The organism is Lysinibacillus sp. FSL M8-0134, assembly GCF_038069745.1.
In the GTDB taxonomy this organism is placed as follows: Bacteria; Bacillota; Bacilli; order Bacillales_A; family Planococcaceae; genus Lysinibacillus; species Lysinibacillus irui.
Window position 1 is genome coordinate 1,441,787 of sequence record NZ_JBBPAJ010000001.1, and the last position, 57,671, is coordinate 1,499,457.

The following is a 57,671-nucleotide window of genomic DNA, read 5'->3' on the forward strand; positions in this document are numbered from 1 at the left end:
TTGCCATTGTAACAATGTCAGGCTGAATGCCGTAATTTTGGAACCCGAAAGCTTTGCCTGTACGTCCAAAACCACAAATTACTTCATCGACAATGAGCAGTGCGCCATGCTTCTCACAAATAGCTTTGACTCCTTGTAGGTAGTTGTCGTGAGGCATAATCACACCACCACCTGTAATGATAGGCTCCATAATGACTGCAGCAATTGAATCTGACATTTCCCATGTCATAACATGATCGATCGCTTGCACAGATGGCAGTGCACAAGGATCTTTACTTTTAATATGGTCTTCATTTGCACGATACGAGTCAGGTGGTGTGACATGTAAAAAACCAGGTGCTAATGGCTCGTATTTATATTTACGTTGAGCTTGTCCTGTAGCGGCTAATGCACCCATCGAACTACCATGATATGCACGGTAACGAGAAATGATTTTTGTTCGATTGACGTGTCCTTTTTGTTGATGATATTGTCGAGCAATTTTAAAAGCAGCCTCATTTGCTTCAGAGCCGCTATTAGAGAAAAAGACGACATAGTCATCCCCTAATAGCTCACTTATCTTTTCACTTAGCTGGATGGCGGGAATATGGCCAACAGATAAAGGTGTATACGTATTTTCAAGTAACTGCTCATAGGCAACTTTCGCAATGTCTTCTCGGCCATAGCCAACATTTACGCACCATAAACCAGCCATAGCATCTAAATAACGTTTTCCTTCAATGTCGGTAATCCATGCTCCTTTAGAAGATTGGACAATCATCGTAGCATTCGGATTATATGGTTTCATTGAATGCCATACATATTGTTCATCCTTCACTTGCCAATTTGGACTTGTTACATTTGTCACAAAGCTTCACTCCTTCTTAACAGGTAGATGATTAGCATGCATACGTTTTAGTCAGATGTGGACAACAAAATGCACAGTAGTCCCCATTTATACTTTATATGTATGCAGCCAAAATTTTAGAAGGAGGATTTATAAATAGAAAATCCAGATAATTAAACAACCTGCTAATTCTATTGATGTGTTAAAACATCCTCTATTAAAAAGGCAATATATAAGTTTGTCTTTGTAAAGGAGTTGCTTAAGTCAATATCCAATAGCATTTCGATTTTTTTTATTTTATAAAGGACCGTATTGCGATGAATAAATTGTCGTTCACTAATCCGACTTGTACTGCCATTCTCTTCAACAAATACACGTAAAAAAGGGACATAATCAGTATTGTGCATTTCATCATAGCGATAGAGCTGGCCTAAAATATCCTGACTAAAGGACTTCATCAATCGTTGGTTTTGCACCGCCATCAGAATTTTATAGGCACCAATTTCTTTATAGCTATATAAGTAACGGTTGTTATGGAGCTGTGCTAAATGAAGGACCATTAAAGATTCATCATAGCTTTTGCGAACATTTTCGAGCTCTTTATGGTAGTTGCCTTTTCCAATAATAATATCCAAGTAACCATTTTTTAATGTGATTTTATCGTAGATTTCTTCAACGATTTTTGAGAAGGGTGTATTTGGTGTAATGATTTGTGCTTTATCAATTAAAAAAATGAGGTAATTTTTATGCTTTAATTTTAAGAAGCGTTGATAGCGATTTTGAAAAGCAAATTGTATCATCACTTCATAACGATCGATGGTGGCTTGCGTGCCAGTCGTTGTGCAAGTAATGATCGCTAATTCTCTTCCTTGAGGAAATCCTAGCTGTGCTAATTGATCTTTTATAGAGTTAGCGTTTGCTTTGTAATGAAAAAGTAGATTGAACAGAACCTTTTCTTCGATGGAAAGCTCTTGATGGTGGTTGGCAATAAACTGAAAGGTAGTTTTTAATAGATCAGCAATACGGTAACTCCATGGCATTTGAAAAATAGGGAAATCATGTTGGTTTGCAAAAGAGATGACGGCTTCAGGAATAGTAGGAATGAATGGCCCTATGTTGATAATAAAGCCCGCTACTTTTTTCGCGTACGCTTGTTTGACAAGCTGTTCTAGAGAATCTTCCTGTGCATCTAAATTAATGCCTGTTGTGACGACTAATTCATTGGGTCTACAAAACATAATTAGATCATTGCTTTCCACAACATTAATACCAGTAACTCTGCGATACGTACCACTATGTCCAGCGACTAATGTAAGCATTGGGAATTGAATTCCCTCAACAATTTTACGAATCGTCCCCATATTTTCCCCCCCTTAATTATGAACATAACTTACCATATATAATGTGCAGTTGCACATATTTTTTTAGTTTACTTTCCATATCTCACAAATTTTATCTATTTTAGAATGTTTAATAACTACTGTGAAAGAGAGGACTTGCATATGTATAAATGTAATAGTAGACGATTGCAAGAGTTAATTGAACAGTTCAGTCAATTTGGAGCCACTGACAATGGTGGCGTTACACGTTTATCTCTTTCGGATGAGGATGTTTTAGCTAGAAACTATTTTTGTGAATGTTGTAAAGCGTTAGGTATGGATATACAGGTGGATGATATGGGAAATATTTATGCCACTCTTCCTGGCAAAAAGGATATGCCACCTATCGTCATGGGTTCCCATCTAGATTCAGTTGAAAAAGGTGGGAGATTTGATGGCGTGTTAGGTGTACTTACAGCTATCGAGGCCATTCGAACAATTAAGGAAAATGAAATTGAGATGGATATCCCACTTATGATTGTGAATTTTACCAATGAAGAGGGCGCACGTTTTGACCCGGCCATGATGAGTTCAGGGGTAATTACCTCAAAATTCGACAAAGAAAAAATGCTGCAATCTACAGATAAAAATGGTATTCGCTTTCACGAAGCATTACAGGCAAGTGGCTATGAGGGAGAGCAAGAAAATCGACTAAAAGAAGCACTTGCTTATATTGAATTGCACATTGAACAAGGACCCGTTTTAGAGGCAAAACAACGTGAAATCGGTGTTGTCGAAGGTGTGCTCGGCATGGTCTGCTATGAAATTACGATTACTGGACAATCAAATCATGCGGGTACAACACCGATGTCGATGCGTAAAGACCCGATGATTGTAGCATCGACGATTATTACAGAGCTCCATGAGCAATTAGGGAAAATTGACGAACAACTTGTTTTTACCTTTGGTCGCATGAATGTTTCGCCAAATATTCATACAGTCATCCCGAATAAGGTGACATTTACCATCGATTCACGCCATCAAGATCCAGAGGTGATGCAACAGGTTGAGGATATTCTTAATGCGCTTCCAGAGACAGCAGGAGGTTGCAGCATTCATCCTACTAAACTATGGGGGAGAGAGACAGTGTATTTTGATGCAGCCATTTGCGATGAAGTAGAAAGAGCATGTCAGAGCTTCGGCTATTCTGCACATCGTATGTTTAGTGGGGCTGGACATGATGCCCAGTATATGGCGAGTATGGTTCCGTCCGCCATGATTTTTGTCCCAAGTATTGAAGGCAAGAGTCATTGTGAGGAGGAGGAAACAACATATGAGGATTGTGCAAAAGGTGCAGATATTTTGCTCGAAACAGTTTTAACGCTGCAAACAAAGTTTAGTATAGGTGAAACATATACATTGCATTAAACATCAAGCATTCTCTAATTTTGTAATGAAGGGTGAGGGGCACAATGAAAAAAATCATTAAAGGTGGACGAGTAGCAACAGCTGCTGATGTATTTGAGGCAGATATTCTAATTGACAACGGTAAAATTGTTCAAATTGGCCAGAACTTAACGGATGCTGGCGCTGAAATCATTGATGCGACAGGTAAGTACGTATTGCCTGGTGGCATTGATCCTCATACGCATTTAGATATGCCATTCAATAATACAGTGACAGATGACGATTGGAAATCAGGTACGATAGCCGCAGCTTTTGGTGGGACAACTACTATTTTAGATTTTTGTTTAACAGCGGGAGAAGAAAAATTATCAACAGCAGTGGAGAAATGGCATGAAAAGGCGAAAGGAAAGTCTGCTATTGACTATGGTTTCCATCTGATGATTGGTGATTTAACACCTGAAACAGAAGCTGAATTACCCCAACTATTAGAGCAGGAGGGCATTACTTCTGTAAAAGTCTTTATGGCTTATGCAAAAGAATTCCAAGCGACAGATCGTACACTATTTAAAGCCTTTAAAATCGCCAAAGATCTTGGCGCAGTGGTCATGGTGCATTGTGAGAATGGCTCTGTCATTGATGAGCTTGTCGAGGAAGCAAGACGTGCGGGACATAAAGAACCGATTTATCATGCACTGACTCGACCAGCCGAATTAGAGGGTGAGGCGACAAAGCGTGCCATCGAATTAGCTCATATAGCAGGAGCGAAGCTATATGTGGTTCATGTAACATGTAAAGAAGCAGTAGATGAAATTATTGCAGCTCGTGAAAAAGGGTATGACGTCTATGGTGAAACATGTCCACCATATTTAACACTCGATCAATCAGCTTTAGCGCAGCCAGGCTTTGAGGGAGCAAAATATGTCTGGTCACCACCACTTCGTCCGAAATATCATCAAGAACATTTATGGAATGCATTAAAGGCCAAGCAGCTACAGACAATTGGCTCTGACCAATGCTCTTTTAGCTTTAAGGGTAAAAAACAGCTTGGCCTAAATGATTTCTCAAAAATTCCAAACGGTGGGCCATTCATTGAGGATCGCTTTAGTATTTTATATTCGGAAGGTGTTGCAAAAGGTAGAATTACAATCCATGAATTTGTTGATATGATTTCTACAAGTGCAGCCAAAATATTTGGGCTATTCCCGCAAAAAGGAACGATTGCTATCGGTTCAGATGCGGATATCGTAATTTTTGATCCAGAGGCAAAACGCCAAATTTCTGCTAAAACACATCACATGAATGTGGACTATAACCCTTATGAAGGCTGGGACGTTACAGGTGAGCCGGTTAGCGTACTGGTTCGTGGGGAATACGTCATTAAAAATAAAGAATTTGTTGGGGTACTTGGTAGTGGACAATATATTAAACGTCCATTAAAAACAGTAGCTGCGGAAGCACTAAATATTTAGCTTCCTTCAGTATAGGACCGATTGTTTTGATGGAGAGCAAAGCAATCGGTCTAGTAATTGATGTACGGAAAAAATGCTCACATGAGGGGGATGTGGAAATGGTTCCGATTCAAGAAAATGAAATGACCATACAGCTTAGACGTAATTTTATGGAATTAAAAAGCAAAATGACAAAGAATGAGGCTATTGAGGAAGCCAACCGTTGTCTGTATTGCTATGATGCACCATGTATTAAAGCTTGTCCAACAAGCATTCAAATCCCAAATTTCATAAAAAAAATTGCATCTGGTAATATGAAGGGTTCTGCTACGACTATATTAGAAGCAAATCCTATTGGTGCAAGCTGTGCAAGGGTTTGTCCTACGGAAGAATTATGTGAAGGGGCGTGTGTCTTAAATTCTTCTACAAAGCCAATTAAAATTGGTGAGTTACAGCGTTATGCAACAGATTGGGCAATGGAGACCAATACACAGCTATTTAAGCCAGGACAAAATAACGGACAGAAAGTAGCAATCATCGGGGCGGGTCCTGCTGGCTTATCAGCAGCACGAGAGCTTGGCCGTTTAGGCTACCAGGTAACAATCTATGAGGCAGAAGAGAAGGCTGGCGGACTAGGAAGCTATGGAATTGTGGCATTCCGTTTACCTAATGAAGTAGTGGATTGGGAAGTGGAGCAAATTGAACAGCTTGGCGTGAACATTCAAACGAATACAGCGGTCGGTGTGGATATTTCTGCTGATGAAATTTTGGCGCAATATGACAGTGTAATTTTAGCTGTCGGTATGGGGGCTGTACCGAATCTGGGCATTGAAGGGGAAGATTTAGAAGGTGTGCATGATGCCATTGAGTTTGTTCGAAAAACAAAAATGGGACCGCTTACAAATGACATCGTTGGGAAAAAAGTAGCTGTTATTGGTGCTGGAAATACAGCAATTGATGGTGCGACAAGTGCGGTGCGATTAGGAGCAGAGAATGTACAAATTCTTTATCGCAGAACACAAAAAGAAATGACTGCTTACAAATTTGAATATGAATTTGCCAAGCAGGATGGGGTGGAATTTAAATGGCTGACTGCGCCGAAGAAAATTATTGGCGATGAAGCTGGCAAGGTGAAAGGTATTGAATGTGTAAAAATGAAGCTTGGTGAGGCAGGTCCTGATGGCCGACAAAGACCAGAAGAAGTAAAGGACTCTAATTTTATTATTGAAGTGGATGCTGTCATTAAAGCGATTGGGCAAACTCGTTTTGTTTCATTAATCGAAGCCTTTGGATTGGCTCATACAAACGGTGTTGTCGATATTGATGAGGCGACAATGCAAACGTCTAATGACAAAGTATTTGCCTGTGGAGATGTTGTCTTTGGCAATGGACAGGGTGAAGCGATGGTGGTGACCGCTGTGCAGCAAGGGAAAGATGCAGCATATAAGATTCATGAACGTTTAAGAAAACCAAGTGAGATTGCATAAAGTGAACCTTCAAACAGTGGGGGTTTTCTACATCCTTCACTGATTGTTAGTTTCACCAATCAGGATAAAGGGGGAACTTACATGGCAGACTTACGCATTAATTTAGCGGGCATCAAATCGCCGAATCCATTTTGGCTAGCATCCGCACCACCGACAAATTCGGGTTATCAAGTACAGCGTGCATTTGAAGCAGGCTGGGGTGGCGCTGTTTGGAAAACGTTAGGAGAACCGATTTTAAATGTGTCCTCCCGTTTTGCCGCTGTGAGTTTTAATGGTCAACGTGTGGCAGGCTTTAATAATATCGAATTAATTACGGATCGACCATTAGAAGTAAATTTACAAGAAATTTATGACACGAAAAAGAAATTTCCTAATCACGCAATTATTGCCTCCCTAATGGTGGAGCCGAAGCAGGAAAAGTGGCATGAAATTGTGAAGCGAGTAGAAGATGTGGGGGTTGATGGTCTTGAGCTTAACTTTGGTTGTCCACATGGGATGGCAGAACGAGGCATGGGTTCTGCCTCTGGTCAAGTCCCTGAATTGGTGGAAAAACAAACGTACTGGGTAAAGGAAGCGGCACGTACACCTGTGATTGTTAAGCTAACGCCAAACATTACGGATATTACAGTAACGGCGGAAGCAGCGACAAGAGGTGGAGCAGATGCAGTTAGTATGATTAATACAATTAATAGTTTAGCCGGTGTCGATTTAGATTCTTGGAACACTATACCGCATGTTGCAGGAAAAGGGGCGCACGGTGGCTATTGTGGTCCAGCTGTTAAACCGATTGCCCTCAATATGGTGGCTGAATGTGCGCGTAATCCATTAGTGAATGTACCGATTTCAGGTATTGGCGGCATCTCGAATTGGCAGGATGCAGCAGAATTTATTTTAATGGGTGCGACAGGCGTTCAGGTTTGTACAGCTGCAATGCACCATGGCTTTAGTATTGTAGAAGATATGATTGATGGTCTAAATAATTATTTGGACGATAAAGGCCTAGCTTCAGTTATGGATTTAGTTGGTCGCTCTGTACAAAGGTATTCAAACTGGGGTGATTTAGATTTAAATTATAAAATTGTCGCAGAAATAAATAACGATTTGTGTATTAATTGTAATAAGTGCCATATTGCCTGTGAGGATACATCTCATCAATGTATCGATCTGTATACAGAGGATGGCCGTCCAATGTTAAAAGTGCGAGAGGAAGATTGTGTCGGCTGTAATTTATGTTCCATTGTTTGTCCAGTCGAGGGTGCCATTTCAATGGTTGAACGTAAATCAACAATTCCACCAATGACTTGGAATGAACGCCAATCACTGCTTAGCAGTCTTTCCAAATAAAGAACCTTTTATCGTGAATGAAGATTAAAGATAAATAAAATCGAAATTCCACCTTCCTTCATCCATTTTTAGTGAGGGAAGGCTTAACTTCAAGTAGGTTGTCACGGAAATTTAAGAAAAAGGAGAGAAATAGGATGGAACGTGAAGGGAATTATTTAAAATCCCCAGATTTACTTCCAGTGACACATCAACAAAGAAATATTGGAACATTTGGTTTTGCGGTAATTTGGGTAGGAATGGCGATTGTATTAGCGGCTTTTGCTATCGGTGGTTCAGCAATAATGAACTTATCATTGCCAATGGTCATATTTGCAACATTGGTAGGTTCCTGTTTAATCGGTGTCTTTATGACGTTAATTGGTGATATTGGGATAGAGCATGGGCTTTCTTTCCCTGTCTATATGCGCGCACCATTCGGTACATTTGGTACCCATATACCATCCCTTGTACGTGGTGTTACTGCTGCATGTTGGTTCGGTCTTAATACCTATTTCGGTGCGTTAGCAATAAACGGTATTTTAAACTTATTATTTGGTTTTGATAATTGGTTTATCTGTTTCCTTGTTTTTGCAGCACTTCAACTCTTTAATACATCACTAGGCATTAAATCCATTGAACGCTTTGCTGATTTAGCAGCACCTGTCATTATTTTAATTTCTTGCTGGATGTATTACACATTGGCAGATAATGCTACATCTCAAGGGAAAAATGTTTGGACATGGGTGGAAACTCCAACAACAGGCTTTGCCGCCTTTACCGCGTTTATGGTAGTGGTAATGGCAAATATGGGCTTCTGGGCAACACTGGCAGCTGACATGCCGTCCTTGTCTCGGTTTTTTAAAGCACCTAAAAATGAGCGTAACTGGTTCAAACGTAATAAAACACAGCTCGTTGGGTCATTGATCGTTATGCCGATTACCAACACATTCATTGTAACAATTGGCGCTGTTTGTTATATGGCTGTAGCTTCTGCTGATCCAATCAATGCTTTACAGCAAAGTGCAAGCGGCTTTATTTTAGGGATTTTATTGTTGATGATTGTGTTAGCGCAATGGTCAACTAATACATCAGCCAATGTTGTACCAGCGGCTACTATTTTCTCTAATATTGGTGGACCAAAAGTACCGTTTTGGGTAGGGGTTGTTATTGCAGGTATAATTGGAATTCTGGCACAGCCATGGAGTCTATTTGATGTCATGGTCAATGTCCTATTAATAATTGGTGGTATTTTAACGGCCATCGTCGGTATTTTATTTGCTGATTATTACCTACTCCGTAAGCGTCGTGTACACGTTAAAGACCTTTATGAATTAAACGGACAATTTAAATATTATAAGGGCTTTAATATGGCTGGATTAATTGCCTGGGTAATTGGGGGCACTATTGCGAATATATTTGCAACCTATTCCTCGCTAGTAGGGTTTGTTGTAGGAGCGGCTGTATATTATGTATTGGCGAAGTATTGGTGGTTTAAAAAGTATCCTCAGGCAGAGCTAGATGATCCAAGCGATGACAAATATTTAGGCATTACGGTTGGGCATAATTTGGATGAAATATTTGGCCAACCAGCAGCTGCTCCAGAGGAAGATGAACTGGTGGAGCAAGCAGATCCTCTGTTAGAAATGAAGGGTGCCGAGTAAGAAAGACAACATCTTGACATTTTCAAAAGAAGGTGAGGTGATGGCATGTCTGAATTCCAACAAAGCACAGAGGAAATCCAAAAAGTGGATTATTATTTAGATAGTGGCTTCAAAATCAAATATGTCTACGAAAACTTAAGTGGGATGTTTGTCGAATTTGCTCGCCAAGATGAAGTAACATTACTGCAAATTTTAACAGCAGATGCACGGAAATACTTCTCTGCTAAATTACAAGAACAAACTTTATTACAATAACGAAGTAAACTCTATTCCTTTCATCGTGATCGGAATAGAGTTTTTTGAATTTTCGGATTATAGTAGGGCTATATATGACAGGAATCAGCGGATGGATTCCGGGTTCTTAGAAAATGGATAAATAATTAAACAAAGAGGTGTCTCTACTGATGAGTAAAGGCATCTTTTTATTTCTATGAGCATAGCTATTCTATAAAAATAGCCATATTTTTTGTTTTTCCTAAAAATACATTTGTCTTTTTTAGAAAAATTGATTATTATTTTAAAGTAAAAACATCGTAGAAAGAACAACAGAAAAGAGGCGTAACAGAGTGGCCAATAAAGAATTAAAACGAGGATTAGAAGCACGTCATATCCAAATGATTGCGCTTGGCGGGACAATTGGAGTTGGCCTATTTATGGGCTCAGCAAGTGCTATTCAATGGACGGGTCCTTCTGTACTCCTTGCCTATGGGATTGCAGGTATTTTTATATTTTTCATTATGAGGGCAATGGGTGAGATGCTTTATATGGAGCCGAGTACTGGCTCTTTTGCGACATTTGGTTACAAATATATTCATCCGTTGGCGGGTTATTTAACTGCGTGGAGTAACTGGTTTCAATGGGTAATTGTTGGGATGTCGGAAATTATAGCAGTGGGAACGTATATGCAATATTGGTACCCTGAGTTACCAGCTTGGATACCGGGTCTTATTGCTATGGTGATATTAGGGGTTGCGAACTTTATCTCTGTCAAATCATTTGGTGAGTTTGAGTTTTGGTTTGCTATGATTAAAATCGTCACAATTATTTTGATGATTATTGCAGGGGTTGGACTAATTTTCTTTGGCTTTGGCAATGATGGTATTGCGATTGGCTTATCCAACTTATGGAGTCATGGTGGCTTCTTTACTGGTGGCTGGACAGGTTTCTTCTTTGCATTATCCTTAGTAGTCGCTGCCTATCAAGGGGTAGAGCTAATTGGGATTACGGCGGGAGAAGCAAAAAATCCGCAGAAAACAATTACCAATGCGATTCAAAGTATTATTTGGCGTATTTTAATATTTTATATCGGAGCTATTTTTGTGATTGTCACAGTCTATCCATGGGATGAACTTGGCACAATCGGTAGCCCGTTTGTTGCAACATTTGCTAAGGTTGGTATTACAGCTGCTGCAGGTATTATTAATTTTGTTGTCATCACAGCGGCTATGTCAGGCTGTAACAGTGGGATTTATAGTGCTGGACGTATGTTATATACGCTTGCTATGAATGGACAAGCACCCAAATTTTTCGCCAAGCTTTCGAGTAATGGTGTACCTTTATTTGGTACAGCTGGTGTGTTAGTTGGACTTGTTATTGGCGTTATTCTTAGCTATATTGCACCTGAAAATTTATTTGTCTATGTGTATAGTGCGAGTGTTTTACCAGGGATGATTCCATGGTTTATTATTTTAATTAGTCAAATTCGATTTAGAAAGGTGAAGGGAGCCCAACTTGCAGAGCATCCTTTCAAAATGCCTTTCGCGCCATTAACAAACTATGTAACGATTATCTTTTTAATTATGGTACTAATTGGTATGTGGTTTAATGATGATACGCGTATATCATTAATTGTCGGCATCGTTTTTTTAGTACTTGTCACAGTCAGCTACTATGTATTTGGTATTGGCAAAAACCGATACGGTAAGATTCAATAGAATAGTTTAAGAGGATGCATCTCAAAAATGGGATGCATCCTTTTTTTGCTAGCACAATTTTTACATAATTCAACTGTAAAAAGCCAAACTACTAAAAAGTTTATACGATGGACATGTCTTGGGAAATCAAGGAGTTGATATGGATGCGTGGGATACCTGAACAAATCGTTGCACATTTAAAGCAGGAATTAAATGAAATAGATGATGTAAAACTGAAAATGATGGCAACGGAAGAAGGGGACGTCACGGTCATTTATTTCTCCTCTCTTATTGAAAAAATGACCTTACAAACCATGGTAATAATACCGTTGGCCAATAATTTAAAACAGATACATCAAATGTCTCAATATATAGATGCAAAGGACGTAAAGGATGTCATTAAACGATTGAATGCTGGTCAAACCTTGCTATTCTTTCATGAAACAAATGCACTTGTAAGTATGGATACATTTAGTGCACCAATCAGAGCTATAACCAATACTGAAACAGAATCAACCGTGATTGGGCCACAGGATGCATTCACAGAATCATTGGAAACCAATATTTCTTTAGTAAGAAGACGTATTCAAAGTTCTATGCTAAAAAATGAAAACCGGATTGTAGGTTCTGAGGCTAATATTAAAATATCGATCGTGTATATGGACAATATTGTGAATGACGAAAACTTGAAAAATTTAAGAAATCGTATTGATCAAGTGAATTATCCATTATTTACGGATATTTCAGTTTTAAAGCAATTAATAGAAGATAATCCGTTATCACCCTTTCCACAATATTATATGACCGTACGTCCAGATAGTGTTTGTCGGTACCTTCTAGATGGTAGAATTGTTGTTTTTATGGATAACAGTCAATTAGCGATTGTCTGCCCTACATCCTTTTTTGAGATGTTCGTTTCGATTGAGGATTATTACAACCGCTGGACAACGGCATCTTTATTAAGGATGCTGCGCTTTTTTGGTTTTTTCATAACGATCATGATTACACCAATGTATATTTCAGCTTTAACCTTCCATCCAGAAATTTTGCCTTATGAATTATTGTTAAGCCTTCAAGAGTCGAGGAGTAAGGTACCATTTCCACCTTTGATTGAAGTGTTATTTATCGAGCTAATTATTGAAGTCTTACGAGAAGCGGGCTCTCGAATGCCTGCAAAAGTCGGCCAAACAATTGGTATCGTAGGAGGTATTGTAATAGGTACGGCGGCTGTAGAAGCTGGATTACTCAGCAATATTCTAATCGTCCTGGTCGCAACATCTGCCTTATTATCGTTCCTACCACCAATATTTTTAATGAGTAATACGAGCCGCTTTATACGATATATTTTTATTTTATCCGCAGGGCTCTTTGGTTTATTTGGCCAGATGCTCGCCTTTGCATGGTTAATCCATCATTTACTAAGTCTAAAATCTTTAGGAACAAATTATATGACACCAGGGATACCAAGAAAGCCGACAGATTTATTAGATAATGTCATCAGATTTCCATTGAAATATTTAACGAAAAAGACGGGGATTTCAAGAACTCAGTCAAAACAGCAGGAAGAGAAATTAGGTGAAGACGTTGAGCACAGCTAAATTAAAGGTTTTGAACCGCTACCATGTCATCTTTTTGGCTCAAAGCATTATGATTGGTACAGGTATACTTTCGTTGCCGCAAAAAATGAGTTCGATGGGGTATACTCAGTGGCTTGTGCCGATTATATTTGGAATAACTGCTACGTTAACTCTTTGGCCAATGGTTTGGCTTTGCTCTAAATATCCTACTGAGCATTTATTTCGTATCAACGAAATATTATTAGGAAAAATCATAGGAAAGGCCATTAACCTATTTTTTGTCTTGCAATTTATTGTCTTTAGTGCAGGTATCATTAGTAATTATATGCATCTCATTCAAAGTACAGCGCTGCCTGAACAAACGATCACATTGCCTGTTATTTGTTTATTACTTTTACTTATTTACATTGTAAGTGGAGGCATAAAATCAATAGCTAGATTTTGCATGATGACTTTTTTTATAACAATCCCCATGGTCTACTTTACGCGGTGGGCAATTGAAAAAGGGGAGTTTAGCCATTTACTTCCGTTATTTAATTTTAATGCGAAACAATTTTTTGATGCGTTTAAAGATGGCTATTTATCAATCCTTGGTTATGAATTAATCATGATTTATTTTCCTTATATTATGGATCAGAAAAAGGCATTTCGCCATTCGCTAATCGGGATTTGGATTAGTATTTTTCTTTGTTTTTTCACAACAGTCGTAAGTGTCATCTATTATTCTGAATGGCAATTGAAAAATGTGGAGTTTTCTGTATTGAATTTATTTAAAGCTGGTGAATTTACGTTTGTTGAACGAATAGATATTATTGGGATCACGCTATGGGTATTTTTAATATTATCATCCGTAACTGCCTATGTATGGTGTGCCAAAATAGGAATTGACTCAGTATTTAAAAAGAAAAAAATTTATATACTCTATTTAATTGCAGCTATCATATTTGTGATTGTCAAGATGCCTTTTTCCCGCGAGGTTCAAGAAAAGCTATTTGCAGCAAGTAATTATATAGGCTATATGCTAATTATTTGGCCAGTCATATTAATGCTCGTATATGCAGTTAGAAAAAAGAAGGTGGAGCAATGAATAAAAAGCTTCTATGCATCATCCTTTCCTTGTTATTGTTACTAGTTGGTTGTGCAAGAAAGGAACAAAAGGTTCCACTAGAGGATATAGGTATGGTTGGTACAATGGCTTTTGATTATATAGATGATAAGCAAATGAAATTAACCGTAGCCATTCCGCAGTATTCGCCCGAAGCACAAAAAAACACACAAATTTTCTCTGTTGCTACTGACCTTGTTTCAAATGGAATAGTAGAAATTGAAAAGCTATCAGATAAAAAGATTGTCTTTAACCAATTACGTGTTGTCTTAGTCAATGAAGAGTTTGCACGAAAAGGGCAGGTGCGAAAGGTTATTCAGCATTTATACAGAAATGCAGAGGTAGGCAATAAGGTACTTATTGCTATTGCAAAGGACAATGCAGAAACTATTTTAAAGGGAGATTATCCTGATAAACCAAACATTAATTTTTATATTAATGATCTTTTAGAGCCAAGTATTAATACGGCGTTTAATCCCAATACAAATGTCCATGATTTCATTTACACCATTTCAAATCCAGTGATAGACACAATTCTTCCTTATATTGAAAAGCTTGATGATAAGTTAGAAATAAAGGGTGTTGCTATTTTTAAAGGGAGCCATATGCATGAACTGATAAAGCCAGAGGAAGCGCTCATTATTCAAGCTTTACAGGGACGAAAAAATCTGGCGCCGCTCCATTTAGATTTGCATGAGGGACATGGTGAAGAGAAGCTGATGATTGATTTAATTGAGAGTACGGTCAATATACAAAGCAATAAGGATATTGAGTCACCTAAGATAACCATTAACCTTAACATTAAAGGGACATTAAGCGAATATAAAGGCGCAAGAGAGTATGAGCTAAAAACCGCTGAGAGCATTAGTCATTTGGAGAAAGATGTTAATAAGCAGCTAAAAGAGGATATCACTAAATTTCTAGATAAATTAAAAACGATGGATGTGGATCCTAGTGGATTAAGTGAGAAATTTAGAATGTATTATCACGGAAAATGGACGACTAAAAAAACAAGGGAACTAATTAGAAAGCTAAATACAGAAGTACATGTTAAGACATCCATTATTAGTACAGGAACCTTAAAATAAAAGGACAATCAAATCTGCAATCCATTAGAGCGCAGATCTGTTCGTCCTTTTTTATGTTTATGATTTGCGCATAATAAAGCTTAAATGTCTGCCTGCTTTTTTGTCCTGACGGTAAGAGAAGCCATCAGGGCTAAGGAATGTGCAGGTTGCATCAATTTGTATTTGCTCTGTTGGAATACCTGCAAGCTCACATTGTTTTTTGACGGTTTGTTGATTATCAATATGATATTTATTGGTTTCAGCATTAAAATACATGAATTGTTCAGCATAGCCCAGGCTATGGAATTTTTCGTAGACATCTGCGTCAACCTCAAACTTTTGCTGACTTAGAGCCATGCCGATTTGAACATGAAAATCCTCAGGTCGGCATTGTTCTTCATGTACTAGATGTTGGAATAACTTTAGGGTTATTTCTTTGACTGTTCCTTGCCAGCCTGAATGGATAACACCAACTAGTCCATTCACTGCATTATAAAAAATAACGGGAACGCAATCTGCGGTAAAGCTACATACTAATAAATTGGGCTCTGTGGTATAAAGAGCATCCGTATTTTTAACTGCTGTATCCATTTGCTCAGCTCCACGTCCTTTATCGGCCAATGTAACCTTGTGGAAATTAGCACTATGGGTTTGCTCTGTACAAATAAATTGTTGTAAATCACAGTTCAACGTAGCAGCTAATTGTTGACGATTTTCAATCACATCTTGAACATTGTCGCAAATGTGCAACGCCATATTATTTTGCTCCAATTCCAATGGGTCTTTTAAGGTAGTACCCGCAATAAATTGTTCATTATCTACATAAATTTTTGTTTTCATTCTAATCACCTCGTTTTACTATATAGGATTACTTATGGAAAGTATAGGTTGCAGTTATTTGTTATTTAGCTCTCTTTTACCCGACTATCAATCTTTTAGACATAATGAACCAATTTCCCTACATATAGTGGAAGGAATGATATTGATAGCTAGAGGAGAGGGCAAATTTTGAGTGAACTAAACATATTATTGATTTGCCAATTAGGCATGGGCCTTTTTTGGATTATTACATATATACTCGTTATTTATAAAGGATGGCGAGATAAACAATATGGCATGCCCATGGCGGCAATTTGTGCCAATATTTCATGGGAGTTTATCTTTGCTTTTATCTACCCGCAAAATGATCTCCAACGATTCATTACGCTCATTTGGTTCCTATTAGACATCTTTATTTTAATGCAATTTTTACGCTATGCTCCAAATGAATACCGTAGAATGCTTTCAAAAAAATTATTGTATTTCTCCTTTTTGCTGACTTTAGTTTTCAGCATGTTGACGATTTTAGGCTTAGTCCATGAGTTTCATGATTACGAAGGGAAGTACGCGGCCTTTTTTCAAAATCTCATGATGTCCGGTTTATTTATCGCTCTATTGTTGCAAAGGGGGAATTTGGCGGGCCAGTCGATGGCAATTGCTATCTGTAAAATGTTAGGTACATTGTTTGCCTCAGTTGGCTTTTATCTCTACTTCCGCACGCCACTGATTACCATTATTTCTGTGGCAACGCTCTTTTATGATTGGCTTTATATTCTCTTAATCTATCGTTGGCAGAAGCAAAAACCAAAATTATAACAGATGTACCTATTGGTAATGTATGCTAATTACAAATAGATTGCAACTTGATGACAAGGGAAAGGATAAAGAAGGGCGTCAAAATGGGCTTTTTCTGTTAATGTTGGGGGCATGTCATACAATTGTAAAAATCCTTCCAAATATTTTGTGATGATTATCGCACTAAAACTATTTACGATAGTAGTAGAGCAAAGAGGAAGGATGATTAACATGTTGAACAAAATCAAAAAAGCAGCATTTTCTTCAGTAATAGCAGCTTCTTTATTAGTACCAGTAGGAGCAATGGCAGCTGAATCCTATACTGTAGCATCTGGAGATACTCTATGGAAAATAGCGTTGAAAACAGGAACTGGAGTACAAGAATTAATTGATGCCAATCCACAGCTTGCGAATCCAAATCAAATTTCCCCTGGACAAAAAATCACTGTTTCTGTAAAGGAACAAGCAAGTGTTGAACAAGAGGTAGTTAAACTTGTCAATGCAGAGCGCGCAAAAGCAGGTCTACCAGCATTACATGAAGATTTAGAGCTATCAAAAGTAGCAAAAAACAAATCTCAAGATATGCATGATAAACATTACTTTGACCACACTAGTCCAACATATGGCTCACCTTTTACTATGATGAAAAACTTCGGCATCACCTATAAATCGGCTGGCGAAAATATCGCGAAGGGCCAACGTTCAGCTCAAGAGGTTGTCACAGCTTGGATGAATAGTGAAGGACACCGAGCTAATATTCTCAACAAAAGCTACACACATATTGGGATAGGCTATGTACAGGATGGGAACTACTGGACACAAATGTTTATTCAAAAATAATTATACAGAACTGCCCGAATTCAGTTGTCACTGATGAGGGACAGTTCTTTTTATGTAGATAAATAAAATCAAATCAATCCATTTTGTATATTAAACATCCCTTAATACTTTTCAGAAACAATATGTTTGGGTAAAACGCACAAGAAATTACAATTTTTTCGGCATATTGTATCCATATATGATAGAAAGGGCGTTTATTGTGGGAAAAGAACAAAAATTTTTTAGGTTTAAGTTTAAATCCAATCCTGCTTGTCATTGTCATTGTTGTGGTTTTTGTTGCCCTTGCCGTTGTAAGCCACCATTTTTACCAGAACCACCAATACCAGTCTGTGATTATTTAGTATATGTGACGGATGCTGGGCAGTTAGAAACCCCTGATAATAGGGTATCAGTGATTGATACAGCGACAAATACTATTGTTGCTTCCATTCCAGTAGGAACGGCTCCTTTAGAGGTAGCGATCACACCAAACGGAGCATTTGGTTATGTTCCAGCACTCTTCTCCGATAATGTCACAGTTTTTAATACTGCAACAAATACGGTAGTCACTACGATTCCTGTAGGAGATGAGCCGCTTGGTATTGCGATTTCACCAAATGGTGCCCTTGCTTATGTCTCAAATCATGGACCAGCAGCTAACTCTGTATCCGTCATTGATACAGCGACAAATACCGTAACAGCTACCATTCCAGTTGGGCTCCAACCTCAAGGTATCGCTTTTACGCCGAATAGTGCGTTTGCCTACGTGGCAAATGAAAATTCAGGTACTGTATCGGTTATTAACACAGCTACTAATACGGTGGTTGCTACAATCCCTGTTGGAATTCGCCCAAGATCCATTGTTTTTACTCCAAGTGGACAATTTGCTTACGTTACAAATGAAAATAGCAACAATGTATCTGTCATTAATGTTGCAACAAATACAGTAATCAATACAATTCCTGTGGGAACAGGGCCTGTAGGAACAGCCATTACGCCTGATGGCACACTTTTGTATATTGTCAATAAAGGTAGTAATACTGTTTCTGTCATCAGTACAGCAACAAATATGGTGATAGCTACAATTCCTGTAGGATCATCTCCTGATCAAGTAACCATTTTGCCAAATGGAATGTTGGCATATGTCACAAATCAAACGGACAACACAGTATCTGTTATAGATATTGCAACCAATATGGTAGTAGATACAATTCCAGGATTTAATGGTCCGACTGGTATAGATACTGGAACAATCTGCCTATAGTAAATGAGCTAATTTTTTGAAGTACTCAAAGATTGCAAACAAAATTAAAGTAGTAGCCTCCTAAAAATCAACACCACTAAAATTCAAGACGTCATATTGGGGTGTTAAAGAAAGTAATGGCCAAAAGATGTTCTGATAGAAAGTTACGAATGAATTGTATAGCATGATTTTGGATAGCTCTCTCATTTTAAATTTTAGTATGGCTATCCTAGCACTACATAATTTTATTAAATGTTGATTTCAAAGGTCGTTATGATTTATGTTTCCCATTAACAGATAAATAAATTTCCATAAAAACCACACACTATTAGCAATATACGAATAAGATGTCTCTGTAGTATGAAGATAGAGGTAGGTGTACATTGTTGAGAAAGAAGTGGATGGCTGCATTTTGCGTATTAAGTATGATAGGACTAGTGGGATGTCAAAAAAATGCCGCAAATGAGCATAGGCTAGAGCAAGAAAATCAGCAATTAAAGCAACAAATCGAAGAATTACAAAAGCCTGTTAACTCCGAGCAAATAACGCAAAATGAGCCGGCTATTGTAGAGATAGTGGATCCTACGACAAACACGATTATTGAAACGATTTCACCAAAGGAAAGTGGCTATGAGACAAATCCGCAAGCCTATCAGCAGTTTATCGAGCAAGTGGCTAAGGAATTAGCGAGAGGAACGAATACAATCAATGGCTATGATCAGCGGATGGTGCTTGATCGATTGGATGAAACAGGGAATATAATTAAGGGAAGACCACAAACGATTTTAAAAGAAAGTGAATTAGTGGAGAGAGTTTTAGAAGCCTCAGCGACTGGTGGTCAAGTGGAAGTGCCACTTTATATCACTCAAAGTGGCTATTCGCTTGAGGATATTCCTTATTTAGAGGAGGTTGTTGTCTCATCCTTTACAACCTATTTTAATAGCGCTGATGTGGGGAGAAATAAAAACATTGAGCTTTCTGCCAAGGCCATTGATAATGTCATCGTTGGCAGTGGGGACCATTTTTCGTTTAATTCGGTTGTGGGACCACGAGATGAAGCTCATGGCTATCAGCCTGCACCAGAAATTATTAATAAAAAAGTTGTCATGGGCATCGGCGGGGGGATCTGTCAAACATCTTCAACCCTGTTTAATGCAGTGGATCAAATTCCAGTTAAATATGTGGAGCGCCATCACCATTCCTTAGACGTAGGGTATGTACCAAAGGGGAGGGACGCAACGGTGTCCTATGGTAGTTTAGATTTTAGATTTCAAAACACTAATGATGTACCATTTTTAATAAAGACTAGCTATGGCAAAGATTTTCTAACAATCGAAATACGAACAGCAGAGAAATATGTAGAATTATTGACAAAGCAATAATATAGTGAAAAGACACTAATAGACATTGGTGTCTTTTTTTAGGTGCCATGATATAGTTAATTTGAAAAGCTCTGGGAGGGGAAAACCATGCATCCAAAAATACAGGCAGTAATTGATTCTATTGATTTATACCAAGCGACTTATCCAGAAGATGCTTGTGTCATAGTGGCAGATACAGAAAGGGTTCTTGCCTACAAACCAGGTAAACATGTTGACCTGAAAGTAGGGATAGGTGAATCCGTCCATACATATAGAGGAACCGCAACGGAAATAGCATTAAGTTCAGGTCGATTTGTGAAGGAAGAACGAAGTGCAGAAGGATTTGGTATGGCCTATATCGCCTCTGCACAGCCTATTTTTGATGGTGGACAAGTTATAGGCGTATTAAGTGCCATTATTTCGAATGAAAAAATGGATAATATGCGTTTATTAGCTACAGAACTTTCAAGTACTGTGGAAGAAATGACTACTACAAATGAAGGGTTAGCCACTGCTAGTATGGATGTTTCAAAACGTTTGGAAGAGCTATCTAATTTCTCTGAATCGATGGCTGGCGACATTGAACAAATCAATGTCATTGTTAATTTAGTAAAAGATTTGGCAATGAAATCAAAAATTCTTGGCTTAAATGCTTCGATTGAAGCTGCACGTTCTGGTGAGCATGGGCGTGGCTTCGCGGTTGTCGCTTCAGAAATTCAAAAAATGTCCCAAAGCAGTACTGATAGTGCAGATAGTATTACAAGACAATTAGAAAGCATTAAGCAATCTATTGATCAAGTGAATGCTTCTGCTAATCAAATTGCTGCCTTTACCCAGCAATTTGCAGAAAGTATGCACGAATTAACGGATGCCTATAAAGGGGTTAATAATACAGCAGAAAAGCTCATGCATATTAGCGAGATTAAAGGATAGCATAGAAAAAAGGATAATAGCCAAGTAGATTGCTATTATCCTACTCTATAATTAAATAATTTCTAAAATTTCTTGAGGAGTTGCTACCTTGTATTCAGGCTCTTCATTTTTAACCACTTCCTTGGCATCATAGCCCCATTCCACCCAAGCAATGGGCACACCTGCTTTTTTACAAGCCACAATATCCCGTTGTTCATCCCCGATATATAGCACATCGGATGAGTGAACATTCGATTCCTTTAAAAACTTTTTCATCACTTTATCCTTGCCGAAAATTCGGTTTGAGCAAAGAACATCGGCTACACAATGAATACCGTTCATTTTTAGAAATTCTAAAATATTGTCCTTAGAATTTGAGGAAATAATGAGGATTTTATAGCCTCTTTTATCAATTTCCAGCAGTACTTCTTTCATTCCATCAAAAAGATGAACATCATTTAACGATTGGCGATACAATTTATAAAATTGCGGTAAAATCATCGGCAATTTATACATTGGAAAATCAAATAATTTACTCCGTTCAGAAATCGATAATTTTTTCAAGGCATCAATTTCCTTTAATTCGATGCCTTTAAATTTATATTTTTGAGCTAATGTATTCCATGCTGATGCAAACACGGCAGTTGAATCTGCCAATGTTCCATCAAAATCAAAGATAATATGCTTCATTGCAAACTTTCTCCTTTACCATCTAGTTGTATTGACGTTTTATGCTTAAAAATGTTACATGGAATGGGCTAACAACTGCCTCATGAAACAACAACCATTTTGAGCGTACGTAAACATCTTATGGTAAATATTATCAAAAAATACTGCGATTGCAACGGAAATGGTCGTACAAAAAAGCGCTCTCTCAAAAGAAATTGGGCTTTCAAACGATAGACGCCAACTCAAAAAAATAAGTGTTTGCCTATTGTTTATGCATTAAAATGAAAAAAGCCAGTATTTAAAAACAATTGTAATCTCTAAAAATTTGTGTTAGATTAATTGATACTATTATTCGAAAGGAGGTAAAAAGTGATGGAAGCTAAATTCGCAAAAGGTTTGATTGAGATAGAGGTGAAATCTTACAATTTCTGTGGGGACTTGCTGGCAAAGGGAGAGGTCTGCCCTTTTTTAAGCAAATTTCATATGGAAACAGGTTCCGGAAGCTTTTTACCTTCAAATTATCATAATTATTTTTAGTAGTATTACTGTAAAATAGAAAGCAGGGTAAGCGCCGGTTCTTGATCGGCGCTTTTTGTGTTTTATTGTGAAATATAGAATAAAGCCTCTTCATTACAGAGGTTTATTTTTTCAAAGGTGCCGTTTATTACGGTGCCTTTTTTTTATTGGGGGAGGAGAGAGAAGTGATGTGTAACCTTATACGTCCATTTATTTCTTAAGTGCTAACGCTTGGTGAAATGATGGCCAAAATAAATAAGGAGATTGAAAAAATGATACTTCAATTAAATGGAATTAGTAAAAGCTATTTAGGAGATCCTATTCTCTCAAACATTACCTTAAAACTGGAACGTGGGGATCGCATGGGCCTTATTGGGGTAAATGGAGCTGGAAAATCAACGTTACTGAAAATAATTGCAGGAGATCTTCCATACGATCAGGGGGAGATTTTCATGGGGAAAGGGGTTAAAGTAGGCTATTTAAAACAGGACAGTGGATTGCAGATGGAACAAACGATTTGGTCTGAAATGCTCGGGGTATTTACGGAGCTACTAAAGGTTGAACAGGAACTTCGAGAACTGGAGGCGCAAATGAGTGAGCCATCTTTAGTCCATAATCCGGATAAATTTGAGCAAATAATGACACGCTATGCTGGCAAGGCGGATTGGTTTACGCAACAAGGTGGCTATGATATTGAGCCAAAAATTAAAAGTATGTTAAATGGTATGGGTTTTGGCGACATCCCCAACGATACACTGATTAAGAAGCTCAGTGGTGGCCAAAAAACAAGGCTTGCTCTTGCCAAAATCCTGTTAGCACAACCAGATTTATTACTTTTGGATGAGCCGACAAATCACCTGGATTTCGAGACATTAAATTGGCTTGAAAATTATTTACGTGTCTATCAAGGGGCCATTTTAATTATTTCTCATGATCGTTATTTTTTAGATGCCCTTGTCCATGAAATTTATGAGATTGAGCGTACAAAAGGCACAAAATATAGCGGTAATTATTCTCAATATGTAGAAAGTAAAGCTAAGAATCGTCAGTTGCTAGAGAAAAAATATTCGATGCAACAACAACAAATAGCTAAAATGGAGGATTATATTCAAAGGAATATTGCCATGGCAACTTCTTCGAGAAGCGCTAAAAATAAACGGAAGCAACTTGAACGAGTTGAACGGATTGATCAACCACAAAAAGATTTAAAGCATGCACAAATGGCATTTGCTATGGATAAGAAATCGCATAAAGAAGTATTGAAGGTAAGAGACTTAGAGATATCGTTTAAGGTAGAAAATATCCAAAAAACGCTGTTGCGAAATATTTCCTTTGACTTATACAGAGGCGATAGGGTTGCTTTAATTGGGCCGAATGGTGTTGGAAAATCAACATTAATTAAAGCACTGCTTAAAGAGATTGAGCCAGATAGTGGGGTAGTGGCTTGGGGGCATGGTGTTACGATTGGCTATTACGATCAAGAACAGGCAACATTAGACCCCGATAATTCGGTACTACATGAGGTTTGGAGTGCATTTCCAACGATTGAAGAAGCAAGAGTACGAACGGTGCTAGGTAATTTTTTATTCACAGGAGAGGATGTTTTTAAAAAGGTTTCCTCTCTAAGCGGTGGGGAAAAGGCTCGTGTTGCCTTAGCGAAGCTGATTTTACAGAAAGCGAATGTCCTTATCTTGGATGAACCGACCAATCATCTCGACTTATTTAGTAAAGAAGTATTAGAGGAAGCACTTTTAAAATTTGAGGGGACATTATTGAGCATTTCACACGATCGCTATTTCTTAAATAAATTAGCAGGTAAAATGCTTGAACTTACTCCTTCGAATGTGACTGTTTTTCAAGGGAATTATGATGATTATGTTGTTCGAAATATAAGAAATTAACAGTACTACTCGCCACCTCTTAAGCAAGGGGTGGCCCTTTTTTTGAAAAATTTAAGATAGAAGGATGGATAATATAATAAAATAGTGTTATTGTTAGAACTAGCTAAATAAAAATATCCTTCAGGGTAGGGTGAAATTCCCGATCGGCGGTGATGAAGTCATTCAAAGTCCGTGAGCGCAAGCTGATTTGGTGCAAATCCAAAACCGACAGTTATAGTCTGGATGGGAGAAGGGTATAAATGCAAACTTTTTAAATTTAAAATAATTTAGAGGGTTTATTTGACTATGCATTTATTACAAACTTCCCATTCATTATGCGGGAAGTTTTTTTGTTTTCGTTTAATAACAAGTACGCAATACAACCACCTCAAGGATAGAGATGCATAGTAGATCTCACTGATTTAGCGAACAAACTAATTGAATAGAAGATGTTCTTCGGGGTAGGGTGAAATTCCCAATCGGCGGTGATGAAGTCATTCAAAGTCCGTGAGCGCAAGCTGATTTGGTGCAAATCCAAAACCGACAGTTATAGTCTGGATGGGAGAAGAACAAATGAGATAGTAGTCTATGGAAAAAAAAGTTAATCCAACTAGGCTTATTTGTTGATGTCTTATACTCCCAAAACCCCTTTGTCAAAGGGGTTTTTCTTTTTTTGTTAGCTAGGAAGGGAGACGGATACAACGTTTAAAATGACGGATAGAAAACTAAAATTAACGGAAACACTCCGAAAAGTGACGGATAAAAACTGTCAAAAAAAGAAAGAAGGTGGAGAAATGTTTACGGGGCTTGTAGAGGATATTGGCACAATTAAAGCCGTGCAAAGCGATAAGTACAGTATGAAAATTACTGTTCAATCACCCAAAATAGTGGAGGATGTAAAGCTTGGCGATAGTATAGCAGTCAATGGTGTTTGTTTAACGGTGACACATTTTACGCAGCAGGAACTTACCATGGATGTTATGCCTGAGACAGTCAAAGCAACTAATTTACAGCAGCTAGCGATAGGAGATCCCGTTAATTTGGAGCGCGCTATGCCTGCAAATGGGCGATTTGGTGGTCATTTTGTAGCTGGACATGTGGATGGAATCGGGAAAATTTTACGAAAGCGTCCGGTTGCTAATGCAGTCTATATCGATATCGAGTTATCAGAGGAACTCACAAGCTTTTGTATTCCAAAGGGTTCCATCACAATTGATGGCACGAGTTTAACCATTTTTCATGTTGAATCGAACAGTGTCACTATTTCATTGATTCCGCATACGTATAAGGAAACTGTTTTAGGTATGAAGAAGGTTGGAGCAATCGTAAATATCGAAACAGATTTGGTTGGTAAGTATATTTTGCAGCAACTGAAAAAAGGACAAGTTACGTCAACCATTACAAGAGATTACTTAGCCCAACATGGTTTTTAATATATAAAATGAGGAGATGACACTAGTGCTGCATGCAATTGAAGAAGCCCTAGAAGATTTAAAGCAAGGCAAAATAATTGTGGTAGTTGATGATGAAGATCGAGAAAATGAGGGGGACCTTCTAGCGCTTGCTGAATTCATCACACCGGAAACAATTAACTTTATGGCAACCTATGGTAGAGGTCTTATTTGTACGCCTATTTCACAGCAGCTAGCACAAAAGCTAGATCTACATCCAATGGTTCAGAACAATACAGATAACCATCAAACAGCATTTACGGTCAGTATCGACCATGAAGAAACAACGACAGGAATTAGTGCCTTTGAACGCGCGTTGACAATTCAAAAGATGATTGAAGATCAAGCAAGGCCAACTGATTTTCGTCGACCTGGCCATGTTTTTCCTCTAATTGCAAAGGATAACGGTGTCTTAGAGCGTAGAGGACATACTGAGGCAACTGTTGATTTAGCAAAGCTTTGCCAGAGTGTGCCTGCGGGTGTTATTTGCGAAATCATGGGTGATGATGGACAGATGCTACGTTTTGAAGAGCTGACAAAGTACGCAGCTCAACATGGCTTAAAAATGATATCGATAGAAGCATTGGTTGCCTATCGCAATCGGTTATTCACAACAGAAAATACACTATCTATTTAAAAAGGAGAAAGAACAATGGGTAAAAAATTTGAAGCACAATTAATTGGAACAGATTTAAAAATAGCGGTAGTCGTAGGACGTTTTAATGAGTTTATTACAAGCAAATTATTGGATGGAGCAATGGATGGTTTAACACGACATGGAGTAGATGAAGCATCTATTGACGTAGCGTGGGTTCCTGGAGCTTTTGAAGTTCCATTTATTGCTAAGCAATTAGCAGAAACAAAGAAATATGATGCCATTATTGGATTAGGAACTGTTATTCGTGGATCAACAACACATTATGACTATGTGTGCAATGAGTCAGCAAAAGGTATTGCCAATGTGTCCTTAACAACAAATGTCCCTGTTATTTTCGGTATTGTCACAACAGAAAATATTGAACAGGCAATTGAACGTGCTGGCACGAAGTCTGGTAATAAAGGCTATGATGCTGCAATGTCAGCAATTGAAATGGCAAATCTGAAAAAAATGATTGGATAAGAACATGTTCTAATAGCCATCACATCATTTGTTTTCTTGAATATTTTTAATATCCATGGGAAAAATATGCTTAAGTGTATTTATTGAAAGTTGTTTATCATAAATGTACTAATCTTGAGCTGGCTCAGTAGGAGATGAGAAGTATTTCATCAATGGAACAAATGATTAATTTGAAAATGCTGAAATCACTATTTCAACGCTCTGCTGATGTGATATTCCAACAGTATAAATTTCAGCAATATACGGTACATTTTATAACTTGTGATGCGATGGTAGACGAGCAAATACTTCAAACAGTGATTGTTCAACGGGTTCAAGACTTATTAAATAATAGCTCTGACGAAATGCTAGCAGAACAAATAGAACAGCATTTACAAATTCCTTATCTTCAAAAGGTACTAACGAAAGAGGATATACTGACAAGAGTTTATAAGGGCCACGTATTATTGTATTTTGAGGAAAATCAATTATTATATTCGAGCAATATTTCAAAACGACCTAACCGAGAGCCTGGAGAAACAACACTTGAATTAGTAGTTAAAGGACCTAGAGATGACTTTATTGAAGATATATTCATTAATATTGCTTTGTTAAGAAAACGATTACCAACCAATTCATTTAGTGTCGAGACATTAGAAATTGGTAAACGTTCTAAAACTACAGTAGCGATCCTTTTTATGGAAGATATTGTGAACCTCAATATGCTGGAGCAAATTCGATTACAATTACAAAAGATTGATACGGATATCGTTGTCAATGGTGATTTATTAATGGAAGCAATCGAGAAAACTGCCACGATTCTTCCAAGACATGACTATACCGGAAGACCAGATTTTGCAGTCCAGGCATTGATTAGGGGAAGAATACTTCTCATGATTGATGGTGTTTCGTATGCCATGATTACACCAACAAATATTATGTTGCTTTTTAAATCGGCAGAAGATAATGAATATCCTATTATTGTCAGTTCAATGGAACGAGTGCTACGAATTGTAGGCATAATGATTAGTATGTTATTACCCGGCTTTTGGCTTGCATTAACAACTTTCCATCAAGAACAGCTACCTTTTCTACTTCTTGCAACGGTTGTAGAGTCAAGAACGGGTTTACCATTTCCAACGATTTTAGAAATACTACTAATGCTATTTATGTTTGAACTGTTTCGTGAAGCGAACTTACGTCTACCCAGTGCTGTCAGTGGCTCCGTTAGTGTGGTAGGTGGCTTAATTATCGGCGATGCTGCGATAAAAGCTGGTGTTACAAGCCCTTCGATGATTGTGGTGATTGCCATTTCAAGTATTGCTGCTTTTACACTTGTTAATCAATCATTCGTGACAGCTATGAGTATTTTCCGATTAATCATCATTATTGCATCTGCATTTTTGGGTTTATTTGGGTTTTTTATTTCAGTCTTCTTCATTCTACTGTATACAGCAAATATGCAAGTACTAGGTGTACCATATATTAACTTTAGTGCAGATTTTGAAAAAGGCAATATTAGAAAATCTTTATTACGTGTTTCTCCAAAGGGCTATAGCAAGCGACCTTCCTTTTTAAAGCCACAAGATCGAACACGTACTTCAAGTAAAAATAAATAACTTTTCAAAGAAGATCAGGTATTGTTAGTACCTGGTCTTTTTCTTTGTTTTATTTTAGTGAAAAGAGACATAAAACGTTACTATTTACCTTTTTAGTTTACTTTCTTGTTAAGGATTATTAAACTATTTGTTAAGTGTATAATTTTAGTAATGGAAAAATAAAATTTGATTTTATGTTTTAATTTATGTAGGATATACAAGCAATGTTCGCAATACAAACGATACAATAGAGTTAATTATAATATAATAATATTCTAGAATATTTATAGATGAGGAAGTCCCGTTTTATATGAAAAATCGAAAAGTAAAACTAATATTAATTCTATCAACGTTTTTATTATGTTTGTTTACAAGTTTAAACATCTTTACATCCTATGTAAAAATTAAAAAGACCGTTGAGGAGTCGATTGCCAATCAAAGTTTAGAGGCTGCCCGTTCCATTGCTTCATCTATTGATACGGATGCTTATCAGCAATTTTTGAATAATCCACAGGAAAATGCGTATTATTGGAAAGTAAGAAGCTACTTAAACGATGCAAGAATAAAACTGGGTGCACTATTTGTTTACACCCTAAAGGTGGATAATCCAGAAGTATCGACAGCCATGATTACAGGGATGCCAAAAGAAATGAGAGAGGGCTTCGAAATTGGGGTAGTTTGTACCGTTCCCGCGAAGGAAGTTGAAAAAGCTTATAACGGTGAAACCTATGTTACAGAGGTCATACATGACTCTATACATGGTTCCTACTTATCAGTTGGCGCACCCATCAAAGATGACAATGGGAAAATTATTGGGTTTTTAGGTATTGATATTAGCGCAGATACTTTAAATGGTATTAAAGGTAAAGTCATTGAAGACAATCTATTTATTTTTATCTTTAATGGAGTCTTTATTTTAATTGTCATTGGTTCTTTTTTATTTTTACAGAGATGGTATCAAAAGGAAGTAGCGAAAGAAGTTGGTGCTACTGAAGACACATATCAAGCAGAAATCAAAGCATTGATTACGTCGGTGTCATCATTACGTCATGATTTTACGAATCATATTCAAGTATTACACGGTCTTCTTCAATTAGAAAAGACTGAGCAAGCCAAACAATATTTGTCTTCACTATCCAAAGAGGTTCAAGCAATTAAATCATTAAAGTTAAATATTGATCATCCAGGTTTATCCATATTATTGCAAACGAAAAAGTTAACGGCACAGAATCATAACATCGATATGGATTTTACTATCTCTCAAGATGACTTTAATAAGATTAAAACGACAGATTTAATCAAGATTCTATCGAACTTAATTGATAATGCCATAGATGCTGCAGTAGAGTTACCGGAGGGACAACGTAAAATAATGATTTGCTGTCGAGCAGATGAAGCACAATATGAATTTAAAATTACCAATACAGGTCCAAATATTGCTCATCCTGACCAAATATTTAAACAAGGTTTCTCAACGAAAAAACTTGAGAATGGTAGACTAAGAGGACAAGGATTATTTATAGTTAAAGAAATTGTTTCAAAATATAATGGTCATATTTCGATCGATTCATCAACACATTTAGAAACGACTGCCATTGTTAATATACCAATAAAATAACAGGAAAAAAGCTTTCTACAAAACAATTGTGGGGAGCTTTTTTTAATATGTAGGACATACATTACAAAGTATAAAGTGATATGATGGAGGAGATGAAGAAAATGGAAAAGAGCCTCCTGGCATTAATGAAAAAGGGCGGGCTTATTTTGTATGGAAGGCATGGGGCAGCAACGGTTGGTGTAGATCAACCCTATGGTACATTTCATAGTTGTCAAAATCAGAGAAACTTATCAGAACAAGGGCGTAGGGAAGCTGTTTATTTTGGTCAAATGCTACGTTATTGGCAAATCCCTATCCTTTCTCCTATTGCAACAAGTCCATTTTGTCGAACAATTGAAACCGCTCGGCTGGCATTTCCAAATTACGATGTACAAATTGTGCCCTTTTTGTATGACATCTATAAGTTAGGTGGCGATCTTCCTAGCAGTGAGCAAACTAGAATATTAACAGCCCTTTCATCTATGCTGGAAATAATTCCGCCACAGGGCATGAACAGTGTAATCATTGGCCATAGCTTTCCTAGAGATGTGGGACTTGGCATCCTCCCCGATATGGGAACGGTAGTAATACGGCCAAAAGGTCCAGGTCAAGGATATGATATTGTGAAGAAATTAACTTTAGAAGATTTAGCAAAAATAGATTCCATTTGAGAAGAGGGACAATATGAAGATCAAAACAGTTTCACAGTGCACGTTAGAAGAAGTATTGAAAGCATGGAATAAAGGCTTTGAAGGATATTTTGTTGAAATCAACATGACGGCAGAAATGTTTTTGCATCGATTAGTTGGGGAGGGGCTGTCTCCAACGCATTCTATTGTTATTTTTGACCAGGATGAACCAATTGCAATCGTTCTAAACGGTTTCCGTATCGTCAATGGCAAGAAAACTGCTTGGAATGGTGGCACAGGTATTTCACCAGACTATCGTGGTAAAGGAGTTTCCCGTTTATTAATGGAAGAAGCCCTAGCTATCTACGAGCGAGAACAGGTGGAGATCGCTACGTTGGAAGCGATCAAAGAAAATAAGGTTGCCATTGCGTTATATGAGAAATATGGCTATGCTATTTCCAACCAATTGCTATTTTTAAGTGGGGAATATGAAGGGGAATTTGAACATACAGCTCGCATTCATATAGAAACTATTCGCCCTGAGCAACTACCCCATTTCCCGTTCTATCAGGAAGATGTGCCGTGGCAATGTAGCTGGCAGAGTGTGAAACAGGGAGAAGCCAAGATTTTTTATAACGACGATAATAAAGCACTGGGCTATATGCTATACAAAACCGTTTGGAATGATAGTGGTGAAGTGGAGCGAATACTACTCTACCAATTAGAGATACTTGAAGATCGACATCAAAATTTACTACCCAACTTTCTCGAAAGCGTCATAACATGTCCAGTCCAAATGACGGCTGTTAACTTTTTAGCTAATAATCCCGCAACTAGCTTTTTAATAAAGAATGGCCTAAAGGTGACGACAGAGCAGGTACAGATGAAAAAGCAATTTTAAGCAAACTATTGTAATAAAGAACCCGGAATAAAAAATGAAGAACATGTCTTTTATTGAAATAGCGAGCCTCCGGAAGTAATGGATGGCTCGCTCTTCTATTATTCTACTGTTACTGCTAGTTCTTTAACAATGAAAGAGGGAGAACCATGGCCACTTGGTAAGAAGTACAGATCTGAGCTAATGGCTTGTATATCTTTTAATAATGTGAAGAAATTACCTGCAATGGTCATTTGTTTGACTGGTGAGGCAATTTGACCATCTTGAATATGGAATCCTCTAGCTGCCACTGAAAAATCACCAGAAATACTATTTGTTCCTGAATGAAGTCCTGATAGATCCGTAATAAGCACACCTTCAGTTAAAGAGTGGATTAATGAGTCCTGTGTCTCTTGGCCGGGTGCAATATAAAAGTTTTGTGGGGCGACAGACAAAGTGTCCTTATAAGATTCTCTTTGTGCATGACCTGTTGACTCACAGCCGTCTTTTTTGGCTGTTTTTCGATTGTGCAAGAGTGTTTGTAATGTGCCATCGGTAATTATGGCTTGTTGTTTAGTGGCAACACCTTCACCATCAAAATTGCCTCCTGATAACGCTTCAGGATGATACGGTGCAGTGATGAGTGACAATATGTCAGAAGCCACTTGCTGTCCTTCTTTGCCTTTTAGCAATGACTGATTTTTTTGTGCCTTCTCAGCGGAGAAAATCGGCATAAAGGTACTTAGTAATTCCGCTGCGGCATCATGACGGAGAATGATGGGATATTTGCTTGAAGGGATGGATTGCTCACCTAAATGGGCGAGAGCCTCCTCAGCAGCAGCCTTGGCAATAGCATCTACATCAAGGGAATGAAAATCTCTTGTCATTTTCAAATAACTACCAGCTTTTAATTCGTCACCTTGCTTGACAACTGTGGACAGGAAGAGGACTAAGCCGTTTTCCTTATGTGATAAAGATAAATTTTTACTATTCGCTAAAGCACGTTCAGTTGAATAGTATTGAAGTATACAATAATCGAGCGTTATAATGCGGGGATCATACGCTCTGATTTTTTGCTCTATAGCCTTTAAACATTCAATCTTTTCTGGAATACTCACTGCTTCTAGTTCTTCATTAAAAAAAGAATGTTGAGCGTATTTCTCGCTACCCTCAAAAATAGAGAGATCTTCAGGCTCATCGAGTACATCCGCATTGGCTTTCACCTGATCAATTAAAAAAGCGATAGAATCATCATCTATTTTTTCTGTATATGCATAGCCCATCTTTCCATTATAGAGTCCTCGAAGACTGAGACCGCCATCGTCTGATGTTTCATAGCTATCCAATTCACCTTCATAAAGTGTGCACTGAAATGAAGTTTTCTGTTCATAATAGACTTCTGCTTCTGTTAATCCAGCTTCTACTGCTTGTTGTAAAAGATTTTTTTGGTATTGTGTAATGCTCATAGTTTATTCCCCCTTTGTTCCACCAACAGTTATTTCACTCACGCGAATCATCGGCTGACCAACATTGACAGGAAGGCTACCACTTAGTGATCCACACATGCCGGCTCCGTGCGCAAGATTATTGCCAACTCGATCAACTAGCTGCAATGTTTTAGCTCCATTGCCAATAAGGGTTGCCCCTCGTACAGGTCGTTCAATTTTGCCATCTTTGACGATATAAGCTTCCATTACCGCAAAATTATAATCACCAGTGGAAGGGGAAACTTGTCCACCACCCATATATTTTGCATAAATTCCGTATTCTGTAGAAGCGATAATATCGGCTGGCGTAGATGTGCCAGGTGCGATAAAGGTATTCGTCATGCGTGATGTTGGATTAAATCGGTAGGATTGTCGGCGTGAAGAGCCTGTTGGCTGCGCATTCATGCGTCGAGCATTAAATTTATCAATTAGGTAGCCCTTTAAAATACCATTTTCAATTAAAACATTTCTCCTTGTTTTTTCTCCCTCATCATCAATATTAAGCGAACCCCATTCATTCGGAAGTGTGCCGTCATCAATATATGTAACAATTTCAGGAGCCACTCTTTCCCCAATACGATTCGCAAAGACAGAATTATTTTTAGCAACAGCTGTTGCTTCTAAGCCATGGCCACAAGCCTCATGGAAAATAACGCCACCGAATTCATTATCAATGATGACAGGGAATTTTCCGCTTGGACATTCATCTGCATGAAGCATCGTTACAGCAATACGTGCAGCTTCTCCTGCGTAATGATTAAGATCCAGTCTTTCAATAAATTCAAAGCCTGCATGGGCACCAGGACCATAGAAACCTGTTTGCACTTCAGTACCTTCTTCAGCAGTTGCTCGCATGCTCAGCCTACTATAAATACGTGTGTCCTCTACAAATTTACCTTCAGAATTAGCGATTAGTACGTTCTGCTGTTCGTCTAAATAACGGACAAATACTTGACTAATACGGGGGTCATAATTTCTAGCGATTGAATCTGCTTGTCGCATGATAGCGGTTTTCCTGCTGTGCTCCACAGTATTAGGCATACGCAGGATTTGATGAATAGGTGTCACCATCTCCTTATGAAGAGGGTGAATAGTACCTGACGCACCACCTTTGATAGCTAGTGCTGCTCGTTTGGCTGCTGCCAATAAGCCTTCCTCTGAAAAATCATTAGTGTAGGTATAGATACTTTGAAGGCCTGAAAAAATTCGAATGCCAATACCAAAATCACGTCCAGCAATACTTTGATCGATTTGTCCGCTTTGTAAAACGAATTCATTAGCATACTTATCTTCAATGAAGATTTCAGAAAAATCACCACCTGTAGCGAGAGCTGCTTCAAGCACATTTTCTATAATGGATTGTTTAATCATATAAATTCCTCCTTTTCTTGATTATACCAAATTTTTAAAAAGTTCTGTATTATTCTATATTTCTAGATTGGTGATATACAAATTTATGTATATTGCCAATAAAATTTTTTATGACATAATTTTTATGCAATTTCACCAAACTAATGGAAAGACAGAGGAAGGTGAAGAGATGCAGCAACCATATAATGCTGGTGATATAGTTTATATTTTTTATCGCAATCCACATATTCAGGATGTAGCGAATATACAGGAAGCGGCGGTAGTCAATCATCCAGAGCAACCAGAGGAGCTAGCTCTATTTTTATTCGAAACCTATTATCCGATCACGAATGATATGTTAATTTTTTCAAGTGAGATGGCAGCTGAACAAGCCTATCATCAGTATTTTCACTAGGAGGTGGACATGATAAAGCCTTTTACACCTCAGCTTGTCTATTTTGAACCCGATGCACTTCAGTATCCATTAGGGCAGGAGCTCAAAGAGAAGTTTGAGAAAATGGGGATTGAAATTCGCTATACGACGTCGCACAATCAAGTAAGAAATCTGCCAGGAGACAATGATTTTCAAAAGTATCGCGTAGCTAAATCCACCTTAGTGGTTGGGATTAGAAAGACGTTAAAGTTTGATACATCGAAGCCTTCAGCAGAATATGCCATTCCATTTGCAACAGGCTGTATGGGCCATTGTCATTATTGTTATTTACAAACGACAATGGGCAACAAACCTTATATTCGTACGTATGTAAATGTCGATGAAATTCTAGAGCAAGCTGATCATTACATGGCCGAAAGAGCTCCTGAAATCACACGCTTCGAGGCATCTTGTACCTCTGATATTGTAGGGATTGATCATTTAACACATACATTGAAACGTGCTATTGAGCATTTTGGGCAAAGCGAGCTTGGCCAATTGCGGTTTGTTACGAAATTCCATCATGTAGACCACCTATTGGATGCCAATCATAATGGCAAGACAAGGTTTCGTTTTAGCGTTAATGCAGATTATGTCATCAAACATTTTGAGCCAGGTACATCCCCACTTGCGAAGCGCATAGAGGCGGCAGGTAAAGTGGCAAGAGCTGGATATCCACTTGGATTTATTGTGGCCCCTATTTATCTCCATGAAGGGTGGCAGGAAGGATATTACCATATGTTTGAACGATTAGATGCAGAGCTACCTAAGGATGTACGCGATGATATCACATTTGAGTTTATTCAGCATCGCTTTACAAAGCCAGCTAAACGAGTAATTGAAAAAAATTACCCGATGACGAAGCTAGAACTCGACGAAACTGTGAGAAGGTATAAATGGGGCAAATATGGAATTGGCAAATATATTTATCAAAAAGAAGAAGAGGAAGATATTAAAGAACATTTATATGGCTATATGCAAAAGTTCTTTCCACAAGCGAAACTAGAATATTTTACGTAACTATGAGAGAGAACAATATGTTTTCTCTCTATAGTAATAATTGTGCTATATACGGTTCAATAAAACGACGATCTGTTAAATTTTGTGGTAAATGGCTCAGTGAGAAATAGTGCATCGTCTCTGATTCATTGTAATCAATCACTAAATCACCGTGAACATTTCTTGTATAATAGACAGCTGTAACAGAATATAATTCATCTCCATTTGACACTTTAAGATAGCAATCAGGTCCAGAAAAAACACCCAGTAACTGTAAGTCTGAGATGATCAGACCTGTTTCTTCTAACACTTCTCTTTTGGCGGTATCTTCTAAGCTCTCACCCAATTCCATTAAGCCACCTGGGAGCCCCCAGCCGCCATCATATCTTTTTTGTAGTAACACTTCGTTTGCACTATTTAACATGATGACAACAGATCCAGGTAAAATAATCGGTTGATGTCCTACGTATTGTCTTAAAAATTTATAGTATTCCATGATAACATCCTTTTCTTTAATTGATTTTCCCTCTGTATGAATTAACCATAAAATGAAAAAATCCTGCTTATGTTCATATTTGTATAATCCAAAAAGCAATGGTAACGCTAATGAAAAAGGGGAGAAAATAGAGTGGATTCATTCCAAGTAAATTGTTGGTCAGAGCATGAAGAGCTAAAGGTTGTCATGCTTTGTGCACCTTCAATTGCAGATGTCTCAGATTTAACGATAGCGGAGCAGGTAGGTTGGAGTGATACGGTTAATCATAGTAAGGCACTGGAAAGCTTCATGGCACTAAAGATGATATTAGAAAACGCGGGGGTTAAAGTTATAGATTACGCAAAAGAACTTCCTATTGATCAGCAGTTATTAAGTGAACAGTTTATTAACCGTTATTTTGTACGTGATCTTGCGTGTGTCATCGGCAATCGAATAGTACCTGGTAATGCAGGAAGCTCACTAAGGCAACCAGAATATCCTCTTGCTCATGCACTTTTAGAAAAATGGTTTCCCCAACAATTGATGCCAATGTTGCAACCACTACATTCATTCGAGTGTGGAGATGTGTTGATTTTAAATAAGGATGCTGTACTTATTAATCTCGGTATGCGAACGACAATAGAGGCTATCGAAGGTATAATGGAAACTATTTTACATGAGGGATTTTCTGAAATCGCAGTCATTGATTTACCAAAAAGCAATGATACGCTTCATTTAGATATGAATTGTAATGTTGTGAACAAGAATTTGGTCATCGCTAAAAGTTTTGTTCGTTATTTTCCAGTACAGGTGTTGAAAGCGCAAAGCAGACGTTTTGATATGGTGGAATCATTTTTAAAGCATCATGGTTTTGAAGTTTTCTGGCTAGACTCCTATAAGACAATCCCTGATATTAATTTTATTAACCTAAATCCTGAAACATTAGTGATTAGCAAACAGGCATCGAAACAGCAATTATTGGCACATCCACTACTAAAGAAAAAGAACTTGCTTGAGGTTGATGTCACAGAGCTTGAAAAAGGCGGTGGTGGAATTCGATGCATGACAATGCCATTGGTAAGAACGTAATGAAAGGCTGATAATAATGACATCAAAAACAAGTAAAGGTAGAATGTCTTGGTGGCAGCTTTCACTTCTCGGTATCGGCTGTACATTAGGAACAGGCTTTTTTCTTGGAACAAGTATGGCCATTCATAAAAGCGGACCAGCCGTGCTCATTCCTTTTTTATTAGCAGCCATTTGCACGTATATAGTTTATGATGCTCTTGTCAAAATGTCTGTGGAAAACCCTGATAAAGGCTCCTTTCGTACTTATGCCAAGCAAGCCTTTGGACGATGGGCAGGGTTCAGTAATGGCTGGGTATACTTGATGTCAGAGTTATTAATCATGGGAAGTCAGCTGATGGCGCTCGGGATTTTTACGAGGTTCTGGTTTCCAGCACTGCCACTCTGGATTTCTGCAGCGATTTATGCCGTACTAGGATTAGTCGTGATTCAAACAGGTATGAAGGGCTTTGAAAATTTCCAAAATATCTTCGGAGCTTTAAAAGCTGCTGCCATTATCATGTTTATTATCGTTGCCGTTATTATCATCTTGAAAGGCACGCAAGCAGCAACTCTGGATTCATTACAAGCTAATTATGAATCCTTTTTTTCACAAGGAATGAAAGGAATATGGCTTGGACTGCTCTATGCCTTTTATGCCTATGGAGGAATAGAGGTAATGGGGTTAATGGTTATCGATTTAAAAAATCCGCAAGAGGCGCCGAAAGCAGGAAGAATTATGCTTGTTGTCATAACAATCATCTTTATCCTAGCTATTGCACTTGCATTGGCACTTGTATCATGGAAAGACTTTGCGATAGATGAAAGCCCTTTTATCACAGCACTTCATGGTTATCATATACCTTTTGTAGCAGATATTTTTAATGGTGTATTAATCATAGCTGGTTTTTCAACAATGGTCGCTTCGCTTTACGCGGTTATCACCATTCTTATAACACTGGCAGAGGATCAAGATGCTCCAGATATTTTGGCGAAAAAAGGGAAAATGAAAGTGCCATTTCCCGCCTTTATTTTTTTAACGAGTGGTTTAGTCATCACGATTGTTATTGGCTTTCTGATGCCAGAAAAAATTTTTGAATATTTAATTACCGCAGCGGGTTTAATGCTAATCTACAACTGGCTCTTTATTTTAGTGACCTATAGGAAGCTCATGGCATTATCAAAGTGGGCCTATGTGAAAAATAATATAGGGATATTACTCATTATAGTGACGGTGTCTGGGACTTTAGGCGAAAAAACAAGCAGACTCGGTTTTTACGTGAGCCTGCTCTTTATTGTTCTAATTGGATTGGCGACCTGGTTCGTCGTGAAAAGGCAAAGGAATATTACGCAATGAACCATTTTCCTGTGACATCCGTAAAAAAGGGCATTTGGTTGGACTTTGATTATCGTCACTTAAAAAATACTGCTTCCATTCATAGCTATCCTCTTGTCCATACCATTTTAAATCAGGATGTCCTGGAATTTGGTCATAGTCTGCAATGCGCTGGCGGATGAGTTTTTTCATTTTTTGTCCAAATGCAGTAGAGTCGTTTATATCATTAAATATCCAGCGAGGTTGAATGGCCATTAACAAAGTAGAAAAATGACGGCTCTTCCGCAATTTATGTGCTGGTGTAGCACAAGAAATAAAATAGGGTTCCCCGTTAAAGCAAAACTCCCATTCATTATGGACTGGATCTGTTGGTATTTCTTCAGGCCAAGCTACCTCATCTATGTTGGTTAAATGGTTTAAGACTGACCAAAATAACTGTTGATAATCCTCCACCTTAAAGCTTTCTAGCATATCAAGAGGGGTATGAAAAAACACTGTAAGGGTTGTATATTTTCCACAAGATCGCGAGACTTTCGCGTATTCCTTTAAGCACTGTGCTAGCAAGTTAATCGATTGCTCCTCCCGTGAATCGCCAACAAAACTATAACGTAAATGATTAGATAAAAAGCCCATTCTGGCTGGTACACACGGAAACGTATTTGCTTCATCAGCAATCGTGGCAGCAAAGTCATTATAGGCAGACTGTTGCCATAATGGAAGTGCTTCAAAATGATCCTCAATCCACTTCCTATCAAACACTACACCTTCCACTTGAGACTCCTCCTTCTACTCACTTTTATACTATTAAAGAAAAAGCAAATGGGTTACGAATCTGTCGCGAGTATACGAGGTATTCTTTCGAGAGACTGCTAGGGTATGAGCGGCTTTGACCAATAAGGATCACCTCGATCAAGGGTATGAGCGGAATGGAGCCAAGAATGATCACCAGAGCAAGGGTATGAGCGGAATGGAGCCAATTATGATCACCTCGAACAAGGATATGAGCGGTATTGAGCCAAGAATGATCACCTCGAGCAAGAGTATGAGCGGAATGGAGCCAATAATGATCACCTTGAGCAAGGATATGAGCGGTTTTGAACCAATAAGGATCACCTCGAGCAAGAGTATGAGCGGAATGGAGCCAATTATGATCACCTTGAGCCAGGATATGAGCGGAATGGAGCCAAGAATGATCACCACGAGCCAGGGTATGAGCGGAATGGAGTCAAAGGTGATCACCTCGAGCTAGGGTATGAGCGGAATGGAGCCAATAAAGATCACCTTGAGCCAGGATATGAGCGGAATGAAGCCAATTATGATCACCACGAGCCAGGATATGAGCGGAATTGAGTCAAAGGTGATCACCACGAGCTAGGGTATGAGCGGCTTTGACCAATAAGGATCACCTCGATCAAGGATATGAGCGGTATTGAGCCAATAAGGATCACCTCGAGCAAGAGTATGAGCGGAATGGAGCCAATTATGATCACCACGAGCCAGGGTATGAGCGGAATGGAGCCAATTATGATCACCTTGAGCCAGGATATGAGCGGAATGGAGCCAATAAGGATCACTTCGATCAAGGATATGGGCGGAATGGAGCCAATAAGGATCACTTCGATCAAGGATATGAGCGGAATTGAGTCAAAGGTGATCACCACGAGCTAGGGTATGAGCGGCTTTGACCAATAAGGATCACCTCGAACAAGGATATGAGCGGAATGGAGCCAATTATGATCACCTCGAACAAGGATATGAGCGGTATTGAGCCAAGAATGATCACCTCGAGCAAGAGTATGAGCGGAATGGAGCCAATTATGATCACCTTGAGCAAGGATATGAGCGGTTTTGAACCAATTATGATCACCACGAGCCAGGGTATGAGCGGAATGGAGCCAATAATGATCTCCTCGAGCAAGAGTATGAGCGGAATGGAGCTAAGAATGATCACCTCGAGCAAGAGTATGAGCGGTATGGAATCAAGAATAATCACCACAAGCAAAGGTATGAGCAATAATGCAACATCAACTACCTAAAAAGAACCAGCCTGCTATTGTAGGAAGCAGCTAGCGGCGTGGTCTTAAACTTTCTGTTGAAAAACCTTTTGCTCTAGGATGGTTAGGGCATGTTGGATTTCCTTTAGATCCTGTGGAGAAGCATGTTGAATAAGCTGGGAAAAGCGTTCCTCTATACAGGCGAAGGCCTCTTCCATCATTTTTTCACCTTCATTGGACAAGCGAACATATTGCTTTCTTCGGTCTCCGGTGTCGTTAAATTTTTCAATTAGCTGTCGTTCTTGTAATTTTCGTAGTTCACGACTCGTATTTGGTAAGGACATGTGTTGGCAGTCACTAATTTCGGTTGGTGTGACAGGCTGGCTTACTTTAATATATTCAAGAATTTTATATTGTAGCGGTGTGATATTTGCATCCGTAACATTTTGTGTAAGATCGTGTGTTACTTGATGGATAGTGGCAGTAAACGATACAAATTGATGAAATAAAGAGCTTTTATTCATTGGGATCACCTCTACTGTCAAGATACCAAATAACTTATCTCAAAACAATTATCATTTGACAACTAAAAAGAGCTCGATTATTATTTTGTTATCAAATGATAAGTAATGAGGTGCACGAAATGAAAACACTAATTGTCTATACATACCCAAATCATAAAAGTTTAAATTATGCTTTTCTACAGGAAGTAATTAAGGGGTGTCGTGAGAATCCTGCCATCGAGGAGTTACAGATACTAGATTTATATGAAGAAGACTTCGATCCACGTTTAATGTTCCATGAGCACAAACGACGACGTGATATGTATCAGGATCCGAAGATGGAAAAATATCGCCAACAGCTTTCTTGGGCAGATCAACTAGTTTTTGTTTACCCGATTTGGTGGGGGAGGCCACCAGCTATGCTGTTAGGCTATATTGATCAATTATTTGCAGCGAACTTTGCTTATCGCGATACAAAGGGGTTATTTCCAGAAGGGCTCTTAAAAGGGAAGTCTGTTGTCTGTGTGTCTACAATGAAGGGGCCAACCAATTATCCATTTTTATGGTTGAATAACGCACATAAAATTTTGATGAAGCGTGCATTGTTTAAGTTTGTTGGGATGAAAAAAGTGAAGTTTTTTGAGTTTGGTAACATGGAAAGTAAGAAGGGGAAGCAACAGCAAAAATTGAATAAAGTATATCAATATTTTAGAAAAGTAGCTTACTAAAAAATAACTCGTGCAGAACGGTGTTAATCGTTTGCACGAGCTGAAATACTGACGATCGGTATTGTAATTAAAAATCTTGTCCATTCGGCTAGCTTGCTTTCCACAGTAATCGTTCCATTGTGCATATCAATAATTTTTTTAACAATCGCTAACCCTAATCCACTGCCACCATTTTTGGCTGTTCGGGATTGGTCAGCCTTATAAAATCTTTCAAAGATATGCATTTGTTGTTCCTCCGTTAGGCCAATGCCAGTGTCTTGAACAATTACGGTGATTCTATCTGAGTCCAACCTCATGGACAATGAGATGGTACCTTTATTGGGGGTAAATTTGATGCTATTAGTCAGCAAATTCATCCATACTTGGTTCATTAAATCCTCATCAGCTGTGATGCAAATGTTGTCAAGGTGGAGATCAAAGTCGAGCTCTTTTTCTAGCCAATTCGGTTCTAATGCGAGAACAACATTGCGCAATTGTTTATCTAATCGATATTGTTTAGGCTCAAAAGGATGATGCTGGGATTCTAATGATGTTAGTTTAAGTAAATTCTCACTAATTTTCGATAAACGATAACTTTCTAATTCGATAATGTCTAAATAATGTTGGCGTTTTTCCTCAGGCAGATTGATATTTTTTAGTGCCTTTGCAAAGCCATTAATAGACGTTAAAGGTGACTGTATCTCATGTGAAACGTTGGAAATGAACTCTTGACGCATTCTTTCGAGTTCGCCTAATTCAACGGCCATATGATTGATGCCATGAATTAATTGCCCAAATTGGTCTTCCTCATCTGCTTTCAAATCTAATTTGACATCAAAGTCACCTTTTGCCATGCGACTTAATGCATCTACAATCGTATCCCAATAGTTACGTTGTCGATTTAGCCCGATTAAAAAGATAATAGCGGCTGAACAGGCAAAGAGAACAAATACACCAATTACTGTTCCTAACTGTAGCCAAAATCCTTGGGGCTCTGCACCCAATCGACTATAAAGCCATGTGGTTGCATGATAGGCAAGCAAAGCAAATACAGTATTTGCAATGAGAAACAGGCAAAGGACCATGATCAACTTTAAAAAGAATCTTCGTTTTCTCATGTGGCTAGTTCCAAGCGGTAACCAAGGCCACGAATAGTGCGAATGACAAAGCCGCTAACTTCCTGTGGAAAACGCTCGCGTATTCTTTTAATATGGACATCGACTGTTCGTTCATCACCCTCATAATCAAAGCCCCAAATTTCTTCGATTAATTGTTCACGTGAAAAGGTTTTACCAACATAGCTTGCTAGTGTGAATAATAGCTCGAACTCCTTTAAACGAAGTAGAATAGTCTCCCCGTCCAATTCCACTTCATGCGTACTGCGATTCAATTTAACGTTACCAGCTTCTACAACCTGTGAGAGGGAAATGCGGTATCTTTTTAAAATGGACTTGACCCGCACGATGAGCTCGACTGGTTCAAATGGCTTCACTAGATAATCATCTGTTCCTAAATGAAAGCCCTTGACCTTTTGGGAGGTTTCTCCTTTAGCTGTTAGCATAAGGATAGGGAGATCCGTATCGAATGAACGTATTTCCTCACATAATGCCCAGCCATCCATGTTTGGCATCATAATATCCATCACAACCATATCCACTTTTTCAGCGGCTAATTTGGACAGTGCATCTACACCGTCCGTAGCCTCTATAACCTCAAGACCTTCATTTTGAAGAAATACTTTTACTAATTCTCGAATATGTGCATCATCATCCACCACTAATAGTTTTGTCATTTCAACAAACCCCTTTATTCATTCTCTTTAATACGTAATTGCTGCATGGCAAATTCACGATACATAGCATGTGTTTCAAAGAGCGTTTCGTGTGTACCACAGCCTGTAATATGTCCTTTTTCAATAAATAATATTTGATCGGCGTCTACCACGGTAGATAAACGGTGTGCAATTACTAATGTTGTGCGACCTTGCATTAAGTTGTCTAAAGCTTTTTGTACATAAATTTCTGACTTACTATCTAGACTTGATGTTGCTTCATCCAACATTAATATTTGGGGATTGCGTAGTAACGCCCTTGCAATCGAGATACGCTGACGTTGCCCTCCCGATAGCTTAATGCCTCGTTCTCCTACTTCTGTGTCAAACTTATCTGGCAGCTCATTAATAAATTGATCCGCATAGGCCATTTTAGCGACTCTTTCTAGCTCATCATCTGGGACGTCTCGCTCTATACCATAGCAAATATTTTCTCGAATCGTACCTGAGAGCAGAGCACTTTCCTGTGCCACATAGCCAATTTGACTGCGCCATGAATGGAGAGAGAAAGTTTCAATGGGGGTATCTCCTAGTGTGATGCTACCATTAGTTGGCTGATAATATCGCTCTAACAACGAGAAGGTTGTAGTTTTTCCGCCACCACTAGGCCCCACTATTGCTGTAACCTTGCCTGGTTCAATCGTGAAGTTAATATTGGATAAAATCGGTTCTTCAGCATAAGAGAAATCAACGTTTTTAACATAGATCGGTTGATTGATTTTTTCGACAGTTAAACCCTCATCAATATGTTCCTCTTCATGTTCCAGTAATGAACTAATTCGTTCTGTAGCCCCCATTGCTTTTTGTAGCTGAGTAAAGAACATTGTTAGTTGTGTCATTGGCATAATGATTTGGATTAAATATAAAATAAATGCCACCATATCACCAGCAGTCAGTTCCCCAGAGGAAACGCGAACACCACCATAGCCAATGATCGCTACTAGCACTGACATGAGAACGAATGAAATGAGCGGTGAAATCAGTGCATGAATTTTCGCTTCTTTTAAGCCGAATGTAAAAAGATTTGTAATGCCTTTTTTGCCACGCTCATATTCCACTTGCTCAGCATTCGAAGCCTTTACTAAACGAGTTTCAGGCAAAACTTGACTTAACACCGCTGTAAACTTCGCTGTTTCATCTTGCATACCTTTAGAAATCACAAACATCCGTTTACCTAGCAGCATTAAAATCAGCATTGCGAGTGGGACTGCAATTAGCATCACTAACGTCATTTTCCAATCTAAGATTAAGAGAATGATGATGGAACCAATAATCGAAATAACCCCAGATAAACAGTTTGCTAAATGTTCTGTAATGAGCTCTTTTACAACGGCTGTGTCATTCGTAACACGGCTTAATGTTTCACCTGTATCATGTTGATCATAGTAGGGTATGGGTAAATGTAAAAGCTTTCGCCATAACTGGTCTCGCAATCTAGCGACAACATGCTGACCAACACGATTTAAATAGTAGATGGATAATCCGCTAGCAATAGCTTGTGCGATAAAGGCAATACCGAGTACAATAATTTGCCAATAATCAAGTGATTCTAATGAAAAACCATCCACCAATTGTTTTGTAAAGAGTGGGACGATAAAGCCTACACCCGTCGTAGCTAAACTCATTACTAAAGCGATGACCAGTAACCAAATTGGGGGTTCGGCTCGTTTGATTAATTGGATAAAGCGTCGCCAATCTTTTTGATTTGTCTTGTCTTTTGATGTCTCTTGCAAAGAAATAAGCCTCCTTCAATGTATAAAACAACGTATTTCGTTTCTATGGCTTTACTATAGCATGCGTTTATGAACTGAATATGAAATGAAGCGTATCATATATCATATAAAAGAGAGGGTCTGCTATACGTGATGTTTAGGTTGATTCAAGTTAAAAAGGCGATGCACATATCGGGCATCACCTTGTACAATTAATCTGCGAATTCATCATGGTATAAAGACTTTCCAAGCAAACGATAAATTCTAAGGGCTAATTGGATTTGCAGCAGTTCCTCATAGCTTTTTAAATCTGTTTTTAGAATCTCTTTAATCTTTTCGATACGATAAATTAATGTGTTACGATGAACAAACATTTCCTTAGCTGTTTCACTAATATTCATATGATTAATAAAATAGTTTTCTAATGTAACGAGGTAGCTTGTCCCATGTAAAAGATCATGCTCAAAGACAGCTCCTAAGCTTTCTAAGAAAAAGTCCTTTAATTGCACCTCATTCATATTTGAATCTAAAAAATGATAAATTGAGTGATCGGCAAAATGGGCTACAGCTCCACGTTCCTCAAACCGTTGCATTAGTCGAAGTGCTTCATGAGCTTCTGCAAAGCTTTTATGAACAAAGCGAATATGTTTATATTCTTTGCCAATACCTACCAAAAAGGAAGTTTGGCTATTATGCTGTATTAATAATTGCAGAATAGTATCTGCGTATTGTTTTGTTTCATTAATCGTCCTGTCTTGCTTCGTATCCTGTTGTCCTATTAGTACGATGATTTGATTGTTTCGATAAAGACATGTAATTTCTCCATTGATGGTACTAGAGTGTTCGTAAATTAAAGTCACACATTTTTTTGCTATATTATCAGATTCGTATTTTCTTGAAATTAAATCAAGGTGTTCACTCAGGTTGTCATGACTGATCGAAATGACGATACAATAATATTTATAATTGATATTTAAGCCGTGTAGGTCACAGAGTGTTTGCAGCGTTTCACTGGATTTGATTTTACCCGTCAATAAATCATCAAAAAATTCCTGTTTAATTTTTAAACGCACACCCTCAATTTCCTTCTGTTTAATCCTTTCTAACGCAACAATCGTGGATGCTTGCTCCAAAACGATGAAATCAAACTCCGTCAAATCACGTACGGTTTGCCAAATTACAATATAGCCGTAAATGTAATTTGCAACTGCCACGGGTAGTATTCGGCATTTCACAGCCACATCTTCTAAATGATACATCCTTGTAATTGATTTTTGCATTTCGTTTAAATCTTTTGGAATTGTATCAATGAAATCCTTCGAAAACGTAGGCCGATTCTTCTTGAGGTTGATGCCATAGGCAAGTGGCACAGGATTCGAATCGAGATCTGTATAATGCAGTAAATTCCAGTCACTATCCAAAAAGATAATCGGGTTATTAATCGTTTCGGCTAACATGCAAGAGATGGATTCAATGCCTCCCCCTTCAAGTGCCACCTTAAACAACGTATTATGCATATCCAATGACTTCCTATTTAATAAATCATAGCCTCCTGAAGCCTTTTCATTGATGATCGAGATGACCTTGGACAAGGTGTAGTTATAAGGTAATTCTATTAAGGGCAAACCATATTGGTTGGCAATATCAATCATGTTTTGAGGCGTTTTTTGTAAATAGCGCCTCATTTTAATGACAAGGCCAGCACAATTTATTTTAGAAATTTCTTGGATAATTTTATTTTGTAATGCTTCATCGTCTTGAAATATATAACCAGTTGTTAATAATAATTCATTCGGTGTCAGCCAATCAAATGCATCGGGATTTTCAATAATGTTCACAAGTGCAATTTTATTATGAATCCCTTGTTCTCCGGCAACAATTTTAATTCCTTCGAGTGCCTTTGTTTCTAGAATATCTTTGATTGTTAGCAAATGATTTCACTCCTTTGCCATAATCTTATCACAAAACATTGTACACATTGCCTAAATCATCTACATTCTTTTTGGTTTTGCTAAACAATGATATATACGTTTTAAGAGAATAAAATAAAGCGTGTAAGACGGTAATGTGAAAAAAATAACATTGCTGCGGTTCATTTCCCTTTAGTTGAAATGAACAATAGGTCGGATTAATGGAGGTAAGAATGGTGGAAGATACAAATGTGGTGTCGGAATTTTTAGCTGCGGCTGAAACAGGGGATATTAACGCTTTGAAAGGTTATTTACAACAAGGTGTAGATATTAACTCTCGCAATAAGCGTAAACGTACGGCAATTTTACTTGCTGCTATGAATGATCAATTAGAAACAGTAAAATTTCTAATTCAGGAAGGGGCAGATGTCGACCTTCAAGATCAAATTTGCTTAAATCCATTCTTATATGGATGTATTAACGGAAAGTTAGAGCTTGTGAAAATAATGCTTGAAGCAGACACAGATTTAGAACGTTTAACCCGCTTTGGTGGTGTAGGTGTTCACCCTGCAAGTGAGAAGGGATTTGTAGATGTGGTACGTGAACTTGTTACGACTACAGATATTAATGTCAACCATACGAATATTTGTGGTTGGACACCATTAATTGAAGCAATTCTTTTAAATGATGGTGGAGAGAAGCAACAGGAAATTGTTCGTTTATTAGTTGAACATGGTGCAGATACACAATTAGTAGATCAATATGGGGTGACACCGTTAGCGATGGCGAGAGAAAAAGGATTCACTGAAATTGAAAAGATTCTAATAGGAGCAGGGGCAAAATAGTAGTATTTCTAGGACATGAAGAGGTGTACATATGATACACGCAATATCTGGTGATGGCTATTTTCTTCAGCAAATAGGTGCATCGGGGTTTACGGGAACGGTTCATAGTGTTTTTACGCATGCATTGAATATTCAAAGCGAGGCTAATGGAGAAATTTTCACACTTGCTACGAAAGCAATGGATAATGCACCCAATACAATGATTATCGATCTCGATACTTTAGGCAACCTGCACATTCACCAACATGACAGAGTATCGGTTCAACATGACCAACTATTAATAGAAGATAAAGTACAAATAGCAATGCAGACCGCCACTCGTTGGCAATGTCAACTACCTATTTTCCCAACTGATCAAACCTGTTTAAAAACGAATGTAGTCACTGTAAAACAATTTATTAATTTACATGGCAAAAGTGGAGGAATGAAACGTAGTAATTCATCAATTAGTGAGTTTGAGGCTGAAACATCGAGGTTGCTTCAGCAACGTACAAGTTTACTCCGAGAGGAATTAATGAATCAGCGTTTTGATCATTTGCAGAGTTATGCAATTGATTTAGTAGGCTTGGGACCTGGGCTAACACCATCAGGTGATGATTTTTTAGTAGGCTTATTTGCCATCATTCACTTAGAAAATAGTCCTTGTAATATTTACAAGCGACTGTGTGAAAGCGCCATCAACATGATGAAGCCTTTGACCAATGCTATTAGCTATACAACATTGAAAAAGGCAGCAAATGGACAAGTAAGGGAATCCATCTGTTTACTCATTTATTCCATTTTATATGGAACGGAAGCGGATTCAATTCAGGCTCTTAGAAAGGTGCTTGCAATTGGCTCCTCATCGGGGACAGATATCGCCTTAGGGCTTATAAGTGGCTTAGAAGCCAATATAAAATTAGGAGGATAAAGATGAGTATTAAAGTCGTAATTAAGCGAAACACATATTTTGATTCAGTATCATTGATGTCACTATCAACAAAAGCGAATCAAATTGAAGGCGTTGAGCAAGCAATTATTGGTATGGGGACTGAAATGAACAAAGGAGTCATTCGCAACGTTGGTTTGATGACGTCAGAAGTAGAGGAAGCAACAGCTGGTGACTTAATGATTATTGTAAAAACTGCTAATGCGGAGCAAACGGAAAGCGCTTACTTAGCAGTAGAAGAATTGTTAACAAATAAAAACTCAGCACAAGCAAAAAGCGATATTAAATATGCAACGATTGATTCTGCCGTACAAGGTATCCCAGATGCAAACTTTGCCGTTATTTCGGTAAATGGTGCATTTGCTGTTCGTGAAGCTCGCAAAGCTCTTGAAAATAATCTGCATGTTATGTTATTCAGCGATAATGTGAGCGTAGAGGACGAAGTAGAATTAAAAACTTTAGCACATGAAAAAGGTTTATTAATGATGGGGCCAGACTGTGGAACAGCAATCATTGGGAATACAGGTCTTTGCTTTGCAAATGCTGTAAGAAAAGGCAGCATCGGTATTGTTGCAGCTTCAGGTACTGGTAGCCAAGAGGTAAGTGTGCGTATTCATGATTTCGGTGGTGGGATTACCCAACTTATCGGGACAGGTGGACGCGATTTAAGTAAAGAAGTAGGCGGTATTATGATGCTTGATGGTATCAAAGCTCTTGATGCTGATGAAGCAACAAAAGTAATTGTTCTTGTATCGAAGCCACCTGAAGCAAGTGTTGAGAAAAAGGTACTTGCGCAAATTAAAGAGTGCAGTAAACCTGTTGTTGTTTACTTTATTGGTGGTAATGAAGAGGCAGTTGTGGCTGCTGGTGGACAATTTGCAAAAACGTCTAAAGAAGCAGCATTAAAAGCTGTATTACTAGCAGGTATTGATGAAGCAAGCATTAACAAGCGTGCACTTAATCTTCCGTTAATTGAAGAGGTTCGCGCAAAATTATCACCAGAACAAAAATACATTCGTGGTTTATTCTGTGGCGGTACGTTATGTGATGAATCGATGTATCTGGCTATGGAGAAATTCTACAATGTTTATAGTAATATCCAAAAAAATCCGGACTTCTTATTAAAGGATATCAGTGTAAGTCAAGAGCATACATTCATTGACTTCGGTGATGATGACTTTACAAATGGTAAGCCACATCCAATGATCGATCCATCTTCTCGTATTGAGCGTTTCCTACAAGAAGCGAAAGATCCATCTGTTGGCGTTATCGTGATGGACTTCGTATTAGGCTTCGGCTCTCATGAAGATCCAGTGGGCGTTATGCTTCCTGCCATCATGGAAGCTAAGCAATTAGCTGAAAAAGAAGGTAGGCATCTAGAGATCATTGGGTATGTCCTTGGAACTGACTTAGATACACCAAACATAGATGAGCAAGTGAAAAAATTAGTCGATGCAGGTGTTACACATGCAAGCAGTAGTACAAATGCAGGATTACTTGCAAGAGAAATGGTTTTGAAAGGAGAAAATCATGAGTAAGATTAATGAACTTTTCACAAGTAAAATTAACGTTATTAACGTAGGTATTGAACTTTTTAAAGATGATATTTTAGCACAAAATGCAAGCGCAACACACCTAGAGTGGTCACCACCGGGTGGAGGTAAGCCAGAAATCATTGCAGCTCTTAACAAAATTGATAAAGCAGAACTAGCAGAGAAAATCGAAGCTGCAAACCGTCTTGCTGTTGAAAAAATTGTGAACTCCCAACCAGTGCTAATTGGTTTTGACCAAGCCATTAATGTAGTACCAGGGATGACGAAGAAAACAATTTTACACGCAGGCCCTCCTATTACTTGGGAAAAAATGAACGGACCAATGAAAGGTGCCGTAATGGGTGCTCTAATATTTGAAGGATTAGCAAAAGATCTAGAGGAAGCTGCAGCGGTTGCTGCATCGGGTGAAATCACGTTCTCACCATGTCACGAACATAACGCAGTTGGATCAATGGCTGGTGTAACTTCAGCTTCTATGTTTATGCACATCGTAGAAAATAAAGCTTATGGCAATATAGCCTATACAAACTTAAGTGAGCAAATGGCAAAAATCTTACGTATGGGTGCCAACGATGACAGCGTTGTCGAGCGATTAATTTGGATGCGCGATGTGTTAGGTCCAATTTTACGTGATGCGATGAAGCTGAATAAAGAAGGTATTGATCTTCGTTTAATGCTTGCACAAGCGCTTCATATGGGTGACGAGTGTCATAACCGTAACAATGCAGGCACGGCTTTATTAATTCAAGCATTAACACCTTTTATTTTAGAAACAGATTACCCTGTAGAACAAAAACGTGAAGTATTTGACTTTGTAGCAAGTAGTGATTACTTCTCAGGTCCTACATGGATGGCTTGCTGTAAATGTGCATTAGATGCTGCACACGGTATTGAATACAGTACTGTTGTCACTACGATGGCACGTAACGGTGTAGAATTTGGTGTTCGTATTAGTGGTATGGCAGGTAATACATGGTTTACAGGTCCTGCACAACAAGTAATCGGACCGATGTTTGCTGGGTATAAACCAGAAGATTCAGGTCTTGATATTGGAGATAGTGCTATAACGGAAACATACGGCATCGGTGGCTTTGCAATGGCTACTGCACCAGCAATTGTTGCTTTAGTAGGTGGAACAGTAGATGAAGCAATTGGATATTCACGTCAAATGAAAGAAATTACAACAACAGAGAACCAAAATATTACCATTCCATTATTAAACTTCATGGGAATTCCTACGGGTATTGATATTCGTAAAGTAATTCAAACTGGTATTCTTCCAATCATCAATACAGCAATCGCACATAAAGAGGCTGGTATTGGCATGATTGGTGCTGGTATTACTCATCCTCCAATGGAAGCTTTCGAAAAAGCATTAATCACAATTAGTGAGAAGTGGGCTTAAGCCCACTTCCTTATAAGTAGGAGGAGCTTATTATGGAACATACAAAAATTGAACAGTCCAATCAAGACTATAGAGCACTTGGCTATTCGGAAGATCTATTACCAAAAGGGCCTCAGGAAAGGGATTGGGGGATCTTTAACTACATCACAGTTTGGATGGGCGCAGTTCACAATATTATGTCTTATATGACGGTGGCAGGATTTTTCATCTTAGGATTATCTGTCAATCAAGTTTTCTTAGCCATCATGCTTTCGGCAGTGATTGTTTCTGCAGGTTACGCATTAAATGGATATTCTGCTTCTAAATATGGTATACCATTCGCTATATTACTAAGAGATTCATTTGGAGTGAAAGGTTCTATTATACCAGCATTATGTCGAGGATTGGTTGCTGGGGTTGTATTCTTTGGGACGACAACAGTTGTAGGTGCTCAATCCCTTAATGTGTTATTTTCAAGATTCATTCCGAATTATATGTCTATCGGTGGAGACTTCAATATTTTTGGCTTAGATGTTCCAACAATGATCTCCTATGGCATTTTGTGGTTAGTTACAGTGTTGCTATTTTTAGGTGGCATGGATATGTTAACTGTCTTTGGTAAATATTCATCACCGATTGTTTATATCTTCATCATTGGAGCAGCTATTTGGGCAATTAATATTGCTGGTGGAATTGGACCAATTTTAGAATATAAACCTTCTGCAACAATGGAAAGTCCATTAGTCTTTATTGCATGTGTCAGTGCGTTGGTTTCGAACTGGGCTGGTCCCGTGGTTAATATTGCAGACTATACGCATAGAGCAAAATCACCAAAAGCGATGATTTACGGTTTATCTATTGGTATGATCGGTTCTTATCTATTATTTGCTATCACTTGTATTAGCTTAATTGCAGGAACAGAGATTGCTTTCGGACAACCAATTTTTAATATCGTCGATGCAATTGATAAAATTCAAAATCCATTCTCTGTAGTGGTGTTAATTTTAGCATTAAATGTAGGGGCAACAGCTTTTGTAGTTTTTGGTAACTTACTACCATCTGGATTACAAATGACAACATTATTCCCTAAAGTATTTACAGTGAAATCTGCAGGTGTTTTAACAGCTGTTATTGGAACAATCATTTTACCTTGGAAACTAGTATCGAGTACAGAAACTTTATTCTTCTTTTATAGTTTCATAGGTTCTATGTTTGGTCCAATAGTGGGTATTATGTTGTCTAGCTTCTTTATCGAGCGTAAAAGACGTTTAAATTTATCAATGCTTTACGTAGAAGAGGGAAAAAACGGAGCCTATAAATCTGGCTATAATATCATCGCGTGTATCGTCCTTTTGATTAGCTTCCTGTTACCAATGTCTGGTGCCTTTCTTAAGGGTGTACCGTTCTTAGTGAAGCTAAATGACTTTGCATTCTTCAGCGGTCTAATCATGTCATTTATTTTATATACGGTGCTATATAAATTCAATCAGCAAAGTGTTCAAAATAGTGTAGAAAATAAAGTAGGGGTGTAGTTGTGAGTAAATTAGTAATTGTAGCAATCGGCGGTAATTCGTTAGTTAAAGATAGCGGAAGTGAATCTATTCAAAGTCAGCAAGAGGCAGTTGCACAAACGGTCGAACATATCGCGGATATGATTCAAGAGGGCTATAAAGTAGTTGTCACACACGGTAATGGACCACAAGTTGGTTTCACATTACAAAGAAGTGAAATTGCTAACGAGGTAGCTGGTATGCCACCAGTACCACTAGTAAACTGTGTGGCTGATACACAAGGTGGAATTGGCTATTTAATTCAACAAGCATTAATTAACGAACTATCTAAGCGTCAAATTGATAAAAAAGTAGTAAGTGTCATTACACAAGTTGAAATTAATGAACATGATCCAAACTTTATCAACCCTACAAAGCCGGTGGGCTCGTTCTTTACAAAAGAGCAAGCGGATGCAATGTTAATTGAACATCCTGATTGGAAAATGGTAGAGGATTCTGGTCGCGGCTATCGTCGTGTTGTGCCTTCACCAAAACCAATTGATATTGTAGAAAAGGATGCTATTAAATCATTAATTGATAATGATTATGTCGTGATTGCTGTAGGTGGCGGTGGCATTCCAGTCATTAAAAAAGAAAATAATGTCTATGAAGGCGTTGATGCAGTCATTGATAAAGACTTTGCGACAAGCTTATTAGCAGCACAAGTAAATGCAGATTCCTTAATTATTACAACTGGTGTTCCTCGTGTGTTTATTAATTTTGGTAAGCCAGAACAACAAGCACTTGAAGAAATTACAGTAGAAGAAACAAAGCAACATGTTCTAGATAATCAGTTCCCACCAGGAAGTATGCTTCCAAAAATTGAAGCGAGCCTAAGCTTCATAGAAAATGGTGGTCACCGAGTGATTATTACAAACCCTGAAAGTCTAAAAGAGGCAATTAATAATCAAGCTGGTACTCATATTATTAACTAGGAGGATTCACGGTATGGATTATATTCAATTAGCAGTTGAAAAAACAAAAGAAGGTATCGATCAAAATATTGGCGGACCTTTTGGTGCAACAATTGTACGAGGTGACGAAATCATTGCCGTTGTAGGGAATACAATGAATCGTGATACAGACCTTTCTGCACATGCAGAAATTGTGGCTATTCGTGAAGCTTCTAAAAAGTTAGGAACAATGGACTTATCTGATTGTGTTATTTATGCTACTTGTGAGCCATGTCCAATGTGTGTTTCAGCAATTATTTGGGCAGGTATTAAGGAAGTACATTATTGCAATACAGCAGAAGATGCTCACAAAAATGGCTTCTCTGATATGCATATACGCGACTATTTTTCAGGTAAAGATACAAGCGTGCTAAACATGCACAAAATCGAGACTAGAGAAGACTGTGACAACCTGTTCGTGCATTTTAATAAAAAATGGCAGAAGAAGTAAAATAATAACCCGTTAGCTAGCTTTGAGCATTCAAGCCTAACAAAATTAGGACTGCTCAAAGCTTTCCGTAGACATACATTAGAGGAGGGATCTCGTCAAGGAGAATCCCTTTTCTAATTTTAAACAAAAAGTTGTAAGATTCTTGGTACAATGAAATAAATAATCATGCTGTTAACTTGATTCAGCAATATTTTTTGTATGAAAAGCAAAGCATTGAGCAGCCATTGCGTTAAGGCGTAATTAGTAGGGCAACGAGCATTATTGGGTCAAATTTTCATCTTCGTAATTCATAAGAAGGAGCTGTTTACATGGTCTATAAAGAACGATATCAACAATTACTAGATAATATGAATCAATATAATTCAGGAGAGAAAGGGATTACGAGAGTTGCTTATACGAATGAAGAACAGGCTTGTTTACACGCTTTTATTCGTTTATGTAAAGATGAAAATCTTCAAATTCATATTGACCATTGTGGAAATCTTATTGCTCGAAGAGAAGGTAGTGTACCAGGACTACAGCCTGTTGTTATAGGGTCCCATTTAGACACTGTTTATCAAGGTGGTAAATATGATGGTGTTGTTGGCGTAACGGCTGGACTTGAGATTATAAAGCGATTAAATGAGCGTTCTATTGTGACAAAGCATCCGATTGAAATTATCGCCTTTGCTTGTGAGGAATCCTCCCGATTCGGTGTTTCAACAGTTGGAAGTAAAGCGATGGCGGGTCTGATAGAGAAAGAAAAGTACCGTCATTTAGTAGATCGAGATGGTATTTCCATGGAACAGGCATTTGCACATTGTGGACTTGATTTTAGTAGTATTGATCAAGCAACAAGAGTAGAAGAAGGATTCCATGCATTTTTTGAATTACATATTGAACAAGGACCATTGCTAATTAACTATGAAAAGAAAATTGGTATTGTAACAGGGGTTGCCGCACCAGTTCGTTTATTGATGAAATTAAATGGGAAAGCGTCCCATTCAGGCACGACACCGATGAATATGAGAAAAGATGCCCTTTTAGGTGCATCAGAATTGGCATTAGAATTGGAAAAAGCAGCGATAGCAGAGCAAGAGTTTGGAACAGTGGCAACGGTAGGAGTATTAGACGTTGTAGCAGGTTCCATGAACGTTGTCCCAGGGGAAGTAGAGCTGACAGTAGATATTCGATCATCTTCTGTAGAATCAAGAGAGCGAGTGCTTCAACATTTGTATACAACTATTACAAACGTGCAAGAAAGGAGACAGCTTTCCATTGAATACAATGTCATTAGTTCAGAGGAGCCTGTCCTACTTTCTCCAACTCTAATGAAAGAGCTCGAAACTATTTGTGTCGAAAAGGAACTCTCCTATCATTATATGCAAAGTGGAGCAGGACACGATTCCATGAATATGACGAGACTCGGACCAGTTGGCCTTATTTTTATTCCATCTCTAGATGGATTAAGTCACCATCCAGATGAGCATACAGATTTGGAGGATATATTATTAGGGATAGATGTCCTAGAAGAAGCTGTTTTAAGATCGGCTTCTGTCATCTAAAGTTGGGCTTTGTTTAGCAATTTTTGGAGGATTAAAGTAGTTTATAATCTAGTCAATAAAAAGACGACCTTTCCATACTAGAAAGTCGTCTTTTTTATGTGAACAGAATGGTTAATCGGTTTCTTCTGATTGCCAATTTTGATTTGAATGAGCATCATCGCAATGACCATAATAATCATACCAATAATGGCAGTTGTAAAATTGCCTGTGAAATCACGTATGAGACCGACAAAGAAAGGTCCAAGTGCAGCAAATACAAAGCCAACCGATTGTGTCATAGCGGCTAAGAAGCTAGCCTCCTGAATATCTTTGGCTTCATCAATTGGTAATGTTAGACCTAATGAAAATAGCCCACCTGCACCAAGACCAATTAAAATACTGCTTAGCCAAGGATTATAACTAAACAATAGCATCAATAGACCAATTAATTCTAAAGCTGAACAGCCGAGGAGCCATACAGCTCTATGCTGAAAGCGGTTATTTAAAATAGGTACTAAAAACGTTGCCGGCATTTGCGCGACTGTTAATAGTGTCAGCATCATACCAGCATCTCGTTTATTGTAGCCCATATTTTCGGCAATTGGTGGTAACCAAGCCATTATGGTATAAAACATGAAGGCCATTATGCCAAAGAAGCCTGTTAAAAGCCAAGCCTTTTGATTGGTTAACATGTGCTTCCTATAAATGTCTCGATCCAAAGTATTTTGGTTGGGAGTAGCAATCTCCTTATGCTCGATTGGCTTCCACCAAAAACATATAGCGATGAGAGCGAGAATAGCCCAAGAGGCAGTAGCAACTTGCCAGGAATGAAACATATTATTTAATGGAAGCGTAAGCCCAGAGCCTAATGCAGCTCCTACCACTAATGCTAACGAGTAGATACCAACTATACGAGAAGGATTTGAAAATTGCTCTTTAATATAGCCAGATAATAAAGGGCTAACAATTGCAATACCGATGCCGGATAAAAAGGCAGTTAGAAGCATCACCCAGCTAGAATAAGCAAAAAATCTGGCAGCTGTTGCTAGTCCAATAAGAATTAGGGAGTAGGCAATGGTCCGCTCTATGCTCCAACGATTGGCAAGTTTAATAGCAAAAGGGGCAAATAAGCCCATACACAGCACTGCCAAGGATGTTAGCAAACTAGCGGTAGCCGCACTCATGTCTAATGATTCGCGGATCGTTCCTAACAAAGGGGAGACAGAGGTGATGACCGGTCTTAAATTAAAAGAAGCTAAAATTATAGCGATAATCGGCACAATC

Annotated in this window: 52 protein-coding genes, 2 pseudogenes and 2 riboswitches (2 of these 56 running past the window's edge); of the genes and pseudogenes, 40 read left to right on the plus strand and 14 right to left on the minus strand. The window is 38.2% G+C overall.

Annotation, left to right across the window (positions count from 1 at the left end; genetic code table 11):
• Together MKY49_RS07065 and MKY49_RS07070 are read right to left on the minus strand one after the other, a co-directional pair.
• On the minus strand, nt 1-847 hold the 5' portion of the coding sequence (locus MKY49_RS07065) for an aspartate aminotransferase family protein (RefSeq protein ID WP_341385851.1). It extends 515 nt beyond the left edge of the window; the window shows 847 of its 1,362 coding nt (coding positions 1-847); the start codon lies at nt 845-847; its stop codon lies beyond the left edge, outside the window.
• Nucleotides 848-1,017: 170 nt separating this feature from the next.
• Complete coding sequence (locus tag MKY49_RS07070) at nt 1,018-2,187, minus strand: PucR family transcriptional regulator (protein ID WP_274796399.1); 1,170 nt, start codon at nt 2,185-2,187, stop codon at nt 1,018-1,020.
• A 141-nt stretch (nt 2,188-2,328) separates the two neighbouring features.
• Here MKY49_RS07070 and MKY49_RS07075 point away from each other — a divergent pair, with 141 nt between their 5' ends.
• The 10 genes from MKY49_RS07075 to MKY49_RS07120 all read left to right on the plus strand — a co-directional run bounded on the left by MKY49_RS07075 (nt 2,329) and on the right by MKY49_RS07120 (nt 15,154).
• Entirely contained in the window at nt 2,329-3,573 is a 1,245-nt protein-coding gene (locus MKY49_RS07075; protein WP_341385852.1) for a Zn-dependent hydrolase, read from the plus strand.
• A 44-nt stretch (nt 3,574-3,617) separates the two neighbouring features.
• Nucleotides 3,618-5,021 (plus strand): dihydropyrimidinase, encoded by a 1,404-nt coding sequence (gene hydA / locus MKY49_RS07080; RefSeq protein ID WP_274796402.1) that lies wholly within the window; start codon nt 3,618-3,620, stop codon nt 5,019-5,021.
• 98 nt (nt 5,022-5,119) lie between these two features.
• Nucleotides 5,120-6,487, plus strand: coding sequence for an NAD(P)-dependent oxidoreductase (locus MKY49_RS07085; protein ID WP_341385853.1), 1,368 nt, complete (start codon nt 5,120-5,122; stop codon nt 6,485-6,487).
• 81 nt (nt 6,488-6,568) lie between these two features.
• Complete coding sequence (gene preA, locus MKY49_RS07090) at nt 6,569-7,831, plus strand: NAD-dependent dihydropyrimidine dehydrogenase subunit PreA (protein ID WP_341385854.1); 1,263 nt, start codon at nt 6,569-6,571, stop codon at nt 7,829-7,831.
• Nucleotides 7,832-7,965: 134 nt separating this feature from the next.
• Nucleotides 7,966-9,471, plus strand: coding sequence for an NCS1 family transporter (locus MKY49_RS07095; RefSeq protein ID WP_341385855.1), 1,506 nt, complete (start codon nt 7,966-7,968; stop codon nt 9,469-9,471).
• Nucleotides 9,472-9,516: 45 nt separating this feature from the next.
• Nucleotides 9,517-9,726, plus strand: coding sequence for a hypothetical protein (locus MKY49_RS07100; protein ID WP_341385856.1), 210 nt, complete (start codon nt 9,517-9,519; stop codon nt 9,724-9,726).
• A gap of 311 nt (nt 9,727-10,037) precedes the next feature.
• Complete coding sequence (locus MKY49_RS07105) at nt 10,038-11,405, plus strand: amino acid permease (RefSeq protein ID WP_274796409.1); 1,368 nt, start codon at nt 10,038-10,040, stop codon at nt 11,403-11,405.
• Between the two features lie 143 nt (nt 11,406-11,548).
• Nucleotides 11,549-12,982 (plus strand): spore germination protein, encoded by a 1,434-nt coding sequence (locus MKY49_RS07110; protein WP_341385857.1) that lies wholly within the window; start codon nt 11,549-11,551, stop codon nt 12,980-12,982.
• Nucleotides 12,969-14,048 (plus strand): GerAB/ArcD/ProY family transporter, encoded by a 1,080-nt coding sequence (locus MKY49_RS07115; protein WP_312505778.1) that lies wholly within the window; start codon nt 12,969-12,971, stop codon nt 14,046-14,048. The genes MKY49_RS07110 and MKY49_RS07115 overlap by 14 nt, the downstream gene beginning before the upstream one ends.
• Nucleotides 14,045-15,154 (plus strand): Ger(x)C family spore germination protein, encoded by a 1,110-nt coding sequence (locus tag MKY49_RS07120; protein WP_274796412.1) that lies wholly within the window; start codon nt 14,045-14,047, stop codon nt 15,152-15,154. The genes MKY49_RS07115 and MKY49_RS07120 overlap by 4 nt, the downstream gene beginning before the upstream one ends.
• Before the next feature lie 57 nt (nt 15,155-15,211).
• Here the strand turns inward: MKY49_RS07120 and pgeF are convergent, their stop codons facing one another.
• Complete coding sequence (pgeF, locus tag MKY49_RS07125) at nt 15,212-15,973, minus strand: peptidoglycan editing factor PgeF (RefSeq protein ID WP_341385858.1); 762 nt, start codon at nt 15,971-15,973, stop codon at nt 15,212-15,214.
• A 168-nt stretch (nt 15,974-16,141) separates the two neighbouring features.
• Between pgeF and MKY49_RS07130 the strand changes: the two genes are divergently transcribed.
• The 5 genes and pseudogenes from MKY49_RS07130 to MKY49_RS07150 all read left to right on the plus strand — a co-directional run bounded on the left by MKY49_RS07130 (nt 16,142) and on the right by MKY49_RS07150 (nt 21,103).
• Nucleotides 16,142-16,768, plus strand: coding sequence for a transmembrane-type terpene cyclase (locus MKY49_RS07130; RefSeq protein WP_274796414.1), 627 nt, complete (start codon nt 16,142-16,144; stop codon nt 16,766-16,768).
• Nucleotides 16,769-16,978: 210 nt separating this feature from the next.
• A complete protein-coding gene (locus MKY49_RS07135; RefSeq protein ID WP_313470601.1) occupies nt 16,979-17,587 on the plus strand; it encodes a CAP domain-containing protein in 609 nt (202 codons plus the stop codon).
• A gap of 283 nt (nt 17,588-17,870) precedes the next feature.
• Nucleotides 17,871-18,830 (plus strand): annotated as a pseudogene (locus MKY49_RS07140) (beta-propeller fold lactonase family protein); the annotation flags it as partial.
• 365 nt (nt 18,831-19,195) lie between these two features.
• The gene (locus tag MKY49_RS07145; protein ID WP_341385859.1) at nt 19,196-20,191 is read left to right on the plus strand and encodes a VanW family protein; all 996 of its coding nucleotides are present in this window, start codon (nt 19,196-19,198) and stop codon (nt 20,189-20,191) included.
• 87 nt (nt 20,192-20,278) lie between these two features.
• The gene (locus MKY49_RS07150) at nt 20,279-21,103 is read left to right on the plus strand and encodes a methyl-accepting chemotaxis protein (RefSeq protein ID WP_274796417.1); all 825 of its coding nucleotides are present in this window, start codon (nt 20,279-20,281) and stop codon (nt 21,101-21,103) included.
• A gap of 51 nt (nt 21,104-21,154) precedes the next feature.
• Here MKY49_RS07150 and MKY49_RS07155 read toward each other — a convergent pair whose 3' ends face one another.
• Nucleotides 21,155-21,772: an HAD-IA family hydrolase gene (locus tag MKY49_RS07155; protein WP_312505583.1), complete on the minus strand. Its 618-nt coding sequence runs from the start codon at nt 21,770-21,772 to the stop codon at nt 21,155-21,157.
• Between the two features lie 348 nt (nt 21,773-22,120).
• On the opposite strand from MKY49_RS07155, the gene MKY49_RS07160 reads away from it, so the two are divergent.
• The 9 genes and pseudogenes from MKY49_RS07160 (at nt 22,121) to MKY49_RS07200 (ending at nt 31,422) form a co-directional block, all read left to right on the plus strand.
• Nucleotides 22,121-22,288 carry a hypothetical protein gene (locus MKY49_RS07160; protein WP_274797400.1) on the plus strand — a complete coding sequence of 56 codons (168 nt, stop codon included), beginning with the start codon at nt 22,121-22,123 and terminating at the stop codon, nt 22,286-22,288.
• A gap of 251 nt (nt 22,289-22,539) precedes the next feature.
• Nucleotides 22,540-24,168, plus strand: coding sequence for an ABC-F family ATP-binding cassette domain-containing protein (locus MKY49_RS07165; RefSeq protein WP_341385860.1), 1,629 nt, complete (start codon nt 22,540-22,542; stop codon nt 24,166-24,168).
• Nucleotides 24,169-24,280: 112 nt separating this feature from the next.
• A riboswitch (FMN riboswitch) is annotated at nt 24,281-24,406 on the plus strand.
• A gap of 189 nt (nt 24,407-24,595) precedes the next feature.
• A riboswitch (FMN riboswitch) is annotated at nt 24,596-24,721 on the plus strand.
• Between the two features lie 220 nt (nt 24,722-24,941).
• Nucleotides 24,942-25,580 carry a riboflavin synthase gene (ribE, locus tag MKY49_RS07170; RefSeq protein WP_274796420.1) on the plus strand — a complete coding sequence of 213 codons (639 nt, stop codon included), beginning with the start codon at nt 24,942-24,944 and terminating at the stop codon, nt 25,578-25,580.
• 16 nt (nt 25,581-25,596) lie between these two features.
• A pseudogene (gene ribB / locus MKY49_RS07175) lies at nt 25,597-26,196 on the plus strand (3,4-dihydroxy-2-butanone-4-phosphate synthase); the annotation flags it as partial.
• A gap of 54 nt (nt 26,197-26,250) precedes the next feature.
• A complete protein-coding gene (gene ribH, locus MKY49_RS07180) occupies nt 26,251-26,718 on the plus strand; it encodes a 6,7-dimethyl-8-ribityllumazine synthase (RefSeq protein ID WP_274796421.1) in 468 nt (155 codons plus the stop codon).
• 152 nt (nt 26,719-26,870) lie between these two features.
• The gene (locus MKY49_RS07185) at nt 26,871-28,316 is read left to right on the plus strand and encodes a spore germination protein (protein ID WP_274796422.1); all 1,446 of its coding nucleotides are present in this window, start codon (nt 26,871-26,873) and stop codon (nt 28,314-28,316) included.
• A 289-nt stretch (nt 28,317-28,605) separates the two neighbouring features.
• Nucleotides 28,606-29,913: an ATP-binding protein gene (locus MKY49_RS07190; RefSeq protein ID WP_274796423.1), complete on the plus strand. Its 1,308-nt coding sequence runs from the start codon at nt 28,606-28,608 to the stop codon at nt 29,911-29,913.
• Between the two features lie 101 nt (nt 29,914-30,014).
• A complete protein-coding gene (locus MKY49_RS07195; protein ID WP_313470597.1) occupies nt 30,015-30,563 on the plus strand; it encodes a histidine phosphatase family protein in 549 nt (182 codons plus the stop codon).
• A gap of 13 nt (nt 30,564-30,576) precedes the next feature.
• Nucleotides 30,577-31,422 carry a GNAT family N-acetyltransferase gene (locus tag MKY49_RS07200; RefSeq protein ID WP_313470596.1) on the plus strand — a complete coding sequence of 282 codons (846 nt, stop codon included), beginning with the start codon at nt 30,577-30,579 and terminating at the stop codon, nt 31,420-31,422.
• Nucleotides 31,423-31,520: 98 nt separating this feature from the next.
• Here MKY49_RS07200 and MKY49_RS07205 read toward each other — a convergent pair whose 3' ends face one another.
• Nucleotides 31,521-32,864: a TldD/PmbA family protein gene (locus tag MKY49_RS07205; RefSeq protein WP_313470595.1), complete on the minus strand. Its 1,344-nt coding sequence runs from the start codon at nt 32,862-32,864 to the stop codon at nt 31,521-31,523.
• Between the two features lie 3 nt (nt 32,865-32,867).
• A complete protein-coding gene (locus MKY49_RS07210; protein ID WP_274796427.1) occupies nt 32,868-34,256 on the minus strand; it encodes a TldD/PmbA family protein in 1,389 nt (462 codons plus the stop codon).
• Between the two features lie 169 nt (nt 34,257-34,425).
• Between MKY49_RS07210 and MKY49_RS07215 the strand changes: the two genes are divergently transcribed.
• Together MKY49_RS07215 and splB are read left to right on the plus strand one after the other, a co-directional pair.
• On the plus strand, nt 34,426-34,650 hold the full coding sequence (locus MKY49_RS07215; RefSeq protein ID WP_274796428.1) for a transcriptional regulator SplA domain-containing protein: 225 nt from the start codon (nt 34,426-34,428) through the stop codon (nt 34,648-34,650).
• Between the two features lie 9 nt (nt 34,651-34,659).
• Nucleotides 34,660-35,688 carry a spore photoproduct lyase gene (gene splB / locus MKY49_RS07220; RefSeq protein WP_274796429.1) on the plus strand — a complete coding sequence of 343 codons (1,029 nt, stop codon included), beginning with the start codon at nt 34,660-34,662 and terminating at the stop codon, nt 35,686-35,688.
• Nucleotides 35,689-35,716: 28 nt separating this feature from the next.
• Here splB and MKY49_RS07225 read toward each other — a convergent pair whose 3' ends face one another.
• Nucleotides 35,717-36,163 carry an NUDIX hydrolase gene (locus MKY49_RS07225; protein ID WP_312505566.1) on the minus strand — a complete coding sequence of 149 codons (447 nt, stop codon included), beginning with the start codon at nt 36,161-36,163 and terminating at the stop codon, nt 35,717-35,719.
• Between the two features lie 132 nt (nt 36,164-36,295).
• On the opposite strand from MKY49_RS07225, the gene MKY49_RS07230 reads away from it, so the two are divergent.
• Nucleotides 36,296-37,231: an arginine deiminase family protein gene (locus MKY49_RS07230; protein ID WP_341385861.1), complete on the plus strand. Its 936-nt coding sequence runs from the start codon at nt 36,296-36,298 to the stop codon at nt 37,229-37,231.
• Nucleotides 37,232-37,247: 16 nt separating this feature from the next.
• Nucleotides 37,248-38,564 carry an amino acid permease gene (locus tag MKY49_RS07235; RefSeq protein ID WP_341385862.1) on the plus strand — a complete coding sequence of 439 codons (1,317 nt, stop codon included), beginning with the start codon at nt 37,248-37,250 and terminating at the stop codon, nt 38,562-38,564.
• Here MKY49_RS07235 and MKY49_RS07240 read toward each other — a convergent pair.
• Nucleotides 38,508-39,314: a YqcI/YcgG family protein gene (locus tag MKY49_RS07240; protein WP_341385863.1), complete on the minus strand. Its 807-nt coding sequence runs from the start codon at nt 39,312-39,314 to the stop codon at nt 38,508-38,510. The genes MKY49_RS07235 and MKY49_RS07240 overlap by 57 nt on opposite strands.
• Nucleotides 39,315-39,510: 196 nt before the next feature.
• Between MKY49_RS07240 and MKY49_RS07245 the strand changes: the two genes are divergently transcribed.
• The 3 genes from MKY49_RS07245 (at nt 39,511) to MKY49_RS07255 (ending at nt 40,579) form a co-directional block, all read left to right on the plus strand.
• Nucleotides 39,511-39,792 (plus strand): hypothetical protein, encoded by a 282-nt coding sequence (locus MKY49_RS07245; protein ID WP_341385864.1) that lies wholly within the window; start codon nt 39,511-39,513, stop codon nt 39,790-39,792.
• A gap of 221 nt (nt 39,793-40,013) precedes the next feature.
• Nucleotides 40,014-40,211, plus strand: coding sequence for a hypothetical protein (locus MKY49_RS07250; RefSeq protein ID WP_341385865.1), 198 nt, complete (start codon nt 40,014-40,016; stop codon nt 40,209-40,211).
• 53 nt (nt 40,212-40,264) lie between these two features.
• Nucleotides 40,265-40,579, plus strand: coding sequence for a hypothetical protein (locus MKY49_RS07255; protein ID WP_341385866.1), 315 nt, complete (start codon nt 40,265-40,267; stop codon nt 40,577-40,579).
• Between the two features lie 44 nt (nt 40,580-40,623).
• Here MKY49_RS07255 and MKY49_RS07260 read toward each other — a convergent pair whose 3' ends face one another.
• Nucleotides 40,624-41,061, minus strand: coding sequence for a MarR family winged helix-turn-helix transcriptional regulator (locus tag MKY49_RS07260; RefSeq protein WP_341385867.1), 438 nt, complete (start codon nt 41,059-41,061; stop codon nt 40,624-40,626).
• 119 nt (nt 41,062-41,180) lie between these two features.
• Here MKY49_RS07260 and MKY49_RS07265 point away from each other — a divergent pair, with 119 nt between their 5' ends.
• Nucleotides 41,181-41,768 (plus strand): NAD(P)H-dependent oxidoreductase, encoded by a 588-nt coding sequence (locus tag MKY49_RS07265; protein ID WP_274796436.1) that lies wholly within the window; start codon nt 41,181-41,183, stop codon nt 41,766-41,768.
• Between the two features lie 23 nt (nt 41,769-41,791).
• Here the strand turns inward: MKY49_RS07265 and MKY49_RS07270 are convergent, their stop codons facing one another.
• The 4 genes from MKY49_RS07270 to MKY49_RS07285 all read right to left on the minus strand — a co-directional run bounded on the left by MKY49_RS07270 (nt 41,792) and on the right by MKY49_RS07285 (nt 47,221).
• Nucleotides 41,792-42,865, minus strand: coding sequence for a sensor histidine kinase (locus MKY49_RS07270; RefSeq protein ID WP_341385869.1), 1,074 nt, complete (start codon nt 42,863-42,865; stop codon nt 41,792-41,794).
• Nucleotides 42,862-43,539 carry a response regulator transcription factor gene (locus tag MKY49_RS07275; RefSeq protein WP_341385870.1) on the minus strand — a complete coding sequence of 226 codons (678 nt, stop codon included), beginning with the start codon at nt 43,537-43,539 and terminating at the stop codon, nt 42,862-42,864. The genes MKY49_RS07270 and MKY49_RS07275 overlap by 4 nt, the downstream gene beginning before the upstream one ends.
• 14 nt (nt 43,540-43,553) lie before the next feature.
• A complete protein-coding gene (locus MKY49_RS07280; RefSeq protein ID WP_312505551.1) occupies nt 43,554-45,311 on the minus strand; it encodes an ABC transporter ATP-binding protein in 1,758 nt (585 codons plus the stop codon).
• A 191-nt stretch (nt 45,312-45,502) separates the two neighbouring features.
• On the minus strand, nt 45,503-47,221 hold the full coding sequence (locus tag MKY49_RS07285) for a PucR family transcriptional regulator (RefSeq protein ID WP_274796440.1): 1,719 nt from the start codon (nt 47,219-47,221) through the stop codon (nt 45,503-45,505).
• Nucleotides 47,222-47,436: 215 nt separating this feature from the next.
• On the opposite strand from MKY49_RS07285, the gene MKY49_RS07290 reads away from it, so the two are divergent.
• The 8 genes from MKY49_RS07290 (at nt 47,437) to MKY49_RS07325 (ending at nt 56,408) form a co-directional block, all read left to right on the plus strand.
• A complete protein-coding gene (locus MKY49_RS07290; protein WP_341386914.1) occupies nt 47,437-48,045 on the plus strand; it encodes an ankyrin repeat domain-containing protein in 609 nt (202 codons plus the stop codon).
• Nucleotides 48,046-48,076: 31 nt separating this feature from the next.
• Nucleotides 48,077-48,955 carry a DUF2877 domain-containing protein gene (locus tag MKY49_RS07295; protein ID WP_341385871.1) on the plus strand — a complete coding sequence of 293 codons (879 nt, stop codon included), beginning with the start codon at nt 48,077-48,079 and terminating at the stop codon, nt 48,953-48,955.
• A gap of 2 nt (nt 48,956-48,957) precedes the next feature.
• The gene (gene fdrA / locus MKY49_RS07300) at nt 48,958-50,511 is read left to right on the plus strand and encodes an acyl-CoA synthetase FdrA (protein ID WP_274796443.1); all 1,554 of its coding nucleotides are present in this window, start codon (nt 48,958-48,960) and stop codon (nt 50,509-50,511) included.
• Nucleotides 50,504-51,931, plus strand: coding sequence for a DUF1116 domain-containing protein (locus tag MKY49_RS07305; RefSeq protein ID WP_312505545.1), 1,428 nt, complete (start codon nt 50,504-50,506; stop codon nt 51,929-51,931). Before fdrA ends, MKY49_RS07305 begins: the two co-directional genes overlap by 8 nt.
• Before the next feature lie 32 nt (nt 51,932-51,963).
• Nucleotides 51,964-53,442 (plus strand): cytosine permease, encoded by a 1,479-nt coding sequence (locus tag MKY49_RS07310; protein WP_341385872.1) that lies wholly within the window; start codon nt 51,964-51,966, stop codon nt 53,440-53,442.
• A gap of 2 nt (nt 53,443-53,444) precedes the next feature.
• Entirely contained in the window at nt 53,445-54,395 is a 951-nt protein-coding gene (gene arcC, locus MKY49_RS07315; protein ID WP_341385873.1) for a carbamate kinase, read from the plus strand.
• A 13-nt stretch (nt 54,396-54,408) separates the two neighbouring features.
• Nucleotides 54,409-54,864, plus strand: a complete 456-nt coding sequence (locus MKY49_RS07320) for a nucleoside deaminase (protein ID WP_341385874.1) — start codon at nt 54,409-54,411, stop codon at nt 54,862-54,864.
• 308 nt (nt 54,865-55,172) lie between these two features.
• Nucleotides 55,173-56,408, plus strand: coding sequence for a Zn-dependent hydrolase (locus tag MKY49_RS07325; RefSeq protein ID WP_274796448.1), 1,236 nt, complete (start codon nt 55,173-55,175; stop codon nt 56,406-56,408).
• A 77-nt stretch (nt 56,409-56,485) separates the two neighbouring features.
• On the opposite strand, the gene MKY49_RS07330 is transcribed toward MKY49_RS07325, so the two are convergent.
• Nucleotides 56,486-57,671, minus strand: partial view of an MFS transporter gene (locus tag MKY49_RS07330; protein ID WP_341385875.1) — the 3' portion only. Its footprint extends 17 nt past the window's final position; 1,186 of the gene's 1,203 nt are visible here — the last part of the coding sequence; the start codon falls outside the window, past its right edge — the gene reads right to left on this strand; it ends in the stop codon at nt 56,486-56,488.

What these genes read in the sequence shown, in the direction of transcription:
- MKY49_RS07265 (WP_274796436.1), top strand. Translation starts at nt 41,181, where the DNA reads ATGAAAACACTAATTGTCTATACATACCCAAATCATAAAAGTTTAAAT.
- MKY49_RS07195 (WP_313470597.1), top strand. Translation starts at nt 30,015, where the DNA reads ATGGAAAAGAGCCTCCTGGCATTAATGAAAAAGGGCGGGCTTATTTTG.
- MKY49_RS07325 (WP_274796448.1), top strand. Translation starts at nt 55,173, where the DNA reads ATGGTCTATAAAGAACGATATCAACAATTACTAGATAATATGAATCAA.
- MKY49_RS07150 (WP_274796417.1), top strand. Translation starts at nt 20,279, where the DNA reads ATGCATCCAAAAATACAGGCAGTAATTGATTCTATTGATTTATACCAA.
- MKY49_RS07310 (WP_341385872.1), top strand. Translation starts at nt 51,964, where the DNA reads ATGGAACATACAAAAATTGAACAGTCCAATCAAGACTATAGAGCACTT.
- MKY49_RS07235 (WP_341385862.1), top strand. Translation starts at nt 37,248, where the DNA reads ATGACATCAAAAACAAGTAAAGGTAGAATGTCTTGGTGGCAGCTTTCA.
- MKY49_RS07100 (WP_341385856.1), top strand. Translation starts at nt 9,517, where the DNA reads ATGTCTGAATTCCAACAAAGCACAGAGGAAATCCAAAAAGTGGATTAT.
- MKY49_RS07205 (WP_313470595.1), bottom strand. Translation starts at nt 32,864, where the DNA reads ATGAGCATTACACAATACCAAAAAAATCTTTTACAACAAGCAGTAGAA.
- MKY49_RS07255 (WP_341385866.1), top strand. Translation starts at nt 40,265, where the DNA reads ATGGAGCCAATTATGATCACCTCGAACAAGGATATGAGCGGTATTGAG.
- MKY49_RS07155 (WP_312505583.1), bottom strand. Translation starts at nt 21,772, where the DNA reads ATGAAGCATATTATCTTTGATTTTGATGGAACATTGGCAGATTCAACT.
- MKY49_RS07260 (WP_341385867.1), bottom strand. Translation starts at nt 41,061, where the DNA reads ATGAATAAAAGCTCTTTATTTCATCAATTTGTATCGTTTACTGCCACT.
- MKY49_RS07305 (WP_312505545.1), top strand. Translation starts at nt 50,504, where the DNA reads ATGAGTAAGATTAATGAACTTTTCACAAGTAAAATTAACGTTATTAAC.
- hydA (WP_274796402.1), top strand. Translation starts at nt 3,618, where the DNA reads ATGAAAAAAATCATTAAAGGTGGACGAGTAGCAACAGCTGCTGATGTA.
- MKY49_RS07225 (WP_312505566.1), bottom strand. Translation starts at nt 36,163, where the DNA reads ATGGAATACTATAAATTTTTAAGACAATACGTAGGACATCAACCGATT.
- ribH (WP_274796421.1), top strand. Translation starts at nt 26,251, where the DNA reads ATGGGTAAAAAATTTGAAGCACAATTAATTGGAACAGATTTAAAAATA.
- pgeF (WP_341385858.1), bottom strand. Translation starts at nt 15,973, where the DNA reads ATGAAAACAAAAATTTATGTAGATAATGAACAATTTATTGCGGGTACT.
- MKY49_RS07210 (WP_274796427.1), bottom strand. Translation starts at nt 34,256, where the DNA reads ATGATTAAACAATCCATTATAGAAAATGTGCTTGAAGCAGCTCTCGCT.
- MKY49_RS07185 (WP_274796422.1), top strand. Translation starts at nt 26,871, where the DNA reads ATGGAACAAATGATTAATTTGAAAATGCTGAAATCACTATTTCAACGC.
- MKY49_RS07070 (WP_274796399.1), bottom strand. Translation starts at nt 2,187, where the DNA reads ATGGGGACGATTCGTAAAATTGTTGAGGGAATTCAATTCCCAATGCTT.
- MKY49_RS07190 (WP_274796423.1), top strand. Translation starts at nt 28,606, where the DNA reads ATGAAAAATCGAAAAGTAAAACTAATATTAATTCTATCAACGTTTTTA.
- MKY49_RS07275 (WP_341385870.1), bottom strand. Translation starts at nt 43,539, where the DNA reads ATGACAAAACTATTAGTGGTGGATGATGATGCACATATTCGAGAATTA.
- MKY49_RS07270 (WP_341385869.1), bottom strand. Translation starts at nt 42,865, where the DNA reads ATGAGAAAACGAAGATTCTTTTTAAAGTTGATCATGGTCCTTTGCCTG.
- MKY49_RS07120 (WP_274796412.1), top strand. Translation starts at nt 14,045, where the DNA reads ATGAATAAAAAGCTTCTATGCATCATCCTTTCCTTGTTATTGTTACTA.
- MKY49_RS07250 (WP_341385865.1), top strand. Translation starts at nt 40,014, where the DNA reads ATGGAGCCAATTATGATCACCACGAGCCAGGGTATGAGCGGAATGGAG.
- MKY49_RS07295 (WP_341385871.1), top strand. Translation starts at nt 48,077, where the DNA reads ATGATACACGCAATATCTGGTGATGGCTATTTTCTTCAGCAAATAGGT.
- fdrA (WP_274796443.1), top strand. Translation starts at nt 48,958, where the DNA reads ATGAGTATTAAAGTCGTAATTAAGCGAAACACATATTTTGATTCAGTA.
- MKY49_RS07200 (WP_313470596.1), top strand. Translation starts at nt 30,577, where the DNA reads ATGAAGATCAAAACAGTTTCACAGTGCACGTTAGAAGAAGTATTGAAA.
- MKY49_RS07095 (WP_341385855.1), top strand. Translation starts at nt 7,966, where the DNA reads ATGGAACGTGAAGGGAATTATTTAAAATCCCCAGATTTACTTCCAGTG.
- MKY49_RS07085 (WP_341385853.1), top strand. Translation starts at nt 5,120, where the DNA reads ATGGTTCCGATTCAAGAAAATGAAATGACCATACAGCTTAGACGTAAT.
- MKY49_RS07215 (WP_274796428.1), top strand. Translation starts at nt 34,426, where the DNA reads ATGCAGCAACCATATAATGCTGGTGATATAGTTTATATTTTTTATCGC.
- preA (WP_341385854.1), top strand. Translation starts at nt 6,569, where the DNA reads ATGGCAGACTTACGCATTAATTTAGCGGGCATCAAATCGCCGAATCCA.
- MKY49_RS07110 (WP_341385857.1), top strand. Translation starts at nt 11,549, where the DNA reads ATGCGTGGGATACCTGAACAAATCGTTGCACATTTAAAGCAGGAATTA.
- splB (WP_274796429.1), top strand. Translation starts at nt 34,660, where the DNA reads ATGATAAAGCCTTTTACACCTCAGCTTGTCTATTTTGAACCCGATGCA.
- MKY49_RS07135 (WP_313470601.1), top strand. Translation starts at nt 16,979, where the DNA reads ATGTTGAACAAAATCAAAAAAGCAGCATTTTCTTCAGTAATAGCAGCT.
- MKY49_RS07165 (WP_341385860.1), top strand. Translation starts at nt 22,540, where the DNA reads ATGATACTTCAATTAAATGGAATTAGTAAAAGCTATTTAGGAGATCCT.
- ribE (WP_274796420.1), top strand. Translation starts at nt 24,942, where the DNA reads ATGTTTACGGGGCTTGTAGAGGATATTGGCACAATTAAAGCCGTGCAA.
- MKY49_RS07075 (WP_341385852.1), top strand. Translation starts at nt 2,329, where the DNA reads ATGTATAAATGTAATAGTAGACGATTGCAAGAGTTAATTGAACAGTTC.
- MKY49_RS07320 (WP_341385874.1), top strand. Translation starts at nt 54,409, where the DNA reads ATGGATTATATTCAATTAGCAGTTGAAAAAACAAAAGAAGGTATCGAT.
- MKY49_RS07245 (WP_341385864.1), top strand. Translation starts at nt 39,511, where the DNA reads ATGGAGCCAATTATGATCACCTCGAACAAGGATATGAGCGGTATTGAG.